Here is a 57,671-nt window from a genome sequence, read left to right as displayed (position 1 = left end):
GCGTGCAGGGTCTGCGAGCCGATGACGATCGTGTACAGGTGGAAGTTGTTGGTGTTCGGGTCCCAGCCGCCGTGGTTCACGCCGCGGAACATCCCGAGCAGATTGGTCGGGTCGACCCCGCGGCACCAGGCGACGCCGTGCTCGCGATAGGTCGGGAAGACGTAGTCGTCGTCGCGCAGCGCCCGGCCGGAGCCGATCTGCGCGGCCTCCTGGCCCAGCAGCGAGGCCCACAGGCCCAGCTCGCCCTGGCGCTGAAGGGCTGTCGCCTCCGCATCGAAGCGGCGGGTCAGAACCATGTCCCGGTACAGACCACGCAGCTCGTCCGCGGTCAGATCGATCTGGTAGTCCGGGTGCTCGACGCGCTCGCCCTCGGGCGTCAGCAGCTGTACGAGCTGGGGCTCGGAACTCTGTGGCGTCTTCGCGGCGCTGGTCCGCTTGCTGCTGCGTCGCGGTTTGCGCGCGGCAGTGCTCTCCACGGTCACGTGCGTGCTCCTCCGTCGGTCCGGCCCCCGGGGTCTGCCGGGAACCAGTGCGGCTCGCCTGTTTCCGGACCCGTGCACGGGGTGTGTGCCGCTCGGCCGGGATCAGGCGTGACAGGTGCCCCGGCGAGCGCCCTGTCATAGGCACGTTACCCAGTGCTTCGCATAACTGCGAAACCCTATCTGACCTGCGATTTTGCTTGGATTTCCAAGTAAATCGAAAAAATCGCGAAGTCTTGCTGGTCACAGCACTGGTAACAGCCTTGCAGGCCGCCGGAACAACGGCACGTTATCCCGGAGAAAGGCGCCAGGGATAGGGCGGCGAGGTGCCGAACCGGAGCTGACAGGAGCGGAGCCGAAGCGAGTATGTGAGACTGCGTTTGTGCGGAACGATGGAAAAATCACTGTATTTCTGCTCGATGACCATGAGGTCGTCCGACGCGGAGTCCATGAGCTTCTCTCCGTCGAGGAAGACATCGAGGTCGTCGGTGAAGCCGGCACGGCTGCGGACGCGCTGGTGCGGATCCCCGCGACGCGTCCCGATGTCGCGGTGCTCGACGTACGGCTGCCGGACGGCAGCGGGGTGGAGGTGTGCCGGGAGGTCCGATCCCGGGACGAGAACATCAAATGCCTGATGCTGACGTCGTACGCCGATGACGAGGCCCTCTTCGACGCCATCATGGCGGGCGCGTCCGGCTACGTCCTGAAGGCGATCCGCGGGAACGAGCTGCTGAGCGCGGTACGGGACGTGGCGGCCGGGAAGTCCCTGCTGGACCCCGCGGCGACCGCCCGGGTGCTGGAACGGCTGCGTGAGGGCAAGAACGGCAAGAGCAACGACAAGCTCGACAACCTCACCGAGCAGGAACGCAAGATCCTGGACCTGATCGGCGAGGGCCTGACCAACCGGGTCATCGGCGAGCGTCTCCACCTCGCCGAGAAGACGATCAAGAATTACGTCTCCAGCCTGCTGTCCAAGCTGGGCATGGAGCGCCGGTCGCAGGCCGCCGCCTATGTGGCCCGCCGGCAGGCCGAGCGGCGATGAGCGGCACCGGGACGCGCTGAGGCGCACCGAGAGACACAGGGAGTCGCGGGAAGCCGCGGGAAGCTGTCGGAAGTCGCGGGGAGTCGCGTCGGGCGGCTCCGGGTGATCTTGGGACTTTGGTCCCGAAGCACCCGGGGCCGCCGACTCTTACCGGGCCCTTACCGGTACCGGACAGTGGTCCTATGTCCTCTGAGGAACTCCACGCGATCGAGCTGCTGGGCCGCGTTCCCTACGGCCGGCTGGCGACGAGCATGCGGGCCCTCCCCTTCCTGGCAGTGGCCCGCCACATCGTGGTCGGCGACCGCATCCTCCTGCGGATGCACAGCGGCTTCGGCTACCACGAGGCGTGCAACGGAAGCGTCGTCGCCTATGGGGCGGACAACTTCAACACCGCGGCCTCCGAAGACGGCGAAAACCTCTGGTCGGTGCAGTTCACCGGCCCCGCCGAGATCGTGCACCCCGGCCCCGAACAGCGGGAAATGTTCGGCGCCGCCCCCACCATGGTCAACGGCGAGCCCTTCGAGCCGGCCTTTCTCCGCCTGGCCCCCCACTTCGTCACAGAGCACACTCTGGACTTCGACGCAAGTCAGGCGATCCGCAACGCAGCGTGATCTACCATTTGGTAAGTGCCGCGCTCATATGCAACCCACCCGCCTGTTCCTCCGGTCGGCGAGGTGCTGCGCCGCTACCCGGACGCCGGTGAACCGCTCGCCTGCGAACCGCTCAACAAGGGCCTCCTGAACCACGGTTACCGCGTATCCACCACCCGTGGCTCCTATTTCCTCAAGCACCATCTCGACAAACAGCACCTGGACGACGCCACCGGCGAGCGCGCGACGATCGTGCGACAGCACCGGGCGACCCAGCGCCTCCAGTCGCTCGGCGTGCCCGTGGTCCCGCCGCTCACGGACACGGAGGGTGACACGGTCACGGTCATCGACGACCGCTGCTACGCCCTGCACCCCTGGGTGGACGGCATGCACCGGATCGGCGCCCAGCTGACCCGTGCCGAGTCGCAACGGCTCGGGACGCTCCTCGGAGCCGTACACACCGGTCTGGAACAGGTCATGGCACCCGGCAGCAGCGATACCGGGAGCTGTGCGGGCGCCGGGCAGCCGCCCCGGCCCGGATACGGGAGCCCCGACCCCGCCGACACGTTCGCGCTGATCGACGATCTGCTGGCGGCCGCCCGCGGACAGCACCCCCGGAGCACCCCCAGGGACGCCTTCGACGAACTCGCCGTACACCGGCTGGTGGAGCGGCGCACCCTGCTGGAGCGGCACGCCCACCGCCGCCCGCCCACCCCGGAGGGGCCCGCCACGGGGTGGGTCCACGGTGACTTCCATCCCCTCAACCTGCTCTACCGGGGCGCGGACCCGGTCGCGATCGTCGACTGGGACCGGCTGGGGGTCCAGCCGCGCGCCGAGGAAGCGGTCCGCGCCGCGGCGATCTTCTTCGTCCAGCCGGCCGGAAAACTGGAGCTGGACAAGGTACGGGCGTACGCCCGCGCGTACCGGCACGCGGCCGGGGCGGGCGCGGCGGAACTGGCCGCAGCGGTGCACCGGGTGTGGTGGGAGCGGCTCAACGACTTCTGGATACTGCGCTGGCGCTACCGCCTGCACGATCGCAGGGCCGACCCGCAGTTCCCTGCGGTGTCGGCCCTGGCGGTGTGGTGGACGCGCGAGTACGAGGCGGTGTGCGAGGCCTTCATGGGGTGAAGGCGGTGTGCAACGCCTTCGCGGGGCGAGCGCGCGGGGCGGGCCGCGGTGGCTTTCTCCCGGCGGACACGGGCCGCCTACTGGCCGGCGCTGGTGCCCACTGCCGCGTTCCCGGCCGTCGTGCCCGGGCCCGAAGTGGTACCGGACGGGTTGCCCGAGCCGCCCTCGGTGGCCGCACCGCCGTCATCGCCGTTGCCGCCGTCGCCGTTGCCCTCGGTGGCCGCACCGCCGTCGTCGCCGTTGCCGCCGTCGTCGCCGTTGCCGCCGTCAGCCGTTCCGGGGCCCGGTGAGGAGGGGGTCTCGGACGGGGTGAACGACGGCTTGCTCGGGGTGGGGGAAGGCGTCCACGGCTTCTCGCTGGGCGTCCACTGGCTGCCCGAGGAGTTGTCGGGCTCCTCGGACGGCTCGGTTTCCTCGTCGGTCGGATCCGCCGAGGACTTCGAGGGGAACGGGGTGCTGGACGTGGCGGGGGGCGGCGTCTTCTCCCCCGTGTCGGTGCCGTTCGCCGCCTGGACGGCGAACGCGACGCCCGCGCCGATCGCGATCAGCGCGAACACGACGAACAGCCACATCTTGCCGCGCCCACCACCGGACCGGTGGTGCCCGCCGTCGTAGCCCCCGTCGTCCGGGTTCATCGGCGGCAGGATCGGCCCCTGCGAGGTCTCCCCGTGCATCGGGTGACCCATCGCCGTCGTCCCGCCCGCCATGCCCATGGCGGGGGTGTGGCCGGCCTCGTGCATCGCGACCGGGCCGGTGTTCCACGTACCGGTGTGGCCGCCCTGTACCTGGAGCATCTGCAGGCTGTACTGAACCAGGCCGCGCATCTCCTCGGCGCTCTGGAACCGGTCGTCCGGGTCCTTCGCGAGCGAGCGCATCACCATCCCGTCCAGCTCCGGAGGCACCACGTCCGACACCTCGGACGGCGGCACCGGAATGTCCTGGACGTGCTGGTACACCACGGAGAGCGGGGTCTCACCGGTGAACGGGGGCCGCAGGGCGAGAAGTTCGTAGAGCAGGCAGCCGGTGGCGTACAGGTCGGAGCGGTGGTCGACAGCCTTGCCGAGCGCCTGTTCGGGGGAGAGGTACTGGGGTGTTCCCATGACCATGCCGGTCTGGGTCATGGTCGACTGCGCGCCGTGCAGCGCGCGGGCGATGCCGAAGTCCATCACCTTCACCGCGCCGGAGTCCGTGATGATCACGTTGGCGGGCTTGATGTCGCGGTGCACGATGCCGTGCTGGTGCGAGTACGCGAGGGCTTCCAGCACCCCCGAGACGATGATCAGCGCCTGCTCGGGCGGCGGGGCCTCGGCGTTGAGGAGCAGGTCACGGATGGTGCGGCCCTCGACCAGCTCCATCACGATGTACGGGACGGTCTGGCCGCCCACGATGTCCTCGCCGGAGTCGTACACGGCGACGATCGCATGGTGGTTGAGGCCCGCGACCGACTGCGCCTCGCGCGTGAATCGGGCCTTGGAGACCGGGTCCTCGGCGAGATCGGATCGGAGCAGCTTCACCGCGACCGTACGTCCCAGACGGACGTCCTCCGCGGCATAGACCTCGGCCATGCCGCCCCGGCCGAGCCGGTGGGTCATCCGGTAACGTCCGTCGCCGACAACACCGCCGATCCCCCAGGAGTCGGTGCCATCCGAAACTCCGCCGCCGTTTGCTTCGGAATCGGGTGCCATCAGTCCTCGCCGTCGTATCTGTCCGCGCGTCCGCGGGTTCTCACGGTGCCTAGCTGCATTGCCACGTCACGCTACAGCCTCTGTCGGACACACCGGTTTCGAGAGGGACGGGTCATCCAACCGGCTGGCGTGCCGCACAAGCAAATTCGACGCGGTTCCTGTAACGCTTCCGAGACGCTTCTTGTGCTTAGGGTCACGGAACGGGCACCCGGCTTGACGTGTCGTACCCCTCGGGCAGACTTGGCCCGTCATACGGATCTTCGCGTCAGACGCGGGCCGAGGGGGAAGCAAGTCATGAGCCAGGACGGCGCACACGGCGCACAAGGTCGCTACGCGGGCGGTGCCGTCGCGGGCGGCCGGTACCAGCTTCGCGACCTGCTCGGCGAAGGCGGGATGGCCTCCGTATACCTGGCGTACGACGCCGCGCTCGACCGCCAGGTCGCGATCAAGACGCTGCACACGGAGCTGGGGCGCGAGCAGTCCTTCCGCGAGCGGTTCCGGCGCGAGGCGCAGGCCGTCGCCAAGCTCCAGCACACCAACATCGTGTCGGTCTTCGACACCGGCGAGGACGAGCTCGGCGGCGCGCTGATGCCGTACATCGTCATGGAGTACGTCGAGGGGCAGCCGCTCGGCTCCGTACTCCAGGCGGACATCAGCAGTTACGGCGCGATGCCCGCCGACAAAGCGCTCAAGGTGACGGCCGATGTACTGGCCGCGCTGGAGACCAGCCACGAGATGGGGCTGGTCCACCGGGACATCAAGCCCGGCAACGTGATGATGACCAAGCGCGGCGTCGTGAAGGTCATGGACTTCGGCATCGCCCGCGCCATGCAGTCGGGCGTCACCTCGATGACCCAGACCGGCATGGTCGTCGGCACGCCGCAGTACCTCTCCCCCGAGCAGGCCCTCGGGCGCGGGGTGGACGCCCGGTCCGACCTGTACTCGGTCGGCATCATGCTCTTCCAACTCCTCACCGGCCGGATTCCGTTCGACGCGGACTCGCCGCTCGCCATCGCGTACGCGCATGTGCAGGAGGAGCCCGTCGCTCCGTCCAGCATCAACCGTTCGGTCACCCCGGCCATGGACGCACTCGTCGCCCGCGCGCTGAAGAAGAACCCGAACGAGCGCTTCCCCAGTGCCGCCGCGATGCGGGACGAGATCGCGCGCGTACTGAACGCCTCGGGCGGCATGACGGGCGCTCCGGTGATCGTCGGCGGCGGAGGTCCCGCCAACAGCGGCTCCGACGTCGGCTCGGCGGTCTTCCCGCCCGTCGACCAGGCGAACCCGTCCCCGCAGAGCGTCCAGATGCCGTACCAGCCGCACCCGCACCAGCAGCCGCACCAGCCCGGACCGTACAACCAGCCGAACCCCGCCCCGGCGCCCGCGCCGGGCTACGGCTACCCGCAGGCGGCCCCGGCATACCAGGCCCCGGGCCCGCTGGCCCACCAGACCCCGCCGCCGTACATGACCTCCCCGCAGAGCACGGGCGGCGGCGGATCGGGCGGTGGCGGCTCCAAGCGGAACACGCCGGTCATCGTCGGCTCCATCGTCGTCGCGCTGCTCGCGGTCGGCGGCCTGATCACGGTGCTGTCCCTCCCGGACGAAAAGGAGTCCGGCAAGGCCGGCGACTCGTCGGTGGCGGGCGAGCACAAGCCGCCGGAGCGCAACCGGACGATGAAGACCGAGGCCTGCACGGACCCGATGGAGTCCTCGGACGACCCGCAGAAGGTCATGGCGCCGAACTTCATCTACAAGGACGTCAACTCGGCGAAGGCCTGTGCCCTGGCGGCGGGTTGGACGATCAAGGAGATCAAGGAGCCGGGCAACGCATACGCCGAGGACCAGGTCGTCAACCAGTTCCCCGCCTCCGGTACGGCCGTCGCGGAGCGGGGCGCCCACTTCGAACTGCGGATCTCCACCGGCGACCCGGCCTAGGCAGGACCCGGCCCGGATCGCTCCGAGCCCCTCGGCTCGTTACACATGGTGCGCGGCGTTGCGCGTGATGCGTGCCGACGTGCCTGATGCGCGCCGGGCCGTTGCGCCTACGGGTGGCGCCTCCTCATCCGGGATGCCGGATATATCGGCGCGTGTGACGCTGATCTCATGGCTTCAGGACTCCTCCCAGCGCGGTCGGCGAAGTGTGTGGCCTGTCTGGTGATGGTGGCGGGGGCGGCGCTGGGGACGGTGAGCGGAGCGGCGTACGCGGGAGAGCAAATCGGCAGCTCGGCCGGCGCCGTCTCACCCCGCCCCTCGACGGGCGCTCCCGATGCTCCTTCCACGCCCTTGTCCCCGCCGGCCTCCGCCGTGCCGACCGCGCTGCCCTCCGCCCTTCCGTCGGACCCGGCGACGCTCCGGCCCGCGGGCAGCGGTCCGCTCGCGTCTTCGGGGGCGGTCACCGCCTCGGACGCCTCGGACGGCTCGGACGGCTCGGACACCTCGGACACCTCGGACACCTCGGACGACGCGCCTGCGGAGCCGCCCGCCGGGCCGTCGAAGAGCGCTTCCGACCCCGCCACCCCGTCCCCTTCCGCTTCCGTTTCCGCTTCGGAGGCACCGTTGGCCGGCCAGGTGGCCGGTGAGGGACGGGCCCGTCCCGGGCGGTCCCTGTCACCGCTGGAGCTCGCGCGGGCCGACGCCCCCCTCGACGAGGACGCACCCGAGCCCGACGCCGCTGACGTGCCCGTCTACACCCCGCCGCCCGGCGCCTTCCCCGAGTCGCGGCGGGCGTCCGCGCAGGCGCTGGACGCGCACGCCGTGCGGCAGGTGCAGCAGGTCTCGCTCGGCGCCGGGATCGCACTGGTCGGCCTGGGGCTGGCCTTCCTCGCGTTCCGTATCCGTCGCACCCACTAGGCCGGTCCGGGCCTCCGTCCGATGTCCTGAGGGACTTGCCACGAGCAACATACTCGGTATACATACTCAGTATGTCGATCCGTCACGGGCTACTCGCCCTCCTGGAGCGCGGGCCGCGGTACGGCTCCCAGCTCCGCACCGAATTCGAGTCGCGCACCGGCTCCACCTGGCCGCTGAACGTCGGCCAGGTCTATACGACGCTCAGCCGCCTGGAGCGCGACGGCATGGTCGCGCAGGACGGCGCGGACGACGCGGGTCATGACCTGTACGCGATCACCGACGACGGCCGAGCCGAACTGCGCAACTGGTTCGAGACGCCCGTGGACCGCACCAACCCGCCCCGCGACGAACTGGCGATCAAGCTGGCGATGGCGGTGGGCGCCCCGGGCGTCGACATCCGGCACGTCATCCAGGCCCAGCGCCACCACACCCTGAAGGCGATGCAGGACTACACCCGGCTCAAGGCCCAGGCCCTCGCCGATGTCCCGGCCAACCGTGACGAGGTCGCCTGGCTCCTCGTGGTGGAACAGCTGATCTTCCAGGCCGAAGCCGAGGCCCGGTGGCTGGACCACTGCGAGGCCCGGCTCGTCCGCCTCGCCGAGGCCGCCGCCACGGAGCCGACGGCCGACTCCGGTCCGGCCGCCACCCGCGGCCCCGCCCGCTTCCTCGCCGACCGCCCGCGCGCCCGGCGCTGACCCGTTCCTAGGGGGAACCACCACCATGTCCTCGTCCGTCCCCGCCCCGTCCGCCGGCCAGCCCGTCGGCGAGGCCGTTCTCGAACTGCGGGCACTGACCCGTACCCATGGCTCCGGCATCGCCGAAGTGCACGCCCTGCGCGGCATCAACCTCTCCGTGCGCACGGGCGAACTGGTCGCCGTGATGGGTCCGTCCGGTTCCGGCAAGTCCACGCTGCTGACCCTGGCCGGAGGTCTCGACACGGCCACCAGTGGCCAGGTCGTCATCGAGGGCCAGGACATCGCCGCCCTCGGCCGCAAGGGCATGGCCGCCCTGCGCCGCCGCAGCGTCGGCTACGTCTTCCAGGACTACAACCTGATCCCCGCCCTCACCGCCGCCGAGAACATCGCCCTGCCCCGCGAACTCGACGGCGTCTCCGTCCGCAAGGCCCGCAAGGAAGCCCTCGCGGCCCTGGCCGAGATGAACCTCGCCGAGATCGCCGACCGCTTCCCGGACGAGATGTCCGGCGGCCAGCAGCAACGCGTCGCCATCGCCCGCGCGCTCGTGGGGGACCGGCGCCTGGTGCTCGCCGACGAGCCGACCGGAGCGCTCGATTCCGAGACCGGTGAGGCCGTCCTCGCCCTGTTGCGCAACCGCTGCGACCAGGGCGCGGCCGGAGTGATGGTGACCCATGAGCCGCGGTACGCCGCCTGGGCCGACCGGGTCGTGTTCCTGCGGGACGGCTCGATCATCGACCAGACACTGACCACCGGGGCCGACTCCCTGCTCGCCGCCGAGGCCGCCCGGTGAGCGTCTTCTCGGGGTGGCGCGCCACCTTCCGCATAGCCCGCCGCGACGCGATGCGGGCCAAGGGCCGCAGCGCCCTGGTGGTCGCGATGATCGCCCTGCCGGTCCTCGGGGTGACGGCCGCCGATGTCACGTACCGCAGCTCCACCGTGACCCAGGCCAAGGAGCTGACAGCCAAGATGGGTGCGGCGGACGCCCAGTTCACCGATCCGGGCCTGGGCCGGGCACCGATCCAGCAGATGCCCGACCAGAGCGGCTGGGGCCCCGTCGACGACGCGCAGGTGCCGGAGGAGAAACAGAAGCCGGTCGACGTGCCGGCCACGTTCCCGAAGGGCTCGCGGTTCCTGACCGAGCAGTCCGTGCCCGCCTCCGTCACGACCGGCCACGGCATCACGAACACCGAGATCACCGAGCTGCGCGCCGCGGACCAGCTGGTCCGCGGCAGGATCACCCTGCTCGACGGCACGTTCCCGCACGGCAAGGACGAGATCGCCGCCACCGATGCCTTCATGAAGTCGTCCGGCCTCCACATCGGCTCCCGTATCACCGTGCGCGGCCCCGAGCTGACGTACACCGTCACCGGCACCGTGGAACTGCCCCAGGATCTGGACAAGAAGTCCCTCTACGCCGGTCCCGGCACGGTCATCGCCCCGTGGAAGGCCGCCGCCGACCACGACAGCAAGATCCTCCCGCCCAACCCGGGCAGGACGAAATGGCTGGTCCAGGGCCCGGCCGGCGCCGGAGTGACCTGGCCCGACGTGCTCGCCGCCAATGAGAAGGGCGCGATGGTGCTGTCCCGCCAGGCCGTCCTCGACCCGCCGCCGGACTCCGAGATCCCGATGGCCGCCCGGATGAACGGGGGCGGTACCGGTAGTGAGCCCCGGAGCGCGGCCCTCCTCACCGTGGTGGCCATGGCGGTCCTGGAGATCGTGCTGCTGGCAGGACCGGCGTTCGCCGTCGGCGCGCGCCGCTCACGCAGGCAGCTCGGTCTCGTCGGTTCGTGCGGCGGCAGCCGGAGTCAGGTCCGGGCCGTGGTGCTCGCCGGTGGTGTGGTGCTCGGCGGGATCGGCGCCGTCCTCGGCGTGGTGCTCGGACTCGGCCTGACCGCGCTGTGCCGTCCGATGATCGAGAACTACGCCGGGCAGCGCTTCGGCAGCCTGACCATCCGCCCCACGGAGCTGCTGGCGATCGCCGTACTCGGCCTGGTCACCGGCGTTCTCGCGGCGCTCGCACCGGCCGTCGTGGCGGGCCGCCAGTCCGTACTGGAGTCGCTCACCGGCCGCCGCGGCACCCGCCGCGGTTCCCGCGTGATGCCCGTTCTCGGGTGCATCGCGATGGCGGCCGGTGCCGCCGTCGCCGTCTACGGGGGGATCAACGGTGACACGAACATGGTCGCCGGTGGCTCGGTCGTCGCGGAACTGGGCGTACTCGCCTGTATCCCGGTGATCGTCGGCTTCCTCGGCCGGCTCGGCCGCAGACTGCCGCTCACCCCACGCATCGCGCTCCGCGACGCGGCCCGCAACCGGGGACGTACAGCGCCCGCCGTCGCCGCGGTGATGGCCGCCGTGGCCGGCACCGTCGCCGTCGCCACGTACGCCGCCAGCTCCATGGCCGAACAGGACTACGACTACACACCGGCCCTCACCGCGGGCACCGCCGCCCTTCTCTCGGAAACCTCCAAGGCCGAACGGCTCCCCGGCGCGCGGGCGGCGGTCGAGCGGAACATGCCCGTCAGCGGTGGACGCTCCGACATCGGGCGCGTCTGGGCGGGCAGCGACTGCTACACCTTCTACGAGGAGGAGAACGGCTGCGGCTCCCTCGAACTGGTCAAGCCCACCGGCAAGGGGCACAGCTGCCCGCTGAAGGGCCGGGGTGCCGAGGAACTCGCCGCACGGCTCTCCGCCGATGAGCACAAACGACTGACGAACTCCGCCGCCTGCATGGACGAGTACATGAACATGACGTCCTTCGGCACCGACACCAACAAGATCGTCATCGGTGACGCCTCGCTGCTCACCTCGTACGTGAAGCTCGACGACCCCGCGGCGGCCGAAGCACTGAAGGCGGGCACTCCCGTCCTGCTGAACCCGGCCTACGCGAAGAACGGCGAGGTCACCCTCAAGACCGTCCACACGTACAACGACCGCGACAAGAAGAACCGCGAGCTGCACCCCGGCAAGGCCCGCACCACCACGGACCGGCTGAAGGTCTACGTCGCGCCCGCGAAGTACGCCGCGACGCCCGGCATCCGCCTGCTCATGCCGCAGAAGGCCGCGGACCGGTTGGGCCTGCACACACAGGACCACGGAAGCCTGTACACGCTCTCGCACCCCCCGACCGAGGCCGAGCAGCAGGCGACCTCGGCGGCGATCGATCAGGGCGGCGGCGGCGCCTACATCACGTCGGACAACGGTCCGTCCGGCGGGGAGGACACGATCCTGCTGATCCTCGCCCTGTTCGCGGGCGTGGTGACCGTGGGCGCGGCCGCCATCACCACCGGTCTGGCCAAGGCCGACGCGGAGGCCGACCTGACCACCCTCAGCGCGGTGGGCGCGCCTCCGGGCGTGCGACGCTCCCTCTCCGGATTCCAGTGCCTGGTCGTCGCGCTCACCGGGGTACTGCTCGGTACGGTGGCGGGCGTCGTACCCGCGGTCGCGCTGCGGCTCATCGATCTGCGCGAGGCGATGCGGGCGATGCGCGAGCAGCCGATGGACTCCGCCTACACGCCGATCGTGCTGCCCTGGGAGACGATCGGGCTGCTGGCCGTGGTGGTGCCGGTGCTGGCCGGACTGCTGGCCGCCGGTCTCACCCGCTCACGCCTGACGCTGGCCCGGCGGGCGGGGTGAGCGCGCCCCGCTGACCGGGGCCGCGAGAGCCGATCAGGGCCGCGAGGAGGGGGCGAACGCACCCCCACGACCCTGGTCCGGCACGGCCGACCGGCTGCTTCCGGTGCCCTCGGGGACGGTGGATCATCCGTTCGCGGGGGCACCACAGTCGTGTACGGCATGTGTGCGAGAGAATGGGCGCATGGAGATGCCGAGGAATGACCGGTCGCAGGAGCACCCCCAGGTCCTCGTAGTGGGACAGGACGGAATGGCTATCGGCGGCGGTACCAGTGACGACGAGTCGCGCGAGGTCCCGGTGACAGAAATGGTCGAACAGCCCGCAAAGGTCATGCGCATCGGCAGCATGATCAAGCAACTCCTGGAGGAGGTCAGAGCGGCTCCCCTCGATGAGGCGAGCCGGGTCAGGCTCAAGGAGATCCACGCCAGTTCCGTGAAGGAGCTGGAGGACGGACTGGCGCCGGAGCTGGTGGAGGAGCTGGAGCGGCTCTCACTGCCGTTCACCGAGGAATCCATCCCCTCGGAAGCGGAACTGAGGATCGCGCAGGCCCAGCTGGTGGGCTGGCTGGAGGGCCTTTTCCACGGCATCCAGACCGCTCTGTTCGCCCAGCAGATGGCGGCCCGCGCCCAGCTGGAACAGATGCGTCGCGCCCTGCCGCCCGGCGCGGGCCACGAGGACGAGGACGGCGGCGGTGACCCGCACGGAGCGATCCGCTCCGGGCCCTACCTGTAACCCGCCGAACAGCACTGGACGGACCGAACGGGCCCGGCACACAGCGAGGTGTGTGCCGGGCCCGGCCGCGTCAACGGTGCCGCGTACGCCCATCGCGTACGGATCGCGCGGGCTTCCCACAGGTGTCCCTCACGCGGAAGCGGGCGCGAGCAGGAGCACCTTGCCGATGTGCGCACTGGATTCCAGCACCCGGTGCGCCTGAGCGGCGTCCTCCATCGGCACCGTGCGGTCCACGACCGGCCGGACGACGCCCCCGCCGATCAGCGGCCACACATGTTCGCGCACGGCAGCGACGATCGAGGCTTTCTCGGCGAGCGGGCGGCCCCGCAGGGACGTGGCGGTGATGGCGGCCCGCTTGCTCAGCAGGGCGCTCAGGTTCAGCTCGCCCTTGACGCCGCCTTGGAGGCCGATGATCGCGAGCCGGCCGTTCACGGCGAGCGCCTGCACGTTCCGGTCCAGATACTTCGCACCGACGATGTCCAGGATGACGTCCGCGCCCGCGCCGTCGGTCTCCTTGCGGAGCTCCTCGACGAAGTCCTGCTCGCGGTAGTCGATGAGGATGTCCGCCCCCAGCTCCGCGCAGCGCGCCAGCTTCTCCGGTCCGCCCGCGGTCACCGCGACGCGCGCGCCGACCGCCTTGGCGAGCTGGATGGCCATCGTGCCGATGCCGCTGGATCCGCCGTGGACGAGCAGCGTCTCGCCGGGGCGCAGGTGGGCCACCATGAAGACGTTGGACCACACCGTCGCGGTCACCTCGGGCAGCGCCGCGGCCATCGCCAGGTCCACGCCGTCCGGTACGGGCAGCAGCTGACCGGCCGGTACGGCGACCTTTTCCGCGTACCCGCCGCCCGCCAGCAGCCCGCACACCTCGTCGCCCACCGACCATCCGGTCACCCCGGCGCCGAGCGCCGCGACGCGCCCCGCGCACTCCAGACCGGGGTAGGGGGAGGCACCGGGCGGCGGGTTGTAGAAGCCCTGCCGCTGCAGCACATCGGCGCGGTTGACCGCGCTGGACACGACCTCGACGAGCACCTCGCCCTCGCCGGGTACGGGATCGGGCACCTCGGCCCACACGAGCGCCTCGGGGCCACCGGGTTCGGGGATCGTGATCGCATACATGGCCGCGAGGCTACTCCGCGCGGCCCACGGACCCGCGACGGCAGGCGGAACCGGGCGCGCCCGCCCGGTCCGTGCGGTCGGTCCGTGCGGTCGGTCCGTCCGTCCGGTGCGGTCGGGCCGCGCGCGTCCGGGACGGTCCGCGCGTCGGGGCCCGTCCCGTCAGCTTCGTGTCACGGGCGCTGCGGCGCCTGAGGCGGATTGTTCGTCGGCGAAGTGTGGAACGGACTCGCCCGCACGATCGTGATCAGCCGGTCCGTCAGCTGTAGCGGACTGGCCGCCGGATCGTCGTAACCGAGCAGCCGGTGCCCGCGCAGCACGCTGACCACCAGGTCCTCGGTTTCCCGCACGCTCTTGCCCACCTCGGCCTTTATCACCGGCCGCTCGACGAGATCGAGACCGCTGCCCTGCTGGATCAGGTCCTCCATCACGGTGCCCGCGCTCGGGCTGAGGACGGAGAGGCCGAGCAGTCGGCCGGCCGCACTGGCACTGGTGATCACGGCATCGGCGCCGGACTGCCGCAGCAACGGTGCGTTCTCCTCCTCCCGCACCGCGGCCACGATCTTCGCCCCGCGGTTGAGCTGGCGCGCGGTCAGCGCGACCAGTACCGCCGTGTCGTCCCGCTGAGTGGCGATGATGATCTGACGGGCCTTCTGGAGCTCGGCCCGCAGCAGCACATCGCTCCGGGTCGCGTCCCCGAGTACCCCCGTGAAGCCCTCGGCGTTGGCCGCCTCGATCACCTTCGACGCCGGGTCGACGATGACGATCTGCTCCTTCTTCAGGCCGGTGGTGCAGAGGGTCTGGATCGCCGAGCGGCCCTTCGTGCCGAAGCCGACGACGACGGTGTGGTCACGCAAGTTGGATCTCCAACGCTTCAGCCGGAAGTCCTCCCGGGTCCGTTCCGTAAGGACCTCAAGAGTGGTGCCGACCAGGATGATGAGGAAGAGCACGCGCAGCGGTGTCACGAGCACCACGTTGGTCAGCCGGGCGCCGTCCCCGTACGGGGTGATGTCGCCGTAGCCGGTGGTGGAGAGGGTGACCGTCGCGTAGTACACCGCGTCCAGCAGATCGACCTTGCCGTCGGCGTTGTCGTTGTAGCCACCACGGTCGACCCAGACGATGAACACGGTGGCGGCCAGCACCATCAGGGCCATCATCAGCCGCTTGGCGACCTGCCGCGCCGGTCCGTCGACGACCCTGCGCGGCAGCATCACCCGCGTGGTGACGACATGCTCCTCGGCACGCCTGGCCATCGCGTCGTGGCCGGGAAGTTTCACGTGAAACACCCTTCCGTCCACGGCGTCGCCGGGGCCCACGGTAGATCGAGGATCTCCACCTCGGTGCCGGACCGTACCCCGCCCGGCGGCACAACGGCCAGCCCGTCCGCCGCGGCCACCCCGCGCAGCATCGCCGGACCGTTGTAGTGCAGGGGCGCGACGTGGTCCCGGCCGCCCGCGCGGCCTGCCCGGTGGATCACGGGGACGAGCCGGGTGTCGTGCGGGTGCCCGTGCACGTCGGCATGGACGAGTGCCCGGTACGGCTCCTGGGAAGGGCGCCCCGCGATCCCGCCGAGCAGCGGTTCGGCGAGCGTGAGCAGGCCCGACACGGCTGCGAGCGGATTGCCGGGAAGGCCGACCAGATAGGGCCCGTCCGAAGGCAGTTCGGCCAGCAGCATCGGATGGCCGGGCCGCACGGCGACTCCGTCGACCAGCAGTTCGGCGCCGACCTCGGCGAGGACCGGATGAACGTGGTCGACCGGCCCCGCCGCGGTCCCGCCGGTCGTGACGATCAGATCGGCCCGTGAGGTGGTCAGGGCGTGGCGCAGCGCCTCCACGTCGTCCCCCAGCCGGCGGGGCTCGGACACCTCGGCTCCCATCGTCCGGAGCCAGGGGCCGAGCATGGGGCCGAGCGCGTCGCGGATCAGCCCGTCGTGCGGAAGTCCTGAGGTGAGCAGCTCGTCGCCGAGCACGAAGACCTCGACAACAGGGCGGGCCACGGCGGCCAACGCGTCGTACCCGGCTGCGGCGGCCAGGCCGAGCACGGCCGGGGTCACCAGTGTTCCCACGGGCAGCAGTTGATCGCCGGAGCGGCACTCCTGGCCCCGGGGCCTGATGTCCTGCCCGGGAACGACCTCGCGCTGTGCGTACAGCAGCCCCTTGGCCTCGTCGGCATGGGCGTGTTCGCTGCGGATGACGGCCGTGGCGTCGGCCGGGATACGGGCGCCGGTGGCGATCCGTACCGCCCGGCCGTCAGGAAGCGGATCGGGCGCACGGCGTCCGGCCAGAATCCCCTCGCCCTCCTGGCAGGCCCACGGCCCCGGGCCTGCGACGGCCCAGCCGTCCATGGCCGAGGTGTCGAAGGACGGCAGGTCGGTAAGTGCGCCCAGCGGCTCGGCGAGGACGTGGCCCAGGGCCCGGTCGAGGGGGAGCCGAAGAGCGGCGACGGGCGAGGCCTGCCCGGCACGAGAGGCCAGGTCGCGGGCACGGTCCCAGGGCATGGCGCGGGTGCGGTGTGCGTGGACGCGGTGGGTGGGGGCGACCGTGGGAGGTGTGGTGGCGGAGGGAGATGTGGTGGAGGAGGGAGATGTGGTGGAGGAGGGAGATGTGGTGGAGGAGGGTGGGGCGCTGTGTGCGGTGCCACCGGCCGTGTCGGCGGGGCCATCGGGGAAGGCGTCGAAAGCCGGTGGAGGGGCAGGTTCCGACGGGCGGTACGCGTCGTGGGGCCGGTGAGCGACCAGCGCCAGAGCCTGCTCGACGGCGCGCTCCTCGTCCTCCGAAGGCGCGTCGGGGGAGGCGCCACCGGCCCCGGGGCCGTGTGCGGTCATGGGGACCCGGCCCCGCCGCCTGCCGTCTCGGCCTCCCACCGCAGCGCCAGCGCGGCGGCCTTGCGGGCCGCCTCCGCCACAGCCTCGGCAGCGCCTTCCGGACCCGCTCCCTCGCTCGCCTTCGCCGCCGCGTATCCGACCAGGAAGGTCGTCAGCGGTGCGGCGGGCCGGGCGACACCGTGTGCGGCGTCACGGGCGAGGTCGAGCAGGACGTCGGTGTCGACGTCGAGGTCGATGCCCAGTTCGTTCTTGACTGCGGTGATCCATTCGTCCAGCACAGTCCCATGTTCCCTGATACGGCCCCTGGCTTCCGCGATGTCTTCCCAAGTGTCGCAGTCGAACGAGGCGAGAGGGCCCGCGTCGACCCGGGCAAGGTCCAGCTCGGCCGTCAGCAACCGCAGCGGAAGCCCGGCGAGGCTGCCGTGCTCGGTGGCCAGGAGCGCCAGCTCGCGGCGCAGCGGCTCGCCGCGGTAGGCGGCCACCAGGGGCTGGTCCCGCCCGTCCGGGTCGGTGCACAGGGCGCCTTCCCTGCCGTCCTCCCCCGCTGCTGCCAGCAGGGCTTCGACGGTGCCCGTTCCCAGAAACGGCAGGTCGGCGGAGAGTACGAGAACGCTCTCCGCCGACGTGTGCCGCACCCCGGCCCCGAGCGCCGCCAAGGGGCCGCCGCCCGCCGGGACTTCGCGCGTCCAGGTCACGGGCCTCCCGGTGGGCCTGCGACTGCCCACCACAACGGTCGTGGCGGCCCCGGCGCAGGCCGCGAGAACCCGGTCGAGCAGCGCGCGGCCACCGACCCGGACCCCTGGCTTGTCGGCGCCGCCGAGCCGCTTGGCAGCTCCTCCGGCAAGAACGATCACGTCATACGCGGTCATGCGTCGAGTATGAGCGCCGACCACCACACCTGATCCCTCCGGGGCGGCCCGCAGCCGGACGGCCGCAGGTTCGAACCCGGTTCGAACCCAGCCCGGCCCGGCCCGGCCCGGCTACAGCATGCGCAACAGCACCGCCGGTTGTTCCACGCAGTCGGCCACGTACCGCAGGAATCCGCCCGCCGTTCCTCCGTCACAGACCCGGTGGTCGAAGGTGAGCGAAAGCTGGACGACCTGGCGCACGGCCAGTTCACCGTTGTACACCCACGGTTTGGCCATGATCCGGCCGACGCCGAGCATCGCCGCCTCCGGGTGATTGATGATCGGTGTCGACCCGTCGACCCCGAACACGCCGTAGTTGTTCAGCGTGAACGTGCCGCCGGTCAGCTGAGCCGGGGTGAGCGCCCCGGTCCGGGCCGCCTCGGTCAGCCGGGCGATCTCGCCGCCCATCGACTCCACGTTCCGCGCGTGCGCGTCCCGGACGACCGGGACGACGAGGCCGCGCTCCGTCTGGGCCGCGAAGCCGAGATGGACGTCGGGCAGCCGCACGATCTCCCGCGCCGCCGGATCCACCGTGGAGTTGAGCTCGGGGAACCGGGCCAGAGCCGCCGTACAGATCCGGGCCAGCAGGGCGAGGACCGACACCTTGGGCCCGGCGGACGGACCCCCCGCGGCGTTCATCGCGGCCCTGACGGCCATCAGCTCGGTGGCATCCGCGTCCACCCAGCACGTGGCGTCGGGAATCTCGCTCCGGCTGCGCGACAGCTTGTCGGCGACCGCGCCCCGGACCCCGCGCAACGGAATCCGTTCGCCGGCCCCGGACACGGACCGCGCCGCCTCGGACCGCGCCGCCGTCGAAACCCCGGCCTCCGCAACCCCGGCCGTGGCAGTGGCCGTCTCCGCCGCCCTGATCGCGGATTCGACATCGACGCGCAGGATCAGCCCGTCCGGACCCGACCCCGTCAGCTGCCGGAGATCGAGACCGTGCTGCCGCGCCAGCTTCCGTACGAGGGGCGAGACCACCGCCACCGGGCCCCTCCCATCAGCCGCGACCGATGCGGGACGGGCAGCGGACACAACAACCGGAGCAGCCGGAGCAGCCGGAACAACCGGAACAACCGCAGCGGCGACCGGCACGGTTTCGGACGCCGTGACCGACAACCGCTCGGGCCGGATCCGGCGACGCCGCGCCGCCGGAGCACCCGTCCCGTACCCCACCAGCACATTGCCGGACGACTCCGCCGACTGCGCCGACGAACCGGCAGTCCCCGTCGGCTCCGCCCCCGCCGGTCCGACCACGACGGTCAGCAGTGGAGCCCCGACCGGAAGCTCCGTACCCTCCTCGCCGAACCGCGCCGTCACCACACCCCCGTAGGGACACGGCACCTCCACCATCGCCTTGGCCGTCTCGACCTCGACGACCGGCTGATCGATGGCGACGACATCGCCGACCTCCACCAGCCAGCGCACGATCTCCGCCTCGGTCAGCCCCTCACCGAGGTCCGGCAGCTTGAATTCGAGTACCTGAGGCATCAGCCCTCCGCCTCCCACTGCAGCCGGGCCACGGCGTCGAGCACCCGGTCCACGCCCGGCAGGTGATGCCGTTCCAGCATCGGTGGCGGATACGGGATGTCGAACCCGGCCACCCTCAGTACCGGAGCTTCCAGATGGTGGAAGCACCGCTCGGTGATCCGGGCCGCGATCTCCCCGCCGGGACCACCGAAACCGGTGGACTCGTGGACGACCACCGCACGTCCGGTCCGTCGCACCGAGGCGGCCACCGTCTCGTCGTCGAAGGGCACCAGTGAGCGCAGGTCGACGACTTCGAGGTCCCAGCCCTCGGCCACAGCCGCTTCCGCGGCCTCCAGACAGACCGGCAGGGAAGGCCCGTAGGTGATCAGCGTCGCGCTGCGTCCGGGGCGGCGGACCACGGCCCGGCCGATCGGTTCGACCTCCGCCGGAGCATCGGGGGACCAGTCCGCCTTGGACCAGTAGAGCCGCTTCGGCTCCAGGAAGACCACCGGATCGTCGGAGGCGATCGAGGCGCGAAGCAGCCCGTACGCGTCGTCGACCGTGGCCGGTGTGACGACGTGGAGGCCGGGCGTGGCCATGTAGTACGCCTCCGAGGAGTCGCTGTGGTGCTCGACCCCGCCGATCCCGCCGCCGTACGGAACGCGCACCGTGATGGGGAGTGGCATGGCGCCCCCGGTGCGGTTCCGCATCTTGGCGACATGGCTGATCAACTGCTCGAAGGCCGGGTAGGCGAACGCGTCGAACTGCATCTCCACCACGGGCCGCAGCCCGTACATCGCCATGCCCACGGCAGCCCCGAGGATGCCCGCCTCGGCCAGTGGGGTGTCCGTACAACGGTCGTCGCCGAACTCCTTGGCCAGGCCGTCGGTGATCCGGAAGACCCCGCCGAGTGTGCCGACGTCCTCACCGAGGACGTGCACGGCCGGGTCCTCGGCCATCGAGTCGCGCAGCGCGCGTCCGAGGGCCTGCGCCATGGTGGCCGGCTTGGTCTTCGACGTCCGTGCACCGGTCGTCGCCGCCGCGGTGGTCATCGTCCCGCCTCCGCACCGTGTTCGTCGTGCCGGTCCTTCTCGGCCTCCAGCTCGGCCCGCAACCGGGCGGCTTGCTCCCGCAGTTGGCCGGTCTGCTCCGCGTAGACATGGGAGAACAGGTCCATCGGGTCGAGCACCGGATCGGCGTTCATCCGCTCCCTCAGCGCGGCCGCCATGCGCTCCGCGGCCTCCCGTGCCTCCTCGATGCCGTCCTCGCCGAGCAGCCCGCGCCCGGTCAGCTCCCGCTCCAGGAGCTCGACCGGGTCGTGTGCCCGCCACGTCTCGACCTCGCTGTCGACCCGGTAGCGGGTGGCGTCGTCGGCGTTCGTATGGGCGTCCATGCGGTAGGTGAGGGCCTCGACCAACGTCGGCCCCTCGCCGCGCCTGGCCCGCGCGACCGCCTCACCGAGCACCTGGTGCACGGCGACCGCGTCGTTGCCGTCGACGAGCCGGCCCGGCATCCCGTACCCGACGGCCTTGTGGGCGAGGGAGGGGGCCGCGGTCTGCTTGGCCAGCGGGACGGAGATGGCGAAGCCGTTGTTCTGCACGAGGAAGACGACCGGGGCCCGCCAGACGGCCGCGAAGTTCAACGCCTCGTGGAAATCGCCCTCGCTGGTGCCGCCGTCACCCACCATGGCGAGCGCGACGACATCGTCTCCCTTGAGCCGCGCCGCGTGCGCCAGACCCACGGCGTGCGGCAATTGGGTGGCGAGCGGCGTGCAGAGCGGGGCGATGCGGTGCTCACGCGGGTCGTAACCGGTGTGCCGGTCGCCGCGCAGCAGGGTCAGCGCCTCGACGGGGTCGAGGCCGCGCGCCACGGCCGCGAGGGTGTCGCGGTAGCTGGGGAAGAGCCAGTCCCGCTCCTCCAGCACCAGTGCGGCCGCGATCTCGCACGCCTCCTGCCCCGTGCTGGACGGGTAGACGGCGAGCCGGCCCTGCTTGGTCAGCGCCGTGGCCTGCGCGTTGTACCGGCGGCCGCGGACCAGCTCGGCGTAGAGCCTCAGCAGCAGCTCGGGGTCCGCGTCGGCTGCGGCGTCCGTACCCAGCACCCGGTACGGCTCGGGGTCCGGGAGCAGCGGCGCGGGGTCGGTGAGCGGCTTCCAGGCCGGGGGCGGCGTGGGCCGGTAGGCGGCCGCGCCGGGCAGCTCTTGGACCGTCATGAGAAGCACCTCCTGGCATCGAGGGAGATCGAGGGGTGTCGAAATATGTCGAGATGTCGAAGGGTGGCGAGGCACGGGTGTGGTGTGTCTCACCTACCGATTGTTCGGTCGTGAGGGCATTTTGGCTACAGGCACCGCCAGCCTGTGGACAAACGGTTCTCCACAGCCTGGGATAGGGACAGGTCGTCCACAACAGGGAGGCGCGGGCAGATGGCAGCTGAACAAATGGCCGACAGGGGCGACGATCCCGGCCAGGTTCCGCCCGCGCGACCGCTGGACTCCATCGACCGGGACATCCTCCGCATCCTGCGGACGGACGGCCGCGCCTCTATACGCTCGGTGGCCGAACGCGTGCATGTCTCACGCGCCAACGCGTACGCACGGATCAACCGGCTGATCGAGGACGGCGTGATCCGCGGCTTCGGCGCACGGATCGACCACGAACGGGCGGGGCAGGGCGCGTCCGCCTACATCACGCTCAAGATCGTCCAGAATTCCTGGCGCACGGTTCGCGAACAGCTTCAGGCGCTGCCCGGAGCCACCCACATCGCGCTGGTCAGCGGCGACTTCGACGTACTGCTACTGGTGCACACCCCGGACAACCGCGCCCTGCGCGAACTGGTCCTCACCCGGATCCAGGCCATCCCCGAAGTGCTCTCCACCCGCACGCTCCTGGTGTTCGAGGAGACGGATCTGGGCCCGCACCCGGACCGCCCCGCAGAGCTGTCCTGACCTGGCACCCGGCGGAACTGTCCCGCCCCGGCACCCCGCGGAACTGTCCCGCCCCGGCGCCCGGCGGCGGCCTTCCGGATCGGCCGGCCCCGGCCTCGGCGGCCGGCCGGCCGCCTGAACCGCCCGAACGGCCCGCCCCGGCTCCCGGCTCTCAGGCCGCCCGCATCCCCTCGAAGGCCAGCTGGACGACCGTGTCCGCGAGCTGGTCCTCCCCCGGGAAGCCGCCCGGCTGCGGCCGGTACCACTCGACCAGGGAGTTCACCATGCCGAACAGCAGCCGGGTCGCCAGCCGTATGTCGACGTCGGCGCGGAGATCACCGTCGGCCACCGCCGCCTTGAGCAGCTCGGACACCCGCTGGTCGAACTCGCGCCGCCGTTCCAGGGCCCAGCGCTCCGTCTTGGTGTTGCCCCGCACGCGCAGCAGCAGCGTGACGTAGGGAAGCTCGGCCATCAGTACCCCGACGGTGCGGCGCGTGACGTACTCGACCCGCTCGATCGCGCGCCCCCGGGTGGCCCCGGGCTCGTCGAGGATCCCGAAGAGCCCGTCGAGCGCCCGGCTGACGGCCCGCCGCAACAGCTCCTCCTTGCCCGCCACGTGGTGGTAGATGGACGATTTGGAGATGCCCGCCGCCTTGGAGAGATGCTCCATGGACGTGCCGTCGTAGCCGCGCTCGTTGAAGACACGGACGGCGACGGTGAGCAGAGTCTCCGGGGTGTACGTGTCCCGCTTGGCCGTGGTCATGAACGCGATCCTCCCCCATGAGTTGTCCACAGGTTCGCCGGGGCCCCTTGTCCCGACCGATCGTTCGGTTACTCTAACTCCGTCCGCACGTCCCTGCCCGGCTCGATGAGGAGTTGGTCCGTCATGGCCGCCGAGCTCACCCCGCAGCAGCTGTCCGAGACCCACCGGCCCACGCTCGACCAGGCCCTCGACGCGATCCGTACGCGCGCCTACTGGTCCCCGCACCCCGAGCACCCGAAGGCGTACGGCGAGGGCGGCGCCCCCGGCAGCCTGGGAGCGGCGGAGGGCAAGGCCGCGTTCGACGCGCTGCTGCACACCCGGCTCGACCTCGGCCAGCCGGGCACCGACGGCTGGACCGGCGGGGAGATCTCGCCGTACGGGCCGGAGCTCGGCGTCGAGTATCCGCACGCCGACCCGGACGTCCTGCTCCCGGCTATGAAGGCGGGCATGGGCGCATGGCGGACGGCGGGGCCGGAGACCAGGGCCCTGGTCTGCCTGGAGATCCTGTCCCGGATCAGCGCCCGCACCCATGAGCTGGCGCACGCCGTGATGCACACGAGCGGGCAGGCGTTCATGATGGCGTTCCAGGCGGGCGGGCCGCACGCCCAGGACCGCGGGCTGGAAGCGGTGGCGTATGCCTACCAGGAGCAGATCCGCACCCCGCTGACGGCGGACTGGGCCAAGCCGCAGGGCAAGCGCGACCCGCTCCGGCTGCACAAGTCGTTCACCGCGGCGGGGCGCGGCATCTCGTTGCTGATCGGCTGCAACACCTTCCCCACGTGGAACGGCTATCCGGGCCTCTTCGCCTCCCTCGCCACGGGCAACCCGGTCCTGGTCAAGCCGCACCCGCGTGCGGTGCTCCCGCTGGCGCTCACGGTGGGGCTGGCCCGCGAGGTGCTGACCGAGGCGGGCTTCGACCCGAATCTGGTCGCGCTGGCCGCCGAGCGGCCCGGCGAGGGCATCGCCAAGAGCCTGGCGGTCCGCCCCGAGATCAGGATCATCGACTACACCGGGTCCACCGCCTTCGGCGACTGGCTGGAGGCCAACGCCCGGCAGGCCCAGGTCTACACCGAGAAGGCCGGGGTCAACTCGATCGTCGTCGACTCGACCGATGACTACAGCGGCATGCTCTCCAACCTGGCCTTCTCGCTCTCCCTGTACAGCGGCCAGATGTGCACCACCCCGCAGAATCTGCTGATCCCCCGGGACGGCATCACGACGGACGCCGGAGCCAAGTCGTACGACGACGTCGTCGCCGATGTCGCGGCCGCTGTCAACGGACTCCTCGGCGACGACGCCCGCGCCAACGCGCTCCTCGGCGCCCTGGTCAACCCGGACGTCAAGGCCCGCGTCGAGGCGGCCTCGGACCTGGGCGAGGTGGCCCTGTCCTCCCGGACCGTCACCAACCCCGACTTCCCCGACGCGACCGTCCGTACGCCGGTCATCGTCAAGCTCGACGGCAGCAAGCCCGACGACGACGCGGCCTATCTGTCGGAGTGCTTCGGCCCGGTGTCCTTCGCCGTGGCGGTCGCCTCGACGGCGGACGCCCTGGACCTGCTGCGACGTACCGTCCGCGAGAAGGGCGCCATGACGGTCGGCGCCTACACCACGTCCCCGGAGGTGGAGCGTGCGGTGGAGGACGTCTGCTTCGACGAATCGGCCCAGCTCTCGCTGAACCTGACCGGCGGGGTGTACGTCAACCAGACCGCGGCCTTCTCCGACTTCCACGGCTCGGGCGGCAACCCGGCGGCGAACGCCGCCCTGTGCGACGGGGCGTTCGTGTCCAACCGCTTCCGCGTACTGGAGGTCCGCCGCCAGGCATGACCCGTCGGGGCCGGGGCCTCTCAGCCGCGCGGATCCGGAACGTCCGCGTACCGCTGTACCCACGCGTGCATCGCGATGGCCGCGGCGGCCCCCGCGTTGATCGACCGGGTGGAGCCGAACTGCGTGATCGAGCACACCATCGTCGCGTGGTCCCGCGCCTCCTGGGTGAGCCCCGGCCCCTCCTGGCCGAACAGCAGCACGCAACGCCGCGGCAGTTCGGTCCGCTCCAGCGGTACGGCCCCGGGGAGGTTGTCGATCCCGATGATCGGCAGCCCCTCGGAGGCCGCCCAGGCGGTCAGATCCGCCGTGTCGGGGTGATGCCGCACATGCTGGTAGCGGTCGGTGACCATGGCCCCGCGCCGGTTCCAGCGGCGCCGTCCCACGATGTGGATCTCTTTGGCGAGGAAGGCGTTCGCGGTCCGTACGACCGAGCCGATGTTGAAGTCGTGGCCCCAGTTCTCCACGGCCACGTGAAAGTCGTGCCGCCGCAGGTCCAGATCGGCGACGATCGCCTCCCGCGTCCAGTACCGGTACTCATCACCGACATTGCGCCGGTCACCGTGGGCGAGCAGCTCGGGGTCGTATCGCTCGCCCTCGGGCCAGGGCAGCGGATACGGCCCGACACCGATCTCCGTCCCGTACCCGTCGTCGTACTGAATCGGTTCCGGTTCCGCGGACGGATCGGGTGCCGCCGCTGCGGGGGGCTCTTCTGTTCTGCCGGTCTCACTGCTCACCCGACGAGCGTATGGCCCCCACCGGCACCCTGCTGCGGGGCCTCCTCCGTACCGTCGCGGCCGGACCCCTGCTGACCGGGCACCCGCCCGTCGCCCGGAACACCATGAGCACCCGAATCGCCCGAAGCACCGGAAGAACCCGTCGCGCCCGTGTTGCCCGGGAAACGGGGGAAGCGCGAGAACAGCCGGTCGCGGCCGAGCGTCACCCGGCCGCCCAGCCACACCAGGAAGACCGTCGGCAGGAAGACGGCATCCGCGGCGATCATCGCCATCGAGAAGAACGGCAGCCCGAGCAGCAGGGCGATTCCCGCGTGCTCGCAGATCATCGCGACCAGCAGGATGTTCTTGACGCGCCGGTTGAACAGCGTGAACGGGAAGGCGACCTGGACGATGACCGTGCCGTACGTCAGCACCATCACCATCACACCGCTGGAAGCCAGGATGTCCGACAGGGCGGGCCAGGGCGTGAAGTAGTCGAGCTTGAGGGGGTAGTAGAGGGCGGTGCCGTCCTGCCAGCGCGACCCCTGGATCTTGTACCAGCCGGCGGTCGCGTAGATCAGACAGACCTCGGCCATGATCACGACGAGGGTGGCGTTGTGGGCGAGATTGGCCAGGACATCGAGCAGCGTGCGCGGCTCACCGTGCGGCGCGTAGCGATTCGCGGCCCACCACGCGGCGCTCCCCAGCCACACCACCCACAGGAGAGTCGGCAGCCACCAGGTCCCGCCGAGACCGTCCATCAGCGTGGCGATCAGCAGGACCGGCCCGAGCACCGCCCACAGAACCGGACCCACCACGTCCGCTACCGGCGTGAGGCCCCGTGCGGCACGTGCGGCGTTACGTACGGTGTTCCGCTCGGCGCGCCTGGCATCCAGCGACCAGACCCGGGAGCAGCGCGTCAGGACGAGGTAGATCGCCATCAGGTGGATGACGTTGTCGCCGCCGTCGCCCATGAAGATGCTGCGGTTCTGCACGGAGAGCACGCCGACCATGAACAGGACGGACATGGTCCGGGTGCGCCACCCGAGCAGCAGTGCCGCGGCCGACAGCAGGGTAAGGGCGTACACGGCCTCGAACCAGAAAGCGCTGTCCGACCACATGAGTACGGAGAAGGCGTCGTTGTTCGCTATGAGTTGCCGGGCCATGTCCCATCGCCACGGGCTGTCCGGACCGTAGAGCTCATGGCGGTGCGGCAGTTCGCGCAGCAGGAACAGCAGATACGTGGCGGAGAACCCGATCCGGATGACAGCGCTCTGGTACGGGCCGAGGGCCGAGGCGGTGATGCGCTGGATACCGCGGGCGAGACCGCTTGCGGGGTTCCGGCGAGGCTTCGGGCGGGGACCTGGCCCGACGTTCGGGTCGGGGGTGCCGCCGGGGAAGGGGCCGGACACCGGGCCGGGAACACCGGCCGGGGAGGTTGTCGTCACTTGTCCGCCTCCTCGCCGCGCGACGCCTGTGGCGCTCCGGCATTCTCGGGGAGATCATCCGGGACCACGGTCCACCATGGGAGCACCCGGTAGTTCGGCCGGGTGCTGATCTTCTCCTCGCTCCACGGGGGCGGCGCGACGGAGCGGGTCTCGGAACGCACCTGGATGCGCTCGACGGTGCCGCCGTAGTCGTGTGCGCCGAGGCGCAGCATCACGATGCGGCGGATGTAGCGCTCGGAGAGATCACCGCGCAGGCCGTTGGGGCGGTTCTCGCTGTCGTGGGAGTTGACGAAGAAGTCCCAGCCCCGCCGGAGCTCGTTCTGATGCACATGGCTGGGGAAGAGATTGCCGCGTATCTCTTTGCCGTCCTCGCCGGAGAGGCTCATCCAGGGGGTGGTGCGGCGGCCGTCGGCGCCGACCACTTCGGCCCGCACATGGACGGCGATGTTCTGCTGGAGCGGATTGGGGGCGAACAGCTTCCAGTTCTGTTCGAACTCCGGGTAGACCCAGTTGTCGACCGCTTCGCCATGCTGCTTGGTCAGCGTGTTGGACGGCGCGACGTGCAGGAAGACCATGGCCACCTGGGCACAGGCGATCATCCCGATGACGGACAGCGCGACGGCGGCGACGGCCTGGTACCGGAACGAGAGCGCGGCTATGCCACCGCCGGTGGCGCGGTCGCCGGAGCCGCCGGCGCCACCCGCCGCGCCCGGCCCGGCGTGCGGCTGAGCGTCCGTCGATGTGCCCGAGGCTATGTGCGTCCTGCCGTCCGTCGAGGGGCGCTGCCCGGCGTATGCGGAAGGGCGCTGCCCGGCATACGCCGAAGCCGGGGGCGAGGCGTCCGCAGAGGCCGGGGGCGAGGCATCCGGCAAGGTGTGCGGCTCTGCGGCCGAGTGGCTCACCACCTGCGGCCAGGCGTCCTTTTCCTCGCTGTCGGAGCGCCCACCGTGGTCCGAATCCATCCCGCCCCGCTCACCGTCGATCACCACCGAGTTATCCACAGGGTTGACACCCTACGGGCCGCCGACTCACCATTGAAGTCATTGAACCGAACGATCGGTCGGTAGGGAGTCCGGGATGGCGGCAGTGACTGCGGACCAGAAGACGCAGAGGACGGCAGGCGCGGTGGATCCGGCGGACGCGGCCCGCACTGCGGCGTTCGACGCGACGGTGGCCGCCGACGACCGGATCGAGCCGCGCGACTGGATGCCGGAGGCGTACCGGGCCTCGCTCGTCCGTCAGATGGCCCAGCACGCCCACTCGGAAATCATCGGTATGCAGCCAGAGGCCAACTGGATCACCCGCGCGCCCTCCCTGCGGCGCAAGGCGATCCTGATGGCCAAGGTGCAGGACGAGGCCGGGCACGGGCTGTATCTCTACAGCGCCGCCGAGACGCTGGGCACCAGCCGCGAGGAGCTGCTCGACAAGCTCCACGCCGGACGTCAGCGCTATTCATCGATCTTCAACTACCCGACGCTGACCTGGGCGGACGTCGGAGCGATCGGCTGGCTGGTGGACGGCGCGGCGATCACCAACCAGGTGCCGCTCTGCCGCTGCTCGTACGGCCCGTACGCACGGGCGATGGTCCGGATCTGCAAGGAGGAGTCCTTCCACCAGCGCCAGGGGTACGAGCTGCTGCTCGCCCTGAGCCGAGGCACCCGGGACCAGCACGAGATGGCGCAGGACGCGGTGAACCGCTGGTGGTGGCCGTCCCTGATGATGTTCGGCCCGCCCGACGACGCGTCGGCCCACTCCGCGCAGTCGATGGCCTGGAAGATCAAGCGCCACTCCAACGACGAACTGCGTCAGCGCTTCGTGGACATCTGCGTACCGCAGGCCGAGGCCCTGGGACTCGCCCTCCCGGACCCCGACATCCGGTGGAACGAGGAGCGCGGACAGCACGACTTCGGCGCGATCGACTGGACCGAGTTCCAGGAAGTCCTCAAGGGCAACGGCCCGTGCAACGAGCAGCGCCTCACCCAGCGGCGCACAGCCCATGAGGAGGGTGCCTGGGTCCGGGACGCGGCAGCGGCGTACGCGGCCAAACACCCCGCCCCTCCCACCCACCCCGGACAGAGCGCGCAGCCCGCTCCGAGCCCGCAGACCGCACAGGGCACGCAGCCCGAGGAGGAGACGGCATGAGCAGCTCGACCGACTGGCCGCTGTGGGAGGTGTTCGTGCGCTCGCGGCGCGGACTGTCCCACACCCACGCCGGCAGCCTGCACGCGCCGGACGCCGAGATGGCCCTGCGCAACGCACGGGACCTGTACACCCGTCGATCGGAGGGCATCTCGATCTGGGTGGTCCCGTCCACCGAGATCACCGCGTCCTCCCCCGACGAGAAGGACTCCTTCTTCGAACCGGCGGGGGACAAGCCCTACCGGCACCCGACGTTCTACGAGATCCCGGAAGGGGTGAAGCACCTGTGACCGCGGCCCTCGCCCTGGGCGACGACGCGCTGGTGCTCTCGCACCGGCTGGGGGAGTGGGCGGGCCACGCTCCCGTGCTGGAGGAGGAAGTGGCCCTCGCCAACATCGCCCTGGACCTCCTGGGGCAGGCCAGAGTGCTGCTCTCGCTCGTCGGCGACGAGGACGAGCTCGCCTACCTCCGCGAGGAGCGGGCCTTCCGCAATCTCCAGCTGGTCGAGCAGCCGAACGGCGACTTCGCCCACACCATCGCCCGCCAGCTCTACTTCTCCGTCTACCAGCACGTGTTGTACGGCGAGTTGGCAGCGGGCCGGGGCCCGTTCGCGGACCTTGCGGCGAAGGCGGTCAAGGAAGTCGCCTACCACCGGGACCACGCCGAGCACTGGGCCCTGCGCCTCGGGGACGGTACGGCCGAGAGCCATGAGCGGCTCCAGGCCGGCCTGGACGCGCTGTGGCGGTTCACCGGCGAGATGTTCCAGCCCATAGAGGGAGTGGACATCGACTGGCAGGCGCTGCGGACCAGTTGGCTGGGCGCCATCACCGATGTGGTGGAGCGAGCCACACTGACCGTCCCGACCGGCCCGCGGTCCGGCGCCTGGGCGGCAGGGGCCGGCCGACAGGGGCTGCACACCGAGCCGTTCGGCCGGATGATCGCCGAGATGCAGCATCTGCACCGCAGCCATCCGGGGGCGTCATGGTGACCGGGACCCGGCTGGAGGAGGAACTGCGGCAGCTGGCCGGCGCCGTACCGGACCCCGAGCTGCCGGTCCTGACGCTGGAGGAGCTCGGCGTCATGCGGGGCGTCCAGGTGGACGGGCGGGGCCGGGCGACCGTGCGGCTCACCCCGACGTACACCGGCTGCCCGGCGATCGAGGCCATGTCCGCCGACATCGAGCGGGTGCTGCACGACCACGGCGTGCCCGAGGTCTCCGTGGTCACCGTGCTCGCACCCGCCTGGTCGACGGACGACATCAGCGCCGAGGGGCGGCGCAAGCTCGCCGAGTTCGGCATCGCACCACCCCGCTCCCACGGCGCGGACGGCGGCCCCGTACCGCTGACGCTCTCGGTGCGCTGCCCGCACTGCGGCTCGACCGACACGGAGCTGCTGAGCCGGTTCTCCTCCACGGCGTGCAAAGCGCTTCGCCGCTGTGTCGCCTGCCGCGAACCGTTCGACCACTTCAAGGAGTTGTAGATGTTCCATCCGCTCCGGGTCCGCGCGATCGAACGGATCACTGACGATGCGGTGGCCGTCACCTTCGCCGTGCCGGCCGAGCTGCGCGAGACCTTCCGTCACACCCCGGGCCAGCACCTCAATGTGCGCTACACCGTCGACGGCGAGGAGATCCGGCGCTCGTACTCGATCTGCGCACCGGCCGCCGAGGCACCGGCCGAACCGGTCCTGCGGGTGGGCATCCGCATGGTCGACGGCGGCGCGTTCTCGACGTACGCCCTGAAGGAACTGGCCGTCGGGGACGAAGTGCAGGCCATGGCCCCGATGGGCCGCTTCGTGCTGAGGCCGCGCCCCGGTCTGTTCGCGGCGGTCGTCGGCGGGAGCGGCATCACTCCGGTGCTGTCGATAGCGGCGACGCTGCTGTCACGGGAGCCCCTGGCCCGGTTCTGTCTGATCCGCAGCGACCGGACGGCCGCCTCGACGATGTTCCTCGACGAGGTCGCCGACCTCAAGGACCGGTATCCGGACCGCTTCCAGCTGGTGACCGCACTGTCCAGGGAAGAGCAGTCGGCCGGGCTGCCGTCCGGCCGACTGGACCGTGAGCGGCTCACCGGGCTGCTGCCCGCGCTGCTGCCGGTGGCGGACGTGGACGGCTGGTTCCTGTGCGGCCCGTTCGGTCTGGTCCGGGGGGCGGAGAGCGCACTGCGCGCGCTCGGCGTCGAACGGACCCGGATCCACCAGGAGATCTTCCACGTCGACGACGGGTCCGCGGCGCCCGCCACGGCCCGCGTCGCCTCGCCCTCCGACAGCACCCTCACGGCGACTCTTCACGGCCGTTCGGGCAGCTGGCCGGTGAAGGACGCCGAATCGCTGCTGGAGACGGTGCTGCGCAGCCGGTCGGACGCGCCGTACGCCTGCAAGGGGGGAGTGTGCGGGACCTGCCGGGCCTTCCTCGTCTCGGGCGAGGTGCGGATGGACCGCAACTTCGCGCTGGAACCGGAGGAGACCGGGGCGGGCTTCGTGCTGGCCTGTCAGTCGCACCCGCTCACTCCGGAGGTGGAGCTCGACTTCGACCGCTGACCAGTGCCGATGGCCGGTGCCGATGCCGGTGGCCGTGGCCGGTGGCCGTGGCCGATGGCCGATGCCGACTATTCCGGCGGGCACCCGGCTCTGGGGCGCTCCCGGCTCTGCGGGGCTCCAGGCGCTGCGGGGCTCCCGGCGGCGAAGGGGCAGCGGTGCGCGGTGTTCCCATCTTGTAGAACCTGTTCTATCTTGACGAACCGTCAGGTCCCCTCGTGGACCGCACGGTTCAGGGACGCTACGGTTCGCGGGAGGCCGGAACAGTGGACTTCACCTTCACCGAGGAACAGCAGGCAGCCGTCGAGGCGGCCAGGGCGGTCTTCTCGTCCGTCGCACCCGACCATGTACCCAGCCCCGCGCTGACCCCGGGTGCCGTCGCCGAGGACATCGACCGGACGCTGTGGGCCGGGCTCGCCGATACGGATCTGCTGAGCCTCACGCTCTCACCGGAATACGGCGGCGCCGGACTCGACCCGGTCGCGCTCTGCCTGGTACTGCGCGAAGCGGCCAAGGTGCTGGCCAGGGTTCCGTTGCTGGAGAGCTGTGCGGTCGCGATGGCCCTCCAGCGCCACGGCGACCGCGCGCTGGCGGCGGAGCTGCTGCCCGGGTTCGGCCGGGGCGAGCTGGTCCTGACCGTCGGGGCCAACGGGCGCACCGGACACGACCCGGCCGAACTGGCCGTCACCGCCAGCCGCGACACCGCCCACCGCGGCAGCGAGGGCACCGGCAGCGAAGGCACCGGGCCCGGAGCGGGGAACGCGTCCGGGTGGGTGCTCGACGGGATGCAGTCAGGGGTGCCCTGGGCCCAGGTCGCCGACTGGATCGCGGTCCCCGCCCACACGGGCGAGGGCCGGTCCGTCCTGGCTCTGGTGCGCCGCGGCCACGACGGCGTGACGCTCGCCGAGCAGGTTTCCACCAGTGGCGAGCGCTTCGCCGAGGTCAGGCTCGACGCCGTGCGCATCGACGACCGCGAGCTGATCGACGCACCCGGCGCCTGGGACTGGCTGCGGTCGCTGCTCACCACCGGGACCTGTGCGCTGGCGCTGGGGCTGGGCGAGCGGGTGCTCTCGATGACCAGCGAATACACCGGCAAGCGCGAACAGTTCGGCTTCCCGGTGGCCACGTTCCAGGCAGTCGCCATGCAGGCCGCCGACCGGTACATCGATCTGCGGGCCATGGAGGTGACCCTCTGGCAGGCGGCCTGGCGTATCTCCACCGAGGCCGGTGGTGCGCTGCCCGCCGAGGGAGACATCGCCGTGGCGAAGATCTGGGCCTCGGACGGCGTCCGGCGCATCGTGCAGACCGCGCAGCACCTGCACGGCGGCTTCGGCGCGGACACCGACTACCCCCTGCACCGCTACCACGCCTGGGCGAAGCAGATCGAGCTGTCCCTGGGCCCGGCGGCAGCCCACGAGGAGGCACTGGGCGACCTGCTGGCCGCCCACCCCCTCGGCTGACGCGGGGTGTCAGAGGACGAAGGCCGGGTTCCCGTTGTCCGCGACCATCGGGCGTCCGGCGCCGTCCCAGGCGAGCATCCCGCCGTCGATGTTCACCGCGTCGACGCCCTGCTGAACCAGGTACTGGGTGACCTGGGCGGACCGGCCGCCGACCCGGCACATCACATGCACGCGCCGACCGTCCTCGGCGGCCTCGGTCAGCTCACCGAAGCGGCCCACGAAGTCGCTCATCGGAATGTGCAGGGCGCCCTCGACATGCCCGGCCGCCCATTCGTCGTTCTCCCGGACATCCAGGACGAAGCCGTCCGACGGCACCGCCGCGACATCCACCGAGGGCAGCGGAGCGAAATTCATGGGTCATGCCTTCTCTCGTACGTACGCGGCAACGTCAACGGAAACGCTACTGCACCATCCCCGCGAGCTCGGCCTCACGCCGGGACACTTCGCCCAGGAGCTGCTCGCCGATGTCCTCCAGCAGCTTGTCCGGATCGTCCTGGGCCATCCGCAGCATCGAGCCGATCGCACCCTCCTCCAGCTCCCTGGCGAGCACGGTGAGCAGCTCCTTGCGACGGCTGAGCCACTCCAGCCGGGCGTAGAGCTCCTCGCTCTCGCTGAGCAGGGTCTCCGGCGCGACCGGTCCCGCCGCCCACTCCTCGACCAGTTCCCTCAGCAGCGCCTCGTCCCCGCGTCCGTAGGCGGCATTGACCCGGGTGATGAACTCGTCCCGGCGCTCGCGCTCCCGCTCGTCCTGGGCCAGGTCCGGATGAGCCTTGCGGGCCAGCTCGCGGTAGAGCCTGCGCGCCTCCTCGCTCGGCCTGACCCGCTTCGGCGGCCGGACCGGCTGCTCGGTGAGCATGGACGCGGCCTCGGGGGACAGCCCGTCGGAGTCCATCCAGTCGTGGAACAGCTCGTCGACACCCGGCATCGGCATGACGATCGCCCGCGCCTCCTGCGCCTTGCGCACATCCTCGGGATCGCCGGTCCTGGCGGCCCGCGCCTCCGCGATCAACGCGTCCAGCTCGTCGAGACGGGTGTACATCGGGCCGAGCTTCTGGTGGTGCAGCCGGGAGAAGTTCTCGACCTCGACCCGGAAGGTCTCCACCGCGATCTCGAACTCGATCAGCGCCTGTTCGGCGACCTGGACGGCCTTGGCGAGCCGCTCCTCGGGCCGCGGCGGAACCTGCCGGTCCTCCCGCGCCGAGTCCCGCGCCGAGTCCTGGCCCGAATCCCGCACCGGGCTCGGCACCGCGTCGTGCGCCGCGCCCTGCGCGTACTGCGGCTCGTCCTGCCGGTCGTTGTCCTGCCGGTCATCGTCGTTCCGGGTGGTCGGCACCCCGGCGGCTTCGTCGGTCACCCGTCCAGCGTATGGCCACGGCCGGCGCCCCGAGGACGCGCGGTCGCCGCAGGGCACGTCATATACCGAGCTCGGCGGCTATCCTCCCCGCCTTGACGGCCCGCACCAGCTCGGCATGGTCCGTCTCCGTACGGTCCGCGTACGTGACCGCGAAGGAGGCCACCGCCTCGTCCAGCTCGGCGCTCTTGCCGCAGTAGCCCGCGAGCAGCCGGGGGTCGGCGCTGTGCGCGTGGGCCCGCGCCAGCAGGGCACCGGTCATCCGCCCGTAGTCGTCGACCTGATCGGCCGCCAGCGCCGCCGTATCCACGCTCCCCTTGCGATTCCTGAACTGCCTCACCTGGAACGGTCTGCCGTCGACCTCCGCCCAGCCGAGCAGGATGTCGCTGACGACCTGCATCCGCTTCTGCCCGAGCACCACTCGGCGTCCCTCGTGCGCCACCTCCGGCACATCGAACCCGACCACGGGCAGATAGGGCGCCAGCGCGGAGGGGCGGGCCTCCTTCACCTGCAGAACCAGCGGCTCACCACGATGGTCCAGCAGCAGGACCACATACGACCGCGTGCCGACGCTGCCGGTGCCGACCACCCGGAACGCCACGTCGTGGATCGCGTACCGGGCCAGCAGCGGAACCCGGTCCTCGGAAACCGTGTCCAGATAGCCGCCGAGCCCCGCCGCGACCGCCGCCGCCTCCGCGTCCGGCACCCGGCTCAGCACGGGCGGGGCGTCGACGAAGCGGCGCCCGCCGTCCCCGGTGTCCTCCGTGGACTTGGCGGCGAACCGGGCGCTCGTGTTGTTACGGGCCTTCTGCGAGACCCGCTCCAGCGTCCCGAGCAGATCCCGCGCGTCCGTGTGGGAGACAAGTTCCTCGTCCGCGATGGCGTTCCAGGCGTCCAGGGCGGGGAGTCCGGCCAGCAGCCGCATCGTCCGGCGGTACGCGCCCACGGTGTCGTACGCACCCTGACGGCAGACGTCCTCGTCGGCCCCCGCCGCACGGCCCGCGAGCACCAGCGAGGTGGCGAGCCGCTTGAGGTCCCATTCCCAGGGGCCGAAGACGGTCTCGTCGAAATCGTTGAGATCGATGACCAGGCTGCCCCGGGCATCGCCGTAAAGACCGAAGTTGGCGGCATGCGCGTCGCCGCAGAGCTGGGCACCCACACCCGTGACCGGCGTGCCCATCAGGTCGTGGGCCATGAGCCCGGCGGAACCCCGCAGAAACGCGAACGGCGTGGCCGCCATCCGCCCCACCCGGATCGGCGTCAGGTGCGGCACCCGCCCTTGGTTCGACTCCTCGACCGCCCGCACCGCGTCCGGCCGCCCCGGCGGAAGGACCAGCGCACCGTGCGAGGAGCGCGGCACCCGGTCCCGCAACGCCTTACCGGCGGCCTTCGGCGAGTGCGGCGCCGAGCGCCGGGCGAACCCCGGAACCTCCGGAATACGCAGGTCCGCCATCACGGCCCGCTGTGCTGACTTCATCGCATCGACCTCGCCCATGGCGCGCCGCCTCCCCCACCCTTGTCCGGCTGTCGTCCCACCATCAATCGACCACGACGGTACCGCCGTTCCCCGACACCCGTCCGCCCCTGTGGACAACCCGCGACGCAGCCTGTGGACAACTCACTGTCCAGGTCAGACGCCGACCGCCTCCTCCAGTTCTTCCTCCAGCTCCTCGCGTTGTTCCCCCGTGCGGGACGGAGCGGCCGCGCTCCCGGAAGCGTTCCCGGAACCGTCCTCGGAACCAGAACCGGACCCGGAACCGGACTCGACGGGCCCGGTCTCCGCCAGCGCCGCTGCCCGCTCCCGGGCCTCGGCCAGACCCGCGACTCCCATCACGGCCAGACCCGCCACGAACCACAGCACGAGCACCAGCACATGCCCGCCGAGCGCATGACCGTCGAAGTAGACATGGCTCCGCACGCCCTCGACGAAGCCCGCGCCGTTCCAGAAGGCGTGGAGGGAGCCGAAGAAGCCGGGCTGCAGCTCTGGCCGGAAGATGCCGCCGGAGCTGGTGAAGTTGAGCATGACGAACAGCACCATCACCCCGAGCGTCGTCCATCGCTTGAGGAACGTGTGCAGTCCGACACCGACGAGCAGGATTCCCGCGGAGTAGAGCCACGCCATCGCCCACAGACCGCCGAGCCCGTGGTCCACGAGACCGAACAACGGCCCCGCGAACACCGCGCCGATGAGGCTCACCACGAGTGAGGCGCCCGCCACCAGCGCGGCCCTGATCCGGAGCGCCAGCGCACCGCCCGCGCCGCCGATCACCGCGACCGACGCATATGACCCGATGCTGATCGCGACCAGCAGGAAGAAGATGCCCTGCCCGGTCGGATCGCCGTCCGCCGTCGGCGCCACGTTCGTCACCTTCAGCGGGGCGCCCTGGCCGGCCGCCACCTCGGTGAAGACCTTCTGCACCACCGTGGCACTGGTGTCCGACGAGGCGGTGGCCACCACCAGTTCGGGGCTCTTCCCCGGCACGTACGCACCGTAACTCGCCTGTGTCTCCAGGTCGTTCACGGCCGCGTCGCGATCGGCGACGGTACGCACGTCCAGTGCGCCGTCCCCCTTGTCCCGCAGGGTCTGTGCCAGCACCTGGACGCTCGGCCCGGAGCCGACCACGTCCACGCGCAGATCGTGTGGTTCCGGAGCGTGGAAGGCCCCCAGATAGGCGAGCCCCATGCCGACGCACATCAGCAGCGGGGTGACGAGGTGGGTCAGCACATGACGCAGCGCACCGGCGGTGGCGCCGGAAGCGGTACTCGGGCCTGCGGACATCCGAACGATCTCCCATAGTTGGCTTTTACAACTCACAGCTCTGTTGTACTATACAACTGAAATTTCGGGAAACGAGAAATCCGAGAAAGGTGAATCCGTGCCAGGCACCCCCGGGGAGCGCGAGAAGTCGCTGGACGTCATCCAGCGCGAGCTGACCGCCTTCGCGCGCCGTGCGCGCGCGGCGGCGGCGCGACTCCACCCCGAGCTGCCACTGGTGTCGTACACCTTGCTCGCACACATCGACGACCAGCACGGCTGCCGCGCCACCGACCTGGCCGCTCACTACATGCTCGACAAATCAACCGTCAGCCGGCAGATCGCGACCCTGGAGAAGCTCGGCCTGGTCGAGCGCCACCCGGACCCCACCGATCACCGCATCCAGGTGCTGCACCCCACCGAAGCCGGCACACAGGCCCTCGCCTCCACCCAGGCGAGCCGTCGGGCCGCCTATCAGGAGCGGCTGGCCGACTGGACCGCGGAAGATCTCACCCGGTTCGCGGAGTACCTACTGCGCTACAACTCGACCGGCGACCCAGCTCCGCGGTAGGCACCCTCGGCGGGCTCCCGCACCGGAGCCGTCAGCAGCCGGAATCCTCGCCCCGCAGATGTACGTCCGCCCAGCGCCCGAGCTCCTTGAGCGCCGGTTCCATCGCGGCCCCGGCATCCGTCAGGCGGTACGAGACGCGCAGCGGCGGCCCTTCGTCGACCTCACGCACCACCAGACCGGCAGCCCCCAGCTCGGACAGCCGGTCCGAGAGCATGCGCTCACTGATGCCCGGAATCGCTCGCCGCAGATCCGCGAAGTGCACCGACTGCCGCAGCAGCACCGAAACGATCGGGCCGGTCCAGCGCTTGCCGAACAGCTCGAAGACGCGAGTGATGCCCACGTCGACCCGCCGACAGGTCTGCTCGCTGTGATCTGCCATACCCCCAGAGTACTGCGCTCCCGTTGGGTACTTACGAAAAGTAAGGGACTATGGTATTTCTAGGTACACACGAAAAATTAGCGCCCGGTCGACAGGTTCGCCTCCGCACCACCCGCCCGCGCCCCCGCGTCGGATGGCCGACGACGACCCCACCGGCCCGCGCCTCGATCCCCATACCTGTGGAGACCTCCATGGCCACACTTCTGCACCTCGACTCCGCAGTCTTCCCCGAGGGTTCCGCCTCCCGCGACGTCACCTCGGCGTTCGTGGAGACCTGGCGCGAACAGCACCCGGAGGGCGAGGTCGTCTACCGGGACCTCGCCGCCGCGCCGCTTCCCCACCTGGACGCCGCGGCAGTGACCGCCGGTGCCGATGACCCGCTGCGACGGGAACTGGCGGATGAGCTGGCCGCCGCGGACGCCGTCCTGATCGGCGCGCCCATGTACAACTTCTCCATCCCGTCCACGCTGAAGACCTGGCTGGACCAGGTGATCATCGTCGGCCACAACGCCGGATCCCACACACCTGTCGCGGGGGTCCCTGTCACCGTCGTCGCGAGCCGTGGCGGTTCGTACGCCCCGGGCACCCCGCGCGAGGACTTCGAGTTCGTCACGAACTACCTGGAGAAGGTGCTGACGGGGATGTTCTCCGTCGAGGTCGACTTCATCGTTCCGGAGCTGACACTGGCGCATTCCAAGCCCGAGATGGCCGAGCTGATACCGCTCGCCGTGGAGTCCCGCGCCAGGGCGCTCGACGATGCCGCGCAGAAGGCGAAAGCCCTCGCGAGCCGTATGGCCGCCTGACACCTGCGGCCTGTGCGCCTGGCCGCCTGGCCGCCTGGCGAGACAGAACAGGGCTGCGGGGCTCGAACGAGCCCCGCAGCCCTGTTCTGTCTACAACCCTGTGCACCCTCGCGATTCGGGCGTTTCACGTGAAACGAAGCACTGCGCCCTCAGCCGAAGCGCCCTCAAGCCGGCTCAGCCGGCCGCGCCGACCGACGCTCCGACCGACTCACCGACCGCTGCCCCGACGGCGGCGCCCACAGGGGCTGCGCCCGCCGCACTCTCCTCGGCCTCCTCGGCCTCCTGCCGCTCTCTCTCAAGCGCCTGCGCGGCCAGATCCACCCGGCCCTCCGGCTTGATATGCACGATGACACCGGGATGGGCAATGGACGGCAGGATGTGGCGCCACATCTGGGCCACGCGCTCCCGCAGGTCGGCGCGTCCGGAATTGGCCTCCGAAATCAGCTGAATACCGGTGAACGACGCGACGATCACCTCGGCCGATACCAATGGGTCCACCTGGGGGAGCACCTCTCCGCGCTCCTTGCCCAATTCCAGCATCCGGGACGTCGCCGCGATCCAGTCGCTCCATGGATGCGGCCCGCCGAGGAATACGCCTTCGATGGAGAGACGGGTACCGGCGCGCGCCATCGAGTCGTGGCGCAGCGCGAAGGCGAACTGCTGACCGCCGTCCACCAGTGACTGGAGCGGAGATCCGTCCTCCACCAGGTCCACCGTGGCCGTCTGCTCATCCATGATCGCCTGAGCGATGGCTTCCTTGGACGCGAAATGGAAGTACAAGGCCCCTTTGGTGACCTTTGCGCGGCGGAGGATCTCCGAGATGGCGGCACGCTCGTACCCGTAGTCGTCGAAGACACTCGCCGCTGCCTCCACGATCGAACGCCTCGTCTGCACCGCGCGAGCCTGCTTCGCCATCTCTTGCCTCCGGGACGTTCTGTGTGCTCGGCCGTTCCCGCCGAGCAACCGAGCAACCGTCAATCCAGCATCAGTAGTCAGCGTATGCAAGCACTTCACTCTAACCGACCAACGGTCTGTTTACGCACCGGACCATAGGCGTCCAACGCACGTTGTCGCAGTATGCCGAGGCGTCGCCCAACGCGCTGCCTCCCTACCCCCTCTGACGTGTGAAAAACCCTCTTGTTCCGTTTGGTCGAGGGGTTTGCGCACTTACCGGCACGCGAGTTGAGCGCTTTCTCCCATAGCATCAACTACCACCCGCGAGCACACTCATTGCATAAATAAACCGGCCAGATGGTTTTGATTTGCAGGGCCGTGGGAGCCGTCCGGCTCCCACGACGTGAAAGGGGACAGATCACGTGACCGCACTCGCCGCTCCGGCAGACCAGAACATACGCACCCGCACACCCCTCACCGGTGAGCCATCCGTCATGAGTCCCGTACCACCGCACCTCGTGCACCGGTCCGACGAGGCCGATGTCCTGCTGACGCACTTCGGCCTAGCCGATGCTGACACGTATCTGTTCACCGTCCAATGGCCAACGACACATGCGTTGTTCAGCTCAGTTCTGGGACAGGAGAACCCCATGCTGATAGCGGAGACCGTCCGGCAGGCGGGCACCGTTCTGGCGCACAAGGTCTTCGAGGCGCCGATGGACGACCAGTTCCTGCTCTGGAACCTGCGGTACGAGTCCTTCCACGATCTCCGCGGGCCCGGCGGGCCACCGACCCCTACGAAAGCGGTCATACGCAGCCCGGAGGTCACCCTGCGCGGCCGTCGGCTGGCCACGATTCATATAGACATGGAGCTGTTCTCCGGCCACCTGCGGATCGGCCGGGGCGCGGCCTCCGCCAACTGCCTGTCCGCCGCCGCCTATCGACGCCTGCGCCCCGGTCTCCCGGACGCACGTGACGGACGTGACGGACGTGACGCATGTGACACACCGGACGCACCGGTGCGGGCCGCCGCACCACGGACCGCGATCCTGCCCTCCCTCGTGGGCAAGGAGAACGAACAGGACGTCATGCTGTCCCCCCTCGACGCCGCGTCCCCCCTGGACACCGCGCCCGCCGCGCCCGCCGCCCCCCGGAGCACCGCACGGCCCGCCGCCACCCCCCGTACCGCCGCCTGGCAGCTGCGCGCCGACCGGGACCACCCCGTCATCTTCGACAGCCAGAGCGACCACCTGCCCGGCCGGGGCATCATCGAAGCCATGCGCCAGGCCGCCCAGCTCGCCGCGGGCCTCGACCACGCCCTCGTACCGTCCATGAACGCGGAGTTCCGGCGGTACGTCGAACTCGACCGCCCCTGCACCGTCAGCGCGGAGATCGGGGCGGAGCAGCCCGACGGCCGGATACCGATAGAAGTGACCATGCATCAGGACAATGAGGTCGCCGCCCTCGCCCTCCTGCTGGTGCAGGACGTCAAACCGGCAGCCCGCCTCGACCTTCCCATACGCCCGTGACGGGCCCTGGCGGGATCCTGGTGGCCGGGGGCGCCGGATTTCATCGGCTCCGCCGTCGTACGGGCGTTGAGCCGCCGCCTCCCCGCACCCCCCGCCCCGTTGATGGCGCCGGCCCGACGCCATCCGGACCCCGCTCCCACCGGCCCGCAGGCTCCGGGCGTCAAGTACCTCACCGCGGACCTCACCGACCGCGCCTCGCCGCACGGCACCTGTGACCATGTGGACAAGCTGCCGCACTGCACGTCCTACGTCGGTCCGGACGACTCCGCCCGCACCGCGGTCAACGACGTCGGCACCCGGGCCCTGCTCGACGAGGCGGCCCGCGCCGGGGTCCGCCGGATCATCCCCACATCAGCACCACCGCCGTCTACGGAGCAGGCCCGCACCACGGCCTGTCCGAGGGCACCCGGCCGCCCGCCTCAGCGTCCGAGGTCAGCCGCACCGGGCTGCCCGGCCGAACCGGCCGTACTGGCCGCCGAAGGAACGGTTCTGCGGCCCCCGCTCGTGTGCGGGCACGGCGACGCCTGGGTGGTCCCGGCCATCGCCGAACTCCTGCACCGGGTCCCCGCACTGCCCGACGGCGTCCACCACGCGGGCCACCCGGAACCGGTCGCCCTGCGCGACCTGGTCACGGCTCTCGCCCGTACCGACGCCCGAGTACCTGGAACGGCTCGGACTGACCACCGGGGCCGTCTGCGTCCGCCAGGCCCGGATGATGACGGAGGACCGCTGGTACCGGTCCCCGCTGTGGGAGAGCACCAGCTGTTCCAGCGGCCCGGGACTCGCGGCACGGCTGAGCGGGCATGACGAGTGGTACCGGACCGTCCTGTCCCGCAAAGCCCCCGTGCCCGCCGTCCTGGCCCTGCTCACCGCCCGAGTTCCGGGCACTGCCAGGACCGCCAGGACCGCCAGGACCGCCATCAGCATCGGCACCAGCACCGCCCCGACCTTCGTCAGGTCGGCGGCAGGATTAGAGCCGTACAGCGAAGAAGCCCCCGCTCCGGATCTCTCCGAAGCGCGGGCTCTCTTTGTGAAGCACCGAAGAAACCCGCTGGTCAGGACATACTCAGGCGCCTATAGACATCGTTTCCCATGCTCTCGGCCGATTCTCCCGTCGCCCAGGCCAGCGGCTGCGTCAGAAAGTTCGCATCACACGTGGTTCCAGTTGCCGAGCGCGCACATGGCCCGAGATGGGGCCTCCGACGCCGCGTGGGGCGGCCTGCGGTTACCGCGACGCGTCGGCCCGGCAAGCGTGGCAGCGTCCTATGCTTCGCGCCCTGCCCCCCAACACCCGGTGCCCGTGGAGGCGGTAGGGGCTCGATCGTCGGCGGCCCTCGCACGGCACCGGGCACGATCCGGCGTCCCGCGCGGCGCGGTCCTTCTTCACCCTGCCCCGCGGGGACTCCGGGCTGATCCCGAGATCCCGGGCAACCTCGGTCACCGTCCGGCCGGCCGACCGCCCCGGCTCTCCTTCCCCGGACAGGTCCTGGCAACCGTGCTCCGCCTGCGGGTCGCTCTGGTCGCAGAACCTCTGGCAGTGCTGTTCGGCAGCGGCCGCACCGCCATGCACCGCACCCCCCTGAAGGACCGGCGCCCGCTCAAGGCCCACGGCGTTGCCATCACGCCCGCGACAACCCCACCCGCGGCACTCTCGGCCCTCCAAGCACGGGTCCTCGCCCTGACGAGCGAGACAACAGCAAGATCAATAAGACGTGTTACTGATCGCCAAGCTCTGAGGGAGCAAGGACCGGGTTGTCGGGGTCAGCGAAGTTCGAGTGTGCAGCACTTGAGGCTGCCGCCGGCCTTGAGGAGTTCGGCGAGGTCGACTCCGACCGGCTCGAATCCGCGTTCCCTCAGGCGCTGCTTGAGATGCACGGCAGCATCCGGAAGAAGGACATGGCGGCCGTCGGAGAAACTCAGTCGGTCCGAGCTCCTTGCCGGAGAGGACGCGGTGCCTACTCGTCCGACGGCGAACCAGACGGCGATCAGGGCCGATACGGCGACCAGCCTGCTGCACGGCGCCCGGCCCGGCCTCGGTTCGATCGGGCGCCGCGTCGCTTCCCGGGCCGTGCGCGGGCGTTGGACGGCAGGAGGGTGGCGGGACGACGCCCCGGCACCTCTCGTGTCCGCTGCGGCGACCGGCCGCGCGTCCGCCGGCCTCCGCACGCGCCCGCCGTCGCGTCCGGAGGCCGCGCGGCCGTCAGCCGTCCTCGCGCCGGTAGCTCGCCATGAGCCGGGTGTCGTACCCGAGGGCGGACTGCATCCTGCGCAGATCCCTGCCCTTCACGTCGGCCGGGATGACCGTGATGCGGTCGGCGAACCAGGCCAGGACCTCCTCCGACCGTTTGTGGAACTCATCGAGCGTCTCGGTCGTGATCATGATCTCTCCGACGCGCTTGGTCGTGTCGGAGAGCGACGCCGGCAGCAAAGCCCCCACCAGGTGGCCGAGCAGCACGTACTCGACGTCGGGAAGGCTCATGACCTCTTCCTGCGACGGTACTTCGAGGAGAAGGCCCGGGGGCGACGTGATGTACGCGCCACCCACGATCCCGGGGCGCACCCTGACCGTCACGTCCGGTTCTTCACCGAGCGCCAGCGACAGCGCGGCATCGCCGAGGTCGACGCCGAACTTGCACTCGACCGGCTCGTGCACGAAACCGCCTCGTCGCGCGGCACACTCGCTGAAGGACACCTCACCCTCATGGTGGAACAGCTCCATGTGGAAGATGCCGTCAGTCAGGTCGAGCGCCTCCAGTGCCGCGCGGACCACGGGCTCCGCCAGCTGGAACGCCCATGCCTCCGTCGCGGGGTCGAACCGGCGGTCCTGCATCGGCGCTTGCGACTCGACCACGCTCAGACAGGGATGGGTGTACTCCGCGACGGACATGAAGCGGATCTCTCGATCGTGCACGACACCGTCGACCAGCCACTCGTCCCCCTGCTGAAACTCCTCCACCACGAAGGTGCGCGCGGAGCCTCCCTCTTTCCGGAAACGGCGCACGGTTTGGTGCAGCTCGTCCGTACTGCGCACCGTGGCCGTCTGCCGTGTCGCGGCTCCGGTGACGGGCTTGATGACGCCCGCCTCGAACGGCAGCTCGGGGAGCTCGTCGTCGTGGATGTCCTCCAGAAGGATGGACCGGGCGGTGGGGATGCCCCGGGCCCGCACGGCCTCCTTCTGAAGGAACTTGTCGCGGAAGCGGAGCGCCACGGCCGGCGAGAGCCCCGGACAGCCGAGAGCCTGCGCGAGGACGGCAACGTTGATGAGCGCGTACTCGTTCGTGGTGGTCACGGAGGCGAAGCGTTCCTTGCCGAGGCCGGCCCGGGTGAGTGCGGTCAGTACCGCCTCGGCACTGCACTCGTCCTCCACGAAGACGGGAGTGACGCAGTCCGGGAGGTCCGGGAGCCCGCTGTTCCTCCAGTACGGACCGTAGACGACGACGGCGGGGATGCCACGCCTGCCGCAGGCCCGCAGTACGTAGCGGTCGACCCCGACGAACAGGGGGCGTGGGCGCGAGGTCATGATGTGGAACCTTCCAGTGCAGCGTCGGCCGGAAGACTGGTTTGGTCGGGGCAGGGTCGGCTGCGAGCTCCCCGGCGAGGTCTCCGGTCCCGGCGAAGCCGCCAGTGGCCGCCCTGAGGATCCGGCGCGACCGAAGCCCGGGACCGGGACGAGGGCGAGGCCGCCGTGCGGCAGCCACCCGGCCATCCCCATTCCAGGGAAATCCCCGTCTATGCCCTTGAGTTCTCCGGTATTTGTCCGGCCATAGGTCTGGTCGGCACTAGCTAACATCATGATCACAGTGAGCGTGATGGGCCCTTCCTGTGATGATCACCACACCGGAGGCGGTTGCTGTCGACTCGACGCGCGGTGCAGTCCCCTGCTTCACCGCGGCCGGGCGGAGTGGATGAGTCGACCCCATTTCCGCCTTCTCCCCCACATTCCCGCAATGGCGTTGACATGGGCTTCTGCCGCCCGGGGGGAATTTGGCCGAATGTCCGGATCGATGTCGGGTTCGTTATGCACTCGGCGCCGGGCAGCGGTGTGGCGCCGTGTGTAATCTTCTGATGCATTGTCAATCGGCGACTCGCCGAATTCTGTACGCATGATTGCGGTGGACGTACGGACCGCCGAATCCTCAGCACCCTGCGGGGCCGGCGTCGTCCGAAGTGCCCCGTATCCCTGTCAGATGAAGAAGAAAGCGTGCCTGCCGTGATCGCCCCGGACCCTTTCGCCATCGCCCCCACCGACAGCCGCGTCAACGGGATCGCTGACCACGCCCGCCAGTACGCCGCCACTGCCGGAGCCGAGGGTCACGACTGGAAGGGCGCCGAGACCCTGCTGCTGACCACCGTCGGCCGCCGCAGCGGTCTGCCGCGCCGCACCGTCGTCATCTACGGCCGCCACGAGGACGCCTACGTCGTCGCCGCCTCCAACCTCGGCTCCGACAACCACCCCGACTGGTACCTCAACCTCCAGCAGCACCCCACGGCCCTCATCCAGGTCCGCGACCAGCAGTTCACCGTGCGGGCCCGCACGGCCACCAGCGAGGAGCACCTGCTCCTGTGGAAGCTGATGACCGGTGTGTGGCCCGCGTACGACACCTACCAGCAGTCCACCCAGCGCCCCATCCCCACCGTCATCCTCCAGCTACAGCCCTAGGACCCCGCCCCGTGTACGCGCCGCCACCTGACCCCCTCCTGGACTGCTCTAGATGACGCTCCTGCCCTCCCCGCCCTTGCTCGACGTCGCGGCCGCCGCGCTGTCCGCCGCCGAGCACGCCTCCCATGGCGACCGTGCCGGCCGGCTGCCCGACGCCGTCGCCGAGGCCCTCATCGGCACCGGTCTGCTGGCCCACTTCGTCCCCCGGGCCCTCGGCGGCGCCGCGGGACGGTTCGACGACTGCCTGCCCGCGCTGCTCCGCCTGGCCGAGGCCGACCCGTCCGCCGGATGGTGCGCCGCGGTCATGACCTCCATGAGCCGGATGGCCGCCCATCTGCCCCCCGCCGGGCAGAAGGCCGTGTGGGCGCACGGCCCCCACGTGCCCATCGCCGGCACCCTGCAGCCGGCCGGCACCGCCACGCCCACCCGCGGCGGATGGCTGCTGTCCGGACGATGGCCCTTCTGCAGCGGGGTCCACCACGCCCGGTGGGCCCTGCTGTCCGCCGTGGCCGAGGGCGACCCCGGCCCGCGGTTCCTGCTCGTGCCCCGCTCGGCGTGGACCACCGAGCCGACCTGGAGGGACGCGGTCGGCCTACGCGGCACCGGCAGCGACACCCTCGTCCTCGACACGGAGGTGTTCGTCCCCGACGACCACTCCTTCACCCGCGAGCGGCTGTTCACGGCCGCGGACCCGCACGCCGACGGGGACTGCTACCGCGTACCGCACGAGGCGATCAGCGGGCTCTTCTTCGCCGTTCCGCTGCTCGGTGCCGCGCGCGCGGCGCTGAACGCATGGACAGCGGTCGCGAGCCGTCGCCCGTCGGCGGGTTCGCTGCGCGACAGCGATGCGGCGCTGGCCACCGCCTCCGGGAAGATCGACGCCGCAGACCTCCTGCTGCGCCGGGCGGCCCGTACCTGCGACGAGCCCGACGCGCTCACCGCAGTGCTCGCCGCCCGCTGCCGCCGCGACCACGCCACCGCCGCCGGGCTCCTGAACGAAGCCGTCCAAGCCCTCTTCCACAGCGCGGGGGTACGCGCCACCAGCGGCACCGGCGCGCTGTCACGGCTCTGGCGGGACGCCAGCACGGCGGCACTCCATCCCGCCCTCGCCGTCCCGCCGGCCGCCCAGGAGTACGCCACGTGCCTGCTGCGGCGCGCCGGGTGAACGGCGGACGGCCGGCTCACTCCCCGGCGTCGATGGCGGGCCGCCGTACCTCGATCTCGGCGCCGGTCTGCTTGAACGACTCCGACGACACCGGGACCAGCACCGCGTCCCGGTGGAAGTCCCGCAGGTTCGTCGACCCGCAGCTGATCATGGTGGAGGTCAGCTTGGCCCGGGTGCGCTCCACGTTGTCGTACAGGCTGCCCGCGTAGGGGACGTAGCCGTCGACGCCCTCCTCGAAGACCATCTGGCCGCGCTGGCCGTAGCGGGCCGCGTTCTGCGCGCGCCGCGAGCCCTCACCCCAGTACTCCTTGTACCACTGGCCGCCGATCTGCAACTTGCGCGAGGGGCTCTCGTCGAGCCGGGCGAAGTAGCGGCCGAGCATGATGAAGTCCGCGCCCATGGCCAGGGCCATCGCCATGTGCGAGTCGTTGAGCAGACCGCCGTCGCAGCACAGCGGCACGTACACCCCGGTCTCCTGGGCATAGGCGTCGCGCGCCTCGACCACGGCGAGCAGTGCGGAGGCCTGCCCGCGGCCGATGCCCTTCTGGGCCCGCGTGGTGCAGATGGCGCCGCCGCCGATGCCCACCTTCACGAACGCCGCGCCCGCGTCGGCCAGATAACGGAAGGCACGGCCGTCGACGACGTTCCCCGCGCCGACGGAAACATCGTCACCGTACTTTTCCCGGGCGAATTCGAGGGTCCTCGCCTGGTACGCGGAATAGCCGTCGGAGGAGTCCAGGCACAGGACGTCCGCGCCGGCCTCCACCAGGGCGGGAATGCGGTCCTTGAAGTCCCGCGAATTGATGCCGGCGCCGACGCGCAGACGCTTCTCGCCGTCCACCGACGCCCGGTGGTACGTCTTGTGGGCCTGGTAGTCACGCTTGAGGACCAGGGAGACGACCCGGCCGTCCTCAAGCACCGGCAGTACATCCAGGTGGTGCTGCCAGATGAGCTCGTTGGCCTCGGACAGGGTGACCGATGCCTCGGCGGTAACCAGGGTGTCGCGGCCGCGCATCCGGTTGCCGACGGTCTCGGACGCCCCGTGCCGCTCCAGGTGGAAGTCGTCGAGGCTGATGACGCCGAGGAACTCGCCGTCCGTCTCGCCGCTCTGCGTGACCACGGCGACGCCCTGCTCGGCCTCCGAGAGCTGGCGGGTGACCTCGCCGAGCGGCGTCTGCGACGCCACGGTGACCTCGCTGGTGCGGAAGCCCGCCTTGTGCCGCTTCACCGCGAGGATGTCCGCGGCCTGGTCCTCGATCTGCTGGTTCTGGTGGATGAACGACAGCCCGCCGACCTGCGCCAGGGCCACCGCCAGAGTCGGCGAGGACACCGCCTGCATCATGGCGCTCGCCATGGGTGTGGCGATCCGGACGGCCGACTCCTCGCCGACCTGGTGACGCACCAGCGGCGCCCCGAGATCCACATTGTCCGGCGTGCAGTCCTCTGTGGTCAGGCCGGGGATGAGGAGGTATTCACTCAGCGTACGAGAGATTTCGGGGAGGATCTTCACGTCGTCTCCAGAAAGGAGCCTGTAAACCACTACCGGTGAGATTGACGAGGCTCGTGCGGGCAGTACAGATTGTCGCCGCCCGGTAGCGCGCAGTCGGAAGAACTCACTCTCCGGAAACTGAGAGCGGGCATACCCGGCGGGACAGTGCTCGCGCACGGCCGAATCGGCAGCGAGATAACCTCAGACCCAACCTGCACGGTGCTGCACAGGCGTTGACTTCCATTACGCCATACGAGATGGTACCCCACCGCACTCATTCGCCCGCTGGGCGGCGAATTGCACCCCGCCCGGGCCTCCCGCCGCAGGCGTCGGCCGCCGCGCCCGCGCGGACCGCCGGAACGGAGCGGCATGGGCGGCCGATGGCTCAGGACACGGCGGAATCCCCAGCCCCGGACAAGACGTGGGACAGCGCCTGGTCGAGGTCCTTGATGATGTCCGCGACCTCGTTGCTGTAACCGAGGGCCAGCCGCACCGTGCCGCGCGGGACCCCGATGTTCACCAGCTCGTCGTCGGAGTACTCGAAGTAGGTGAAGAACGTGCTTTGTTCGACGAGCGTGTGCGGTGCGCCGAAGTTCGAGGCCATGAACGGCACGCGCAGCCGGTCGACGACCTCAGCGGTCCGCTCCTCGCTCATCCTGAGCTCGAAGGTGATGACCCCGCCGAAGCCGTTCAGGTACTGCTGCGCCAGCTTGAAGTGCGGGTGCGACTCAAGGCCGTTGTAGTAGACGCGCTCGACGGCCGGGTGCCCCTCCAGGAAGCGCGCGACCTCCAGGCCCATGGCGTTGACCCGCTCCATACGCAGCTGCAGCGTGTAGAGGCTGCGGCGCAGCAGGAAGGCGGTGTTGCCGTCGACGATGGGCCCCGTCGTGTCCCGGTACCATCGCAGCTTCTCGATCAGCTCCTCGGAGCCCGAGGCCACCCCGGCCACGATGTCACCGTGCCCGCTGAGGTACTTGGTGGCGCTGAACAGCACCAGGTCCACGCCCCACTGCAGCGCGTAGTAGTTCGGCGGCGGCGAGAACGAGCTGTCCAGGGTGAGGATCACGTCCGGCCCGACGGCCGCCCGCACCCGCGCCACGTCGATCAGGTACATGTGCGGCGAGGAGGGCATCTCCAGGTGGACAAGCTTGATCCGGTCGCGCAGCGCCGCGACGTTCTCGATGAACGCCTCGGGGTCCCGGATGGAGAACTCGTGCACCACGATGCCGAACTTCGGCAGGATGTGATGGAAGACGTTGCGCACCTGCCGGTACGACTCGGACGGCAGCACCACCTCGTCGCCCGCCTCAAGCAGCGCGAGGAACGCAGTGACGTGCGCGGCCATGCCAGAGGCGAAGACCAGGGAACTCTCGGCGCCGCTGAGTTCGCTGAGCTTGTTCTCCACCTCGATCCAGGTGGGGTTGGAGTACCTGCCGTAGCGCCCCGCGGGCGCGGACCTGTCGTGCAGGCCCTCCTTCACATGATCCGCGTTGTTGAAGTAGTAGGAGGCGCTCTGGTACGTCGGCGACTCGATGCTGTTGGTGTACGCATCCTGGGGACGCTGTTTGGTCATCGTGGCTCCTTGCTGGCACGACTGAGGCGGGTGGCTGCCGCCACGGCGGCCGGGGCCGCCGTGGCGGGCTGTTGATCAGCCGACGTCGAGGCGCATCAGGTCTTCGACCGTCTCGCGGCGCACGATCTCGCGCGAACGGCCCTCGGCCACCGCGATCACGGGCGGTCTCGGGATCTGGTTGTAGTTGTGCGCGAGGCTGCGGCAGTACGCGCCGGTGCCCGGAACCGCGAGCAGGTCGCCGGCCCGGACGTCGGACGGCAGGTGGTCCTCGCGCACCACCACGTCCCCGGCGTCGCAGTGCTTGCCGACGACGCGGACCAGCGTGGGAGGTGCGTCCGAGACGCGCCCCGCGAGCTGCACGGAGTACGTGGCGTCGTACAGCGCGGTGCGCACGTTGTCGCTCATGCCGCCGTCGACCGCGACGAAGGTGCGGATGCCCTCACGGTGCTTGACCGTGCCGACCCGGTAGAGCGTCACCCCCGCCGGACCGGCGATGGCGCGGCCCGGCTCGATGGCCAGGCGCGGCATCGACACCCCGAGCGCGGCGCATTCCTTCTCCACTACGGCCCGCAGACTGTCGGCCATCTCCTTGGCCGGAGTGGGCACGTCGTGCTCGGTGTAGGCGATGCCGAAGCCGCCGCCGAGATCGAGCTCGGGCAGTTCGATGCCGTCCTGGGCCAGCCGGGCACGCAGCTCGGCCAGCCGCTTGGCAGCGGCCTCGAAGCCGGCCGTGCCGAGGATCTGCGAGCCGATGTGGCTGTGCAGACCACGCAGTTCGAGCAGGCCGCTGTCCGCCACTCGGCGCACCGCCTGCTCGGCGTCGCCGCTGACCAGCGAGAATCCAAACTTCTGGTCCTCGTGCGCGGTGGCGATGTGCGCGTGGGTGTCGGCCTGCACGCCCACCGTGACCCGCAGCAGCACTCCGGGCCTGCTGCCGGGAAAGCGCGGCACCAGTTCCTCAAGGCGGTCGAGTTCCTCGACGGAGTCGACGACGATGCGCCCGACTCCGTACGCGAGGGCCGCGGCCAGGTCCGCCTCCGACTTGTTGTTGCCGTGCAGCAGGACACGCTCGGCCGGGAAGTCCACGGCCTTGGCGTAGGCGAGTTCGCCCTCCGTGCAGACGTCCAGGCTCAGGCCGGTCTCCTCGGCGATGCGGGCGCTGGTGCGTGTGAGGAACGCCTTGCCCGCGTAATAGACGTCGAAGTCGTGGAATGCCTCACGGAAGGTGGTGCAGCGTTCCCTGAAGTCGGCCTCGTCGAAGACGTACGCGGGTGTTCCGTACCGCTCGGCTATGTCCGTCACCGGTACGCCGCCGATGCTCAGCACCCCGTCCGGGCCCTGTTCGGCCGTGGCGGGCCAGATGCCGGGGCGCAGCGTGCGGACCTCGGGTGTCGTGGTCACGAGCCCTCCTCGGTTTTCTGCGGACGGCCGGCGGCCGCCGGGTCCACGGCCTGGTGGAGTTCACCGGCGCTGAGCATGCTGACGTGATCGCCCGGGATCGTGGTGACGGCCACGGTGGCGCCCAGCGGATGCCAGCCCTCAGGGGCGTTCTCGTGGCCCGCCGTGACAGCCTCGGGCAGGCACATCGTCAGCCGCGGCACCTGCCCGGTGGGCTTCCACGCGTCCATCGCCGCGTGGAAGCTCAGCCGCATCCGCAGCTTGCCGAGCAGCTGGTGGTCGGGGATCCCCGGCCCGGCCGGGCCGAGCAGGTCGACGAGCGCCGCGGCACGCTCCGGGATCGGCAGCTGCCGGGTCGCGGCGAGCGCCTCGGCGATCGTGGGCTTCGTCTGGTGCGGGAGCTCGACGTGTGCGTGGTCGACCAGGGCGGCGTCCGGGTTCGCCGGCGGATCGGCCGGCGTCGGGTCCATCACGATCAGGTCGTCGATGCGGTCGCCGTCGCCGTCCGTGTGTGCCTGGCGCGCGATCTCATAGATCAGCGGCGCACCCATGCACCAGCCCGCCAGGGTGTACGGGCCGGAGGGCTTCGCCGCGCGGATCTGGTCCAGGTAGCGGCGGGCCAGCGCCTGCATCGTCGTGCCCTCGCAGGTGTGGTCGTGCGGCAGGCCGTAGCAGTCCCAGCCACGGCCGAGCACACCGGCCATCGGCGCGTACCAGTCGATCCGCCCGTCGACCGGGTGAATCATGAACAGCGTGCGCGCGGGCCGGTCGAGCGGCGCGGTGGTGAGCGGGACCACCCGGGCGGCGCGCTCCACCTCGTCGGCGAACCGGTCGGCGACCTGCGCCGCCTCCTCGGCGGACAGCAGCGCCGGGTCGACGGACAGCCGACAGACCACCGTGCCGTCCGCGGCCGGGGCGACCGTCACATCGAGCGGGGTCGGCAGCACGTTGGCGGGGGCGATGGTCGCCGCCTCCGGAGCTGCGGCCGGCCTCAGCACGTTGTCGCTGGCGGGCGGTTGGTGCCCCCCGAGGTAGTTGAACGTGACCTGGGGCGATGCGATGGAGCCCAGCTGCCGGCCGAGCGGCGAGTCCGGGTGCAGGTAACGCGCCCGGCCGAAGCCCGTACCGACGTCCGGTACCGCGGCGAGCTGCCGATCGACGGCGGCCGCAGCGTCGACGAGGCGAGCCGGGTCCGCGTCGAGGTCGGTGAGCAGCGCCGGGTAGAGCGAGGTCAGCCAGCCGACCGCGTTCTCCGGGCCGCCCTCGCCGGACTGGGTCCGGCCGTGCCCCTCCAGCCACACGTACAGGTCCGCGCTGTCGCTGTGCGGGGCCAGGGCGCGGTGCAGCGCCGCCAGCAGGACCGGCTGGGCGCCGATGTCGTGCATCCGACGGGTCTCCTGCCCCAGGTACGTGGCGACCCGCTGCGACAGGCGGGAGCTCACCCGGATCCGGTCTCCGGCTCCGGCCGCCGCGGCGGCCGTCCCGGCGCCGGAGAGCACCGGCTTGTGCGCCTTGGCCAGCGTTTCCCAGTGCGTCTCGGGGGCGGGTGCCGCGGTGGCCTCGGCGGGGATGCCCGGTGCCGCACCGTCGGGCAGGGACCGGCCCTCCCGCAACGCCCGGTGAGCCCACCCGATGTCGTCGGTGAGAATCTGCCAGGACACCACGTCGACGATCAGGTGGTGCGCGATCAGGTACACCCAGGTACGGGCGCTGCCCGGGTCGCGCACCAGCGCGAAGTCCGCCAGCCGGCCGCCCGCGATGTCGATCTGACGGTGCAGACCGCGCAGTAGGGCGTCGAGCCGCTGCTCGGGCGGCTGCTCGCCGTCCGGCACCGTGTGCTCGCTCAGCAGGTCACCGGCTGCCTCGTCGAGGACGGCCCTCCAGGTGTCCCCGTCGCGGGCGAACCGGGTACGGAACGCGTCGTGACGGCCGATCACCCAGCCCAATGCCGCGCGCAGGGTCTCCGAGTCGCCGTCGTTGGCCATCTCGAACAGGCGGGCCTGGTGGAAGTGGTCCGGGTCGGCGAAACGCTGGTCGAAGAACCAGCCCTGGATCGCCGTGAGCGGCAGCACGGTCCCGCCGGGACGGCGTTCGGTCACCGTGACGACGCCGCTGTCGGGGCGGTGGGTGATCAGGTGGTCCAGAGCGCGGACGGTCGGTGCGGTCAGCAGATCCGCGACGCTCACTTCCACGCCGAGGGCCCGGGCCCGTGCCGCGGCCCGAATCGCCTGCAGCGAGTCGCCGCCGCGGGCGAAGAAGTCGTCGTCGAGGCCCGTGTGCGGCTGCCGGAGGGTGTCCCGCCACACCTGCAACAGCAGGCGCTGACGGGGCGTCTCCGGCTCGGCCGCCGGGCCCGAACCGGTCTGCTCCGGCGGTTCCGGCAGCTGCGACGCCTGGATCTTTCCGGTGGATGTACGCGGAAGCCGGTCCATGAGCACGAAGGAGGCCGGAAGCATGTACGACGGCAACCGCTGTGCCGCCCACTCACGCAGGTGCTCCGGACCGACGGCGCCGCCGGCCGGGGCGGCGACGTACGCGATCAGGCGCTGCGTACCGCCGGACTCCCCCAGCAGCACCGCCGCGTCGGCGACGTCCGGGTGCTTCAGCAGAACGGCGGTGACCTCGCCGAGCTCTACGCGGAACCCGCGGATCTTCACCTGGTCGTCGAGGCGTCCGAGGATCTCGAACCTCCCGGCCCGCAGCCGGACCCGGTCACCGGTCCGGTACAGGCGCTGCCCCGCGAGCGGTCCGGTCGCCGGGACAGGGAACCGCTCAGCGGTCAGCTCGGGGCGGCGGTGGTAGCCGACGGCCACCCCGGGGCCGCCGATGTACAGCTCGCCGACGGCGCCGGCGGGCAGCAGGCGCCCGTCCTGATCCAGCACCACCATGCGGTAGTTGGCCAGCGGCCCACCGACGCTGACCCGCGTCTCCGCGCCGGGGGCCGCCGGGTGCAGGCGCTCGGCGGAGCACCAGACGGTGCCCTCGGTCGGGCCGTACTCGTTGTCCAGAGCCGCGTCGGGCACGCGGACGGCGTGTTCGCGGATGTCGTCCGGGCTGCATGCCTCGCCGCCGATCGCCACCACCCGAAGCCGCGACTGCCGGCCGACCGGCAGGGTCCGCACCAGCTGCCGGTAGAACGACGCGGTGAAGTTGACGTGCGTGACCTCGCACTGCTCGATGAGCGCACGGATGCGGTCGGGGTCCCGGGCGTGGTCGGCGGTGTCCGGGAGCACGATGGTGCCGCCCGACCACAGCGTCCACAGCATCATGTGCGGTGCGACGTCGAAGATCACCGGAAGCGTGATCAGGGTCTTGACCGGCGCACCGGCGTCCTTGCCCGCCGCCTGGAGGTACCCGGTACGGGCGTGCACCGCGGCGCACGCGTTGGCGTGGCTGGTCAGGACCGCCTTCGGGGTCCCGGTGGAGCCCGAGGTGTAGACGAGGTACGCACCGTCGGTCGGAAGGACGTCCGCGTCGGCGGGGGCGCTGGTGTCCGGTGCCGTGCCGTCGGGCAGGTCACCTGCGTACACCACGGGCACACCCGCGGGCGCGCCGGACGGCGCCGCACCGGCCAGGACCGCGCGGTCGGCGACGACGACGCTCGGGGCTGCGTCCTCGTACATCGCGCTGGTTCTGGCCGGGGGCTGCGCCGGGTCGACGCACACGTAGAGTGCGCCGGCCCGCAGCGTGGCCAGGACCGCCGCGACCAGACCGAGGCCAGCGGGGCAGGTGATCGCGACGACCGCGCCGGCCGTCAGCCCCGCCCCGGTGAGCCGCTGCTGGAGGTCCCGGGCGTGCCGGTCGAGCTGACGGTACGTCCACGACGAGCCGGCGTGCTCAAGGGCGACCGCGTCCGGGCGGTCGGCCACCGCGGCCGCGAAGCCTGCGTGCAGAGTGCCGAACGGCACCTCGTCGGCCGGGCCGGTGCTCATGGCCAGGACCTGCCGCGTCCGCGCGGCACCCAGCAGATCCAGTTCGCGGACCGGCGCGTCCGCCGCGCGTGACAGCAGGCCCAGCACCGTTTCGAACCCGTCGAGGAGTTCATGGGCCGTGCCCTCGTCGAACAGGTCGGTGTCGTACTCCCACAGGATGGTCATCCCGCCGAGTCCGCTCCCGTCGGGCAGGCGCGGGTCGGGTACGCACACCACGTTGATGTCGCCCTTGGCGGACGCGTTGTGCTCGATGACCAGGCTCGCCTGCACCGGCCCCATCCGCAGGTGCGGCCGCGGGGTGTCGTGGAACGCGAACATCAGGTTGAACAGCGGGTTCCGGCCGGGGTCGCGCGGCAGGTCCAGATGGGCCAGCAGGTCGAGCAGCGGCAGTTCCTGATGGTCCTGCGCGCCGAGCACGACGTTCATCGTCGCGCGCAGGAGCTCGCTCAGCGAACCGGCCGGGTCGATGCGCACGCGCAGCGGAAGCGCGTTGACGAACATCCCGAGGAGCCGGTCCGTGCCGGGCTGGCGGCGGTTGACCAGCGCCGACCCGAGGACGATGTCCCCCTCGCCGGTGTGCTGCCACACCTGCAGCGCGAACGCCGACAGGAACACCGCGAAACGGCTCACCTCGTGCCGGGTGGCCAGCTCGTCGAGGCCGTTCATGACCTCGGCCGGGATGTGCGCGCTCAGCCGGCCGCCGCGGTACGACCGGGCCACCGGCCGGGAGCGGTCCGCGGCGAACGTCGCGCCGTCGCGGGGGCAGCCGGACAGCTCGTGACGCCAGTACGCGACCTGGTCGGCGTAGTCACCGCTGCTGCGCCAGGCGTGGTGCCAGACGGCGAAGTCCCGGTACTGCACGGGCAGCACCGGCAGCTGCGGCTGCCGACCGGCGACGATCGCGTCGTAGGCGTCGCGGAGCTCGACCAGGAACAGCTGGGCGGACCAGCCGTCGTGCGCAAAGTGGTGCTCGACCTGCAGCAGCCGCCACTCGTCGGGGGCGAGGCGGAACAGCTTCCAGCGCACCAGCGGCAGGGTGGCGACGTCGAAGCCGACGGCGACCTCGGCGCTCATGCGGGCCGTGAGTTCCGCGTCGCGGTCCTGCTCGGGCAGGCCGGTGAGGTCGATAACCTCGACCTTCGCCTGCCAGGGCTCGTGGACGACCTGGATCGGCCCGTTGGATCCGTCGTGGAAGGTGGAGCGCAGGATCTCGTGCCGGGCCACGATGTGCGACAGCGCCCGCTGCAGCGCGGTGATGTCCACCGGGCCGTGCATCCGCAGGGAGAACTGGGTGTTGTACGCGAGCGCGTCCGGGGTCAGCTGGGTCAGGACCCAGATCTGCTCCTGCTGCCCGCTGAGCGGGTAGCCGGCGGCACCGTCCGGGCCGGTCTCGGTGGGCGCGGCACCGGGCTCGATCCGCGGACGGTCGGCCGGGGCCCCGGCACGGACCAGGGCGGCGATGTCCGTGATGGTCGGGGTGGCGAACAGGGCGCTGACCGGAAGGTCGACGGCATACTCGCCGGCGACGACGGCGGCGAGCTGGATCAGGACCAGCGAGTTCGCACCCAGCATCAGCAGTGACCGGTCCACCGGAACGTCCGGCACGCCGAGGATGGTCGAGGCCGCGGCCGCCAGCTGCTCTTCCAGGGTGTCCGCCGGCCGGGCGCCGGCCGGGGTGGCGGCCGGGTCGGGCAGCCGCGCCTGGTCGATCTTCCCGGCCGCGGTCCGGGGCAGTTCGTGAATCACGACGTATGCGGAGGGGACGAGGTACGCCGGAACCCGTTCACGCAGATAGCGGTCGCAGTCGGCGAGAAGTGACGCCTCGTCGGCACCGTCGGCACCGGATCCGGGAGCCGACGGGCCGGGGCCCGCGTCCGGCACCGGCACCAGGTAGGCGACGAGCGAGGTCGACCCGGAGGCCGAGGCGGCGGCACGTCCGGTGACGTGGGTCTGGAGGATGCGGGGGTGCTCCATCAGCACGGACTCGACATGGCCCGGTTCCACACGGTGCCCGCCGACCTGCACCTGCCGGTCGGCGCGCTCCAGGAACACGAAGGAGCCGGAGGGGTCCTGCTGAACGAGGTCACCGGTCCGGTAGGCGCGCTCGCCGTCGACGGTGACGAACCGCTCGGCGGTCAGTTCCGGGCGGTTGAGGTAGCCGAGCGCGAGGTTGGCGCCGGTGATGACCAGTTCGCCGACGCCGGTGGTGGGCCGGCC

General features: G+C 70.9%; 47 protein-coding genes and 2 pseudogenes (2 of these 49 cut by a window edge). 24 read left to right on the top strand and 25 right to left on the bottom strand.

Annotated elements, in window-relative coordinates; translation table 11 throughout:
• Nucleotides 1-482: the 5' end (the start) of a pyruvate dehydrogenase (acetyl-transferring) E1 component subunit alpha gene (gene pdhA, locus OG413_RS11345; protein ID WP_266804775.1), read on the bottom strand. 676 nt of this gene lie to the left of the window's left edge; the window shows 482 of its 1,158 coding nt (coding positions 1-482); its start codon is at nt 480-482; the stop codon falls past the left edge of the window.
• Nucleotides 483-861: 379 nt separating this feature from the next.
• On the opposite strand from pdhA (OG413_RS11345), the gene OG413_RS11340 reads away from it, so the two are divergent.
• The 3 genes from OG413_RS11340 (at nt 862) to OG413_RS11330 (ending at nt 3,239) form a co-directional block, all read left to right on the top strand.
• Nucleotides 862-1,521 carry a response regulator transcription factor gene (locus OG413_RS11340; RefSeq protein WP_266804774.1) on the top strand — a complete coding sequence of 220 codons (660 nt, stop codon included), beginning with the start codon at nt 862-864 and terminating at the stop codon, nt 1,519-1,521.
• Between the two features lie 182 nt (nt 1,522-1,703).
• Nucleotides 1,704-2,132 (top strand): pyridoxamine 5'-phosphate oxidase family protein, encoded by a 429-nt coding sequence (locus OG413_RS11335; protein ID WP_266804772.1) that lies wholly within the window; start codon nt 1,704-1,706, stop codon nt 2,130-2,132.
• A 63-nt stretch (nt 2,133-2,195) separates the two neighbouring features.
• A complete protein-coding gene (locus tag OG413_RS11330; RefSeq protein WP_266810075.1) occupies nt 2,196-3,239 on the top strand; it encodes a phosphotransferase enzyme family protein in 1,044 nt (347 codons plus the stop codon).
• A 77-nt stretch (nt 3,240-3,316) separates the two neighbouring features.
• Here OG413_RS11330 and OG413_RS11325 read toward each other — a convergent pair whose 3' ends face one another.
• On the bottom strand, nt 3,317-4,924 hold the full coding sequence (locus OG413_RS11325; protein ID WP_266804770.1) for a protein kinase: 1,608 nt from the start codon (nt 4,922-4,924) through the stop codon (nt 3,317-3,319).
• A gap of 294 nt (nt 4,925-5,218) precedes the next feature.
• Here OG413_RS11325 and OG413_RS11320 point away from each other — a divergent pair, with 294 nt between their 5' ends.
• From OG413_RS11320 to OG413_RS11295, 6 genes are all read left to right on the top strand, one after another.
• A complete protein-coding gene (locus OG413_RS11320; protein ID WP_266804768.1) occupies nt 5,219-6,859 on the top strand; it encodes a protein kinase in 1,641 nt (546 codons plus the stop codon).
• A gap of 168 nt (nt 6,860-7,027) precedes the next feature.
• Nucleotides 7,028-7,774: a hypothetical protein gene (locus OG413_RS11315; protein ID WP_266804767.1), complete on the top strand. Its 747-nt coding sequence runs from the start codon at nt 7,028-7,030 to the stop codon at nt 7,772-7,774.
• Between the two features lie 71 nt (nt 7,775-7,845).
• Nucleotides 7,846-8,469, top strand: a complete 624-nt coding sequence (locus OG413_RS11310) for a PadR family transcriptional regulator (protein ID WP_266804766.1) — start codon at nt 7,846-7,848, stop codon at nt 8,467-8,469.
• Nucleotides 8,470-8,494: 25 nt separating this feature from the next.
• Nucleotides 8,495-9,259, top strand: a complete 765-nt coding sequence (locus OG413_RS11305; protein WP_266804764.1) for an ABC transporter ATP-binding protein — start codon at nt 8,495-8,497, stop codon at nt 9,257-9,259.
• Nucleotides 9,256-12,102, top strand: a complete 2,847-nt coding sequence (locus tag OG413_RS11300) for an FtsX-like permease family protein (RefSeq protein ID WP_266804762.1) — start codon at nt 9,256-9,258, stop codon at nt 12,100-12,102. Before OG413_RS11305 ends, OG413_RS11300 begins: the two co-directional genes overlap by 4 nt.
• Nucleotides 12,103-12,283: 181 nt before the next feature.
• Entirely contained in the window at nt 12,284-12,832 is a 549-nt protein-coding gene (locus OG413_RS11295) for a bacterial proteasome activator family protein (protein WP_323137844.1), read from the top strand.
• Between the two features lie 129 nt (nt 12,833-12,961).
• On the opposite strand, the gene OG413_RS11290 is transcribed toward OG413_RS11295, so the two are convergent.
• From OG413_RS11290 to pdhA (OG413_RS11260), 7 genes are all read right to left on the bottom strand, one after another.
• On the bottom strand, nt 12,962-13,951 hold the full coding sequence (locus OG413_RS11290; RefSeq protein ID WP_266804760.1) for an NAD(P)H-quinone oxidoreductase: 990 nt from the start codon (nt 13,949-13,951) through the stop codon (nt 12,962-12,964).
• A 170-nt stretch (nt 13,952-14,121) separates the two neighbouring features.
• Nucleotides 14,122-15,264, bottom strand: a complete 1,143-nt coding sequence (locus tag OG413_RS11285; RefSeq protein ID WP_266804758.1) for a TrkA family potassium uptake protein — start codon at nt 15,262-15,264, stop codon at nt 14,122-14,124.
• On the bottom strand, nt 15,222-16,772 hold the full coding sequence (locus OG413_RS11280) for a molybdopterin molybdotransferase MoeA (protein ID WP_266804756.1): 1,551 nt from the start codon (nt 16,770-16,772) through the stop codon (nt 15,222-15,224). Before OG413_RS11280 ends, OG413_RS11285 begins: the two co-directional genes overlap by 43 nt.
• The gene (locus tag OG413_RS11275) at nt 16,769-17,641 is read right to left on the bottom strand and encodes an NTP transferase domain-containing protein (RefSeq protein ID WP_266804754.1); all 873 of its coding nucleotides are present in this window, start codon (nt 17,639-17,641) and stop codon (nt 16,769-16,771) included. Before OG413_RS11275 ends, OG413_RS11280 begins: the two co-directional genes overlap by 4 nt.
• Nucleotides 17,642-17,752: 111 nt before the next feature.
• The gene (locus tag OG413_RS11270; protein ID WP_266804752.1) at nt 17,753-19,171 is read right to left on the bottom strand and encodes a dihydrolipoamide acetyltransferase family protein; all 1,419 of its coding nucleotides are present in this window, start codon (nt 19,169-19,171) and stop codon (nt 17,753-17,755) included.
• On the bottom strand, nt 19,171-20,202 hold the full coding sequence (locus OG413_RS11265) for an alpha-ketoacid dehydrogenase subunit beta (RefSeq protein WP_266804750.1): 1,032 nt from the start codon (nt 20,200-20,202) through the stop codon (nt 19,171-19,173). The genes OG413_RS11270 and OG413_RS11265 overlap by 1 nt, the downstream gene beginning before the upstream one ends.
• Nucleotides 20,199-21,362: a pyruvate dehydrogenase (acetyl-transferring) E1 component subunit alpha gene (gene pdhA / locus OG413_RS11260; RefSeq protein WP_266804749.1), complete on the bottom strand. Its 1,164-nt coding sequence runs from the start codon at nt 21,360-21,362 to the stop codon at nt 20,199-20,201. The genes OG413_RS11265 and pdhA (OG413_RS11260) overlap by 4 nt, the downstream gene beginning before the upstream one ends.
• 210 nt (nt 21,363-21,572) lie before the next feature.
• Between pdhA (OG413_RS11260) and OG413_RS11255 the strand changes: the two genes are divergently transcribed.
• Nucleotides 21,573-22,094, top strand: a complete 522-nt coding sequence (locus OG413_RS11255) for an Lrp/AsnC family transcriptional regulator (protein WP_266804747.1) — start codon at nt 21,573-21,575, stop codon at nt 22,092-22,094.
• 151 nt (nt 22,095-22,245) lie between these two features.
• On the opposite strand, the gene OG413_RS11250 is transcribed toward OG413_RS11255, so the two are convergent.
• Nucleotides 22,246-22,836, bottom strand: a complete 591-nt coding sequence (locus OG413_RS11250; protein ID WP_266804745.1) for a TetR/AcrR family transcriptional regulator — start codon at nt 22,834-22,836, stop codon at nt 22,246-22,248.
• Between the two features lie 123 nt (nt 22,837-22,959).
• Here OG413_RS11250 and paaN point away from each other — a divergent pair, with 123 nt between their 5' ends.
• A complete protein-coding gene (gene paaN, locus OG413_RS11245; protein WP_266804743.1) occupies nt 22,960-24,660 on the top strand; it encodes a phenylacetic acid degradation protein PaaN in 1,701 nt (566 codons plus the stop codon).
• A 20-nt stretch (nt 24,661-24,680) separates the two neighbouring features.
• Here the strand turns inward: paaN and OG413_RS11240 are convergent, their stop codons facing one another.
• From OG413_RS11240 to OG413_RS11230, 3 genes are all read right to left on the bottom strand, one after another.
• Nucleotides 24,681-25,394, bottom strand: coding sequence for a TrmH family RNA methyltransferase (locus OG413_RS11240; protein ID WP_266804741.1), 714 nt, complete (start codon nt 25,392-25,394; stop codon nt 24,681-24,683).
• A complete protein-coding gene (locus OG413_RS11235) occupies nt 25,391-26,686 on the bottom strand; it encodes an HTTM domain-containing protein (RefSeq protein ID WP_266810071.1) in 1,296 nt (431 codons plus the stop codon). The genes OG413_RS11240 and OG413_RS11235 overlap by 4 nt, the downstream gene beginning before the upstream one ends.
• Before the next feature lie 131 nt (nt 26,687-26,817).
• The gene (locus OG413_RS11230) at nt 26,818-27,810 is read right to left on the bottom strand and encodes a DUF5819 family protein (protein WP_266810069.1); all 993 of its coding nucleotides are present in this window, start codon (nt 27,808-27,810) and stop codon (nt 26,818-26,820) included.
• An 88-nt stretch (nt 27,811-27,898) separates the two neighbouring features.
• Here OG413_RS11230 and paaA point away from each other — a divergent pair, with 88 nt between their 5' ends.
• The 6 genes from paaA (at nt 27,899) to OG413_RS11200 (ending at nt 32,955) form a co-directional block, all read left to right on the top strand.
• On the top strand, nt 27,899-28,963 hold the full coding sequence (gene paaA / locus OG413_RS11225) for a 1,2-phenylacetyl-CoA epoxidase subunit PaaA (RefSeq protein WP_266804740.1): 1,065 nt from the start codon (nt 27,899-27,901) through the stop codon (nt 28,961-28,963).
• A complete protein-coding gene (paaB, locus tag OG413_RS11220) occupies nt 28,960-29,250 on the top strand; it encodes a 1,2-phenylacetyl-CoA epoxidase subunit PaaB (RefSeq protein WP_073727828.1) in 291 nt (96 codons plus the stop codon). Before paaA ends, paaB begins: the two co-directional genes overlap by 4 nt.
• On the top strand, nt 29,247-29,948 hold the full coding sequence (gene paaC / locus OG413_RS11215) for a 1,2-phenylacetyl-CoA epoxidase subunit PaaC (RefSeq protein WP_266804737.1): 702 nt from the start codon (nt 29,247-29,249) through the stop codon (nt 29,946-29,948). Before paaB ends, paaC begins: the two co-directional genes overlap by 4 nt.
• Nucleotides 29,942-30,439: a 1,2-phenylacetyl-CoA epoxidase subunit PaaD gene (paaD, locus tag OG413_RS11210; protein ID WP_266804735.1), complete on the top strand. Its 498-nt coding sequence runs from the start codon at nt 29,942-29,944 to the stop codon at nt 30,437-30,439. The genes paaC and paaD overlap by 7 nt, the downstream gene beginning before the upstream one ends.
• Nucleotides 30,440-31,498 carry a 2Fe-2S iron-sulfur cluster-binding protein gene (locus tag OG413_RS11205; protein ID WP_266804733.1) on the top strand — a complete coding sequence of 353 codons (1,059 nt, stop codon included), beginning with the start codon at nt 30,440-30,442 and terminating at the stop codon, nt 31,496-31,498.
• 263 nt (nt 31,499-31,761) lie between these two features.
• The gene (locus tag OG413_RS11200) at nt 31,762-32,955 is read left to right on the top strand and encodes an acyl-CoA dehydrogenase family protein (protein WP_266810067.1); all 1,194 of its coding nucleotides are present in this window, start codon (nt 31,762-31,764) and stop codon (nt 32,953-32,955) included.
• Between the two features lie 9 nt (nt 32,956-32,964).
• Here the strand turns inward: OG413_RS11200 and OG413_RS11195 are convergent, their stop codons facing one another.
• The 4 genes from OG413_RS11195 to OG413_RS11180 form a co-directional block, all read right to left on the bottom strand.
• The gene (locus OG413_RS11195) at nt 32,965-33,309 is read right to left on the bottom strand and encodes a rhodanese-like domain-containing protein (RefSeq protein ID WP_266804732.1); all 345 of its coding nucleotides are present in this window, start codon (nt 33,307-33,309) and stop codon (nt 32,965-32,967) included.
• A gap of 46 nt (nt 33,310-33,355) precedes the next feature.
• Nucleotides 33,356-34,309 (bottom strand): hypothetical protein, encoded by a 954-nt coding sequence (locus tag OG413_RS11190; RefSeq protein WP_266804731.1) that lies wholly within the window; start codon nt 34,307-34,309, stop codon nt 33,356-33,358.
• A 58-nt stretch (nt 34,310-34,367) separates the two neighbouring features.
• Nucleotides 34,368-35,801, bottom strand: a complete 1,434-nt coding sequence (locus tag OG413_RS11185; protein WP_266804730.1) for a DUF2252 domain-containing protein — start codon at nt 35,799-35,801, stop codon at nt 34,368-34,370.
• Between the two features lie 135 nt (nt 35,802-35,936).
• A complete protein-coding gene (locus OG413_RS11180) occupies nt 35,937-37,085 on the bottom strand; it encodes a hypothetical protein (RefSeq protein WP_266804728.1) in 1,149 nt (382 codons plus the stop codon).
• Between the two features lie 97 nt (nt 37,086-37,182).
• Here OG413_RS11180 and OG413_RS11175 point away from each other — a divergent pair, with 97 nt between their 5' ends.
• Nucleotides 37,183-37,632, top strand: a complete 450-nt coding sequence (locus OG413_RS11175; protein ID WP_266804726.1) for a MarR family winged helix-turn-helix transcriptional regulator — start codon at nt 37,183-37,185, stop codon at nt 37,630-37,632.
• A 31-nt stretch (nt 37,633-37,663) separates the two neighbouring features.
• Here OG413_RS11175 and OG413_RS11170 read toward each other — a convergent pair whose 3' ends face one another.
• A complete protein-coding gene (locus OG413_RS11170) occupies nt 37,664-38,011 on the bottom strand; it encodes a helix-turn-helix domain-containing protein (protein ID WP_266804724.1) in 348 nt (115 codons plus the stop codon).
• A 191-nt stretch (nt 38,012-38,202) separates the two neighbouring features.
• Between OG413_RS11170 and OG413_RS11165 the strand changes: the two genes are divergently transcribed.
• Nucleotides 38,203-38,814: an FMN-dependent NADH-azoreductase gene (locus tag OG413_RS11165; protein WP_266804723.1), complete on the top strand. Its 612-nt coding sequence runs from the start codon at nt 38,203-38,205 to the stop codon at nt 38,812-38,814.
• Nucleotides 38,815-38,988: 174 nt separating this feature from the next.
• Here the strand turns inward: OG413_RS11165 and OG413_RS11160 are convergent, their stop codons facing one another.
• Nucleotides 38,989-39,729: a ScbR family autoregulator-binding transcription factor gene (locus OG413_RS11160; protein ID WP_266804722.1), complete on the bottom strand. Its 741-nt coding sequence runs from the start codon at nt 39,727-39,729 to the stop codon at nt 38,989-38,991.
• A 473-nt stretch (nt 39,730-40,202) separates the two neighbouring features.
• On the opposite strand from OG413_RS11160, the gene OG413_RS11155 reads away from it, so the two are divergent.
• The 3 genes and pseudogenes from OG413_RS11155 to OG413_RS11145 form a co-directional block, all read left to right on the top strand.
• Entirely contained in the window at nt 40,203-41,237 is a 1,035-nt protein-coding gene (locus tag OG413_RS11155) for a ScbA/BarX family gamma-butyrolactone biosynthesis protein (protein ID WP_266804720.1), read from the top strand.
• Between the two features lie 66 nt (nt 41,238-41,303).
• On the top strand, nt 41,304-42,044 hold the full coding sequence (locus tag OG413_RS11150; protein WP_266804718.1) for a hypothetical protein: 741 nt from the start codon (nt 41,304-41,306) through the stop codon (nt 42,042-42,044).
• A gap of 643 nt (nt 42,045-42,687) precedes the next feature.
• Nucleotides 42,688-42,927, top strand: a pseudogene (locus OG413_RS11145) (ISAzo13 family transposase); the annotation flags it as partial.
• A 71-nt stretch (nt 42,928-42,998) separates the two neighbouring features.
• Here the strand turns inward: OG413_RS11145 and OG413_RS11140 are convergent.
• Nucleotides 42,999-43,154 (bottom strand): annotated as a pseudogene (locus OG413_RS11140) (amidinotransferase); the annotation flags it as partial.
• 283 nt (nt 43,155-43,437) lie between these two features.
• Nucleotides 43,438-44,757: an acetyl-CoA carboxylase biotin carboxylase subunit family protein gene (locus OG413_RS11135; RefSeq protein WP_266804716.1), complete on the bottom strand. Its 1,320-nt coding sequence runs from the start codon at nt 44,755-44,757 to the stop codon at nt 43,438-43,440.
• Nucleotides 44,758-45,438: 681 nt separating this feature from the next.
• On the opposite strand from OG413_RS11135, the gene OG413_RS11130 reads away from it, so the two are divergent.
• Together OG413_RS11130 and OG413_RS11125 are read left to right on the top strand one after the other, a co-directional pair.
• Complete coding sequence (locus tag OG413_RS11130) at nt 45,439-45,897, top strand: nitroreductase family deazaflavin-dependent oxidoreductase (protein WP_266804714.1); 459 nt, start codon at nt 45,439-45,441, stop codon at nt 45,895-45,897.
• A gap of 52 nt (nt 45,898-45,949) precedes the next feature.
• On the top strand, nt 45,950-47,062 hold the full coding sequence (locus OG413_RS11125; RefSeq protein ID WP_266804712.1) for a hydrolase: 1,113 nt from the start codon (nt 45,950-45,952) through the stop codon (nt 47,060-47,062).
• A 16-nt stretch (nt 47,063-47,078) separates the two neighbouring features.
• On the opposite strand, the gene OG413_RS11120 is transcribed toward OG413_RS11125, so the two are convergent.
• The 4 genes from OG413_RS11120 to OG413_RS11105 all read right to left on the bottom strand — a co-directional run.
• Nucleotides 47,079-48,572, bottom strand: a complete 1,494-nt coding sequence (locus tag OG413_RS11120; RefSeq protein ID WP_266804710.1) for an IMP dehydrogenase — start codon at nt 48,570-48,572, stop codon at nt 47,079-47,081.
• A 364-nt stretch (nt 48,573-48,936) separates the two neighbouring features.
• Nucleotides 48,937-50,124: an aminotransferase class I/II-fold pyridoxal phosphate-dependent enzyme gene (locus tag OG413_RS11115; protein WP_266804708.1), complete on the bottom strand. Its 1,188-nt coding sequence runs from the start codon at nt 50,122-50,124 to the stop codon at nt 48,937-48,939.
• Between the two features lie 75 nt (nt 50,125-50,199).
• Nucleotides 50,200-51,525, bottom strand: coding sequence for a diaminopimelate decarboxylase (gene lysA, locus OG413_RS11110; RefSeq protein ID WP_266804707.1), 1,326 nt, complete (start codon nt 51,523-51,525; stop codon nt 50,200-50,202).
• Nucleotides 51,522-57,671 carry the 3' portion of a non-ribosomal peptide synthetase gene (locus OG413_RS11105; RefSeq protein WP_266804705.1) on the bottom strand. The gene runs 1,041 nt beyond the window's last position, so the window shows 6,150 of its 7,191 coding nt (coding positions 1,042-7,191); its start codon lies beyond the right edge, outside the window; it ends in the stop codon at nt 51,522-51,524. Before OG413_RS11105 ends, lysA begins: the two co-directional genes overlap by 4 nt.

This window comes from Streptomyces sp. NBC_01433 (assembly GCF_026340105.1).
Taxonomy (GTDB): Bacteria; Actinomycetota; Actinomycetes; order Streptomycetales; family Streptomycetaceae; genus Streptomyces.
Note: the sequence above shows the minus strand (reverse complement) of the source record. Positions and strands in the feature narration are given on the sequence as shown.

Excerpts from the sequence above, each read along its gene's own strand:
- OG413_RS11335 (WP_266804772.1), top strand. The coding sequence starts at position 1,704 with ATGTCCTCTGAGGAACTCCACGCGATCGAGCTGCTGGGCCGCGTTCCC.
- OG413_RS11325 (WP_266804770.1), bottom strand. The coding sequence starts at position 4,924 with ATGGCACCCGATTCCGAAGCAAACGGCGGCGGAGTTTCGGATGGCACC.
- OG413_RS11320 (WP_266804768.1), top strand. The coding sequence starts at position 5,219 with ATGAGCCAGGACGGCGCACACGGCGCACAAGGTCGCTACGCGGGCGGT.
- OG413_RS11315 (WP_266804767.1), top strand. The coding sequence starts at position 7,028 with ATGGCTTCAGGACTCCTCCCAGCGCGGTCGGCGAAGTGTGTGGCCTGT.
- OG413_RS11310 (WP_266804766.1), top strand. The coding sequence starts at position 7,846 with ATGTCGATCCGTCACGGGCTACTCGCCCTCCTGGAGCGCGGGCCGCGG.
- OG413_RS11305 (WP_266804764.1), top strand. The coding sequence starts at position 8,495 with ATGTCCTCGTCCGTCCCCGCCCCGTCCGCCGGCCAGCCCGTCGGCGAG.
- OG413_RS11295 (WP_323137844.1), top strand. The coding sequence starts at position 12,284 with ATGGAGATGCCGAGGAATGACCGGTCGCAGGAGCACCCCCAGGTCCTC.
- OG413_RS11290 (WP_266804760.1), bottom strand. The coding sequence starts at position 13,951 with ATGTATGCGATCACGATCCCCGAACCCGGTGGCCCCGAGGCGCTCGTG.
- OG413_RS11280 (WP_266804756.1), bottom strand. The coding sequence starts at position 16,772 with ATGACCGCACACGGCCCCGGGGCCGGTGGCGCCTCCCCCGACGCGCCT.
- OG413_RS11275 (WP_266804754.1), bottom strand. The coding sequence starts at position 17,641 with ATGACCGCGTATGACGTGATCGTTCTTGCCGGAGGAGCTGCCAAGCGG.
- OG413_RS11270 (WP_266804752.1), bottom strand. The coding sequence starts at position 19,171 with ATGCCTCAGGTACTCGAATTCAAGCTGCCGGACCTCGGTGAGGGGCTG.
- OG413_RS11265 (WP_266804750.1), bottom strand. The coding sequence starts at position 20,202 with ATGACCACCGCGGCGGCGACGACCGGTGCACGGACGTCGAAGACCAAG.
- pdhA (WP_266804749.1), bottom strand. The coding sequence starts at position 21,362 with ATGACGGTCCAAGAGCTGCCCGGCGCGGCCGCCTACCGGCCCACGCCG.
- OG413_RS11255 (WP_266804747.1), top strand. The coding sequence starts at position 21,573 with ATGGCAGCTGAACAAATGGCCGACAGGGGCGACGATCCCGGCCAGGTT.
- OG413_RS11250 (WP_266804745.1), bottom strand. The coding sequence starts at position 22,836 with ATGACCACGGCCAAGCGGGACACGTACACCCCGGAGACTCTGCTCACC.
- paaN (WP_266804743.1), top strand. The coding sequence starts at position 22,960 with ATGGCCGCCGAGCTCACCCCGCAGCAGCTGTCCGAGACCCACCGGCCC.
- paaA (WP_266804740.1), top strand. The coding sequence starts at position 27,899 with ATGGCGGCAGTGACTGCGGACCAGAAGACGCAGAGGACGGCAGGCGCG.
- paaB (WP_073727828.1), top strand. The coding sequence starts at position 28,960 with ATGAGCAGCTCGACCGACTGGCCGCTGTGGGAGGTGTTCGTGCGCTCG.
- paaD (WP_266804735.1), top strand. The coding sequence starts at position 29,942 with ATGGTGACCGGGACCCGGCTGGAGGAGGAACTGCGGCAGCTGGCCGGC.
- OG413_RS11205 (WP_266804733.1), top strand. The coding sequence starts at position 30,440 with ATGTTCCATCCGCTCCGGGTCCGCGCGATCGAACGGATCACTGACGAT.
- OG413_RS11195 (WP_266804732.1), bottom strand. The coding sequence starts at position 33,309 with ATGAATTTCGCTCCGCTGCCCTCGGTGGATGTCGCGGCGGTGCCGTCG.
- OG413_RS11185 (WP_266804730.1), bottom strand. The coding sequence starts at position 35,801 with ATGGGCGAGGTCGATGCGATGAAGTCAGCACAGCGGGCCGTGATGGCG.
- OG413_RS11180 (WP_266804728.1), bottom strand. The coding sequence starts at position 37,085 with ATGTCCGCAGGCCCGAGTACCGCTTCCGGCGCCACCGCCGGTGCGCTG.
- OG413_RS11170 (WP_266804724.1), bottom strand. The coding sequence starts at position 38,011 with ATGGCAGATCACAGCGAGCAGACCTGTCGGCGGGTCGACGTGGGCATC.
- OG413_RS11165 (WP_266804723.1), top strand. The coding sequence starts at position 38,203 with ATGGCCACACTTCTGCACCTCGACTCCGCAGTCTTCCCCGAGGGTTCC.
- OG413_RS11160 (WP_266804722.1), bottom strand. The coding sequence starts at position 39,729 with ATGGCGAAGCAGGCTCGCGCGGTGCAGACGAGGCGTTCGATCGTGGAG.
- OG413_RS11155 (WP_266804720.1), top strand. The coding sequence starts at position 40,203 with ATGAGTCCCGTACCACCGCACCTCGTGCACCGGTCCGACGAGGCCGAT.
- OG413_RS11135 (WP_266804716.1), bottom strand. The coding sequence starts at position 44,757 with ATGACCTCGCGCCCACGCCCCCTGTTCGTCGGGGTCGACCGCTACGTA.
- OG413_RS11125 (WP_266804712.1), top strand. The coding sequence starts at position 45,950 with ATGACGCTCCTGCCCTCCCCGCCCTTGCTCGACGTCGCGGCCGCCGCG.
- OG413_RS11115 (WP_266804708.1), bottom strand. The coding sequence starts at position 50,124 with ATGACCAAACAGCGTCCCCAGGATGCGTACACCAACAGCATCGAGTCG.